Origin of the sequence: Bacteroides sp. MSK.20.12 (genome assembly GCF_019052435.1) — a bacterium.
Lineage (GTDB): Bacteria > Bacteroidota > Bacteroidia > Bacteroidales > Bacteroidaceae > Bacteroides > Bacteroides xylanisolvens.
This window is the reverse complement of record NZ_JAHQVH010000047.1, coordinates 1-48962: the sequence shown is the minus strand read 5'-3', so window position 1 is coordinate 48962 and position 48962 is coordinate 1. Positions and strand designations below refer to the sequence as shown.

General features: G+C 39.0%; 46 protein-coding genes and 1 other RNA gene. 16 read left to right on the top strand and 31 right to left on the bottom strand.

Annotation, left to right across the window (positions count from 1 at the left end):
• Window positions 1–236: hypothetical protein (locus KTR06_RS19965; RefSeq protein WP_217290754.1), on the top strand; the 236-nt coding region annotated here is incomplete at its 5' end.
• 1584 nt (window positions 237–1820) lie between these two features.
• Here KTR06_RS19965 and KTR06_RS19960 read toward each other — a convergent pair.
• The 7 genes from KTR06_RS19960 to KTR06_RS19930 all read right to left on the bottom strand — a co-directional run bounded on the left by KTR06_RS19960 (window position 1821) and on the right by KTR06_RS19930 (window position 9369).
• Window positions 1821–2999 carry a clostripain-related cysteine peptidase gene (locus tag KTR06_RS19960; RefSeq protein WP_004303863.1) on the bottom strand — a complete coding sequence of 393 codons (1179 nt, stop codon included), beginning with the start codon at window positions 2997–2999 and terminating at the stop codon, window positions 1821–1823.
• Between the two features lie 91 nt (window positions 3000–3090).
• Window positions 3091–3492: a hypothetical protein gene (locus tag KTR06_RS19955; RefSeq protein WP_134985828.1), complete on the bottom strand. Its 402-nt coding sequence runs from the start codon at window positions 3490–3492 to the stop codon at window positions 3091–3093.
• A gap of 77 nt (window positions 3493–3569) precedes the next feature.
• Window positions 3570–4193, bottom strand: coding sequence for a murein L,D-transpeptidase catalytic domain-containing protein (locus tag KTR06_RS19950; protein WP_217290753.1), 624 nt, complete (start codon window positions 4191–4193; stop codon window positions 3570–3572).
• Between the two features lie 131 nt (window positions 4194–4324).
• A complete protein-coding gene (locus tag KTR06_RS19945; RefSeq protein ID WP_002561589.1) occupies window positions 4325–5185 on the bottom strand; it encodes an RNA polymerase sigma factor RpoD/SigA in 861 nt (286 codons plus the stop codon).
• A 183-nt stretch (window positions 5186–5368) separates the two neighbouring features.
• The gene (locus KTR06_RS19940; RefSeq protein WP_004317638.1) at window positions 5369–6904 is read right to left on the bottom strand and encodes a trypsin-like peptidase domain-containing protein; all 1536 of its coding nucleotides are present in this window, start codon (window positions 6902–6904) and stop codon (window positions 5369–5371) included.
• 219 nt (window positions 6905–7123) lie between these two features.
• Window positions 7124–8275, bottom strand: coding sequence for a dipeptide epimerase (locus KTR06_RS19935; RefSeq protein WP_118408813.1), 1152 nt, complete (start codon window positions 8273–8275; stop codon window positions 7124–7126).
• Between the two features lie 113 nt (window positions 8276–8388).
• A complete protein-coding gene (locus KTR06_RS19930) occupies window positions 8389–9369 on the bottom strand; it encodes an NlpC/P60 family protein (RefSeq protein ID WP_074708625.1) in 981 nt (326 codons plus the stop codon).
• Between the two features lie 98 nt (window positions 9370–9467).
• Between KTR06_RS19930 and rnpB the strand changes: the two genes are divergently transcribed.
• Window positions 9468–9831: RNase P RNA component class A (gene rnpB, locus KTR06_RS19925), an RNA gene on the top strand.
• Between the two features lie 22 nt (window positions 9832–9853).
• Window positions 9854–11173: a YihY/virulence factor BrkB family protein gene (locus KTR06_RS19920; RefSeq protein WP_008025368.1), complete on the top strand. Its 1320-nt coding sequence runs from the start codon at window positions 9854–9856 to the stop codon at window positions 11171–11173.
• A 368-nt stretch (window positions 11174–11541) separates the two neighbouring features.
• Here the strand turns inward: KTR06_RS19920 and KTR06_RS19915 are convergent, their stop codons facing one another.
• The 6 genes from KTR06_RS19915 to pstC form a co-directional block, all read right to left on the bottom strand.
• Window positions 11542–12078, bottom strand: coding sequence for a nitroreductase family protein (locus tag KTR06_RS19915; protein WP_008643323.1), 537 nt, complete (start codon window positions 12076–12078; stop codon window positions 11542–11544).
• 58 nt (window positions 12079–12136) lie between these two features.
• Window positions 12137–12739, bottom strand: a complete 603-nt coding sequence (locus KTR06_RS19910) for a riboflavin synthase (RefSeq protein WP_015532856.1) — start codon at window positions 12737–12739, stop codon at window positions 12137–12139.
• A 391-nt stretch (window positions 12740–13130) separates the two neighbouring features.
• On the bottom strand, window positions 13131–13820 hold the full coding sequence (gene phoU, locus KTR06_RS19905; protein WP_004317629.1) for a phosphate signaling complex protein PhoU: 690 nt from the start codon (window positions 13818–13820) through the stop codon (window positions 13131–13133).
• 75 nt (window positions 13821–13895) lie between these two features.
• On the bottom strand, window positions 13896–14654 hold the full coding sequence (gene pstB, locus KTR06_RS19900; protein WP_217290752.1) for a phosphate ABC transporter ATP-binding protein PstB: 759 nt from the start codon (window positions 14652–14654) through the stop codon (window positions 13896–13898).
• 8 nt (window positions 14655–14662) lie between these two features.
• Window positions 14663–15538: a phosphate ABC transporter permease PstA gene (pstA, locus tag KTR06_RS19895; protein WP_008025376.1), complete on the bottom strand. Its 876-nt coding sequence runs from the start codon at window positions 15536–15538 to the stop codon at window positions 14663–14665.
• Window position 15539: 1 nt separating this feature from the next.
• Window positions 15540–16736, bottom strand: a complete 1197-nt coding sequence (pstC, locus tag KTR06_RS19890; protein ID WP_008025379.1) for a phosphate ABC transporter permease subunit PstC — start codon at window positions 16734–16736, stop codon at window positions 15540–15542.
• 179 nt (window positions 16737–16915) lie between these two features.
• On the opposite strand from pstC, the gene KTR06_RS19885 reads away from it, so the two are divergent.
• The 4 genes from KTR06_RS19885 (at window position 16916) to KTR06_RS19870 (ending at window position 21746) form a co-directional block, all read left to right on the top strand.
• Complete coding sequence (locus tag KTR06_RS19885) at window positions 16916–17728, top strand: PstS family phosphate ABC transporter substrate-binding protein (RefSeq protein ID WP_128858922.1); 813 nt, start codon at window positions 16916–16918, stop codon at window positions 17726–17728.
• 48 nt (window positions 17729–17776) lie between these two features.
• A complete protein-coding gene (locus KTR06_RS19880) occupies window positions 17777–19516 on the top strand; it encodes a glutamine--tRNA ligase/YqeY domain fusion protein (protein WP_004317618.1) in 1740 nt (579 codons plus the stop codon).
• A 99-nt stretch (window positions 19517–19615) separates the two neighbouring features.
• Window positions 19616–21067: a lipopolysaccharide assembly protein LapB gene (locus KTR06_RS19875; protein ID WP_004317616.1), complete on the top strand. Its 1452-nt coding sequence runs from the start codon at window positions 19616–19618 to the stop codon at window positions 21065–21067.
• A gap of 31 nt (window positions 21068–21098) precedes the next feature.
• Window positions 21099–21746, top strand: a complete 648-nt coding sequence (locus tag KTR06_RS19870; RefSeq protein WP_008025384.1) for a DedA family protein — start codon at window positions 21099–21101, stop codon at window positions 21744–21746.
• Window positions 21747–21814: 68 nt separating this feature from the next.
• Here KTR06_RS19870 and KTR06_RS19865 read toward each other — a convergent pair whose 3' ends face one another.
• A complete protein-coding gene (locus tag KTR06_RS19865; protein ID WP_004317613.1) occupies window positions 21815–22699 on the bottom strand; it encodes a DUF3078 domain-containing protein in 885 nt (294 codons plus the stop codon).
• A gap of 184 nt (window positions 22700–22883) precedes the next feature.
• Window positions 22884–23384, bottom strand: coding sequence for a thiol peroxidase (gene tpx / locus KTR06_RS19860; RefSeq protein WP_004296650.1), 501 nt, complete (start codon window positions 23382–23384; stop codon window positions 22884–22886).
• Window positions 23385–23521: 137 nt separating this feature from the next.
• On the opposite strand from tpx, the gene KTR06_RS19855 reads away from it, so the two are divergent.
• The 4 genes from KTR06_RS19855 (at window position 23522) to KTR06_RS19840 (ending at window position 26325) form a co-directional block, all read left to right on the top strand.
• Window positions 23522–24085 carry an HdeD family acid-resistance protein gene (locus KTR06_RS19855; RefSeq protein WP_004317609.1) on the top strand — a complete coding sequence of 188 codons (564 nt, stop codon included), beginning with the start codon at window positions 23522–23524 and terminating at the stop codon, window positions 24083–24085.
• 83 nt (window positions 24086–24168) lie between these two features.
• Window positions 24169–24648: a DUF4494 domain-containing protein gene (locus KTR06_RS19850; RefSeq protein WP_004296648.1), complete on the top strand. Its 480-nt coding sequence runs from the start codon at window positions 24169–24171 to the stop codon at window positions 24646–24648.
• A 6-nt stretch (window positions 24649–24654) separates the two neighbouring features.
• Window positions 24655–25323: a YggS family pyridoxal phosphate-dependent enzyme gene (locus KTR06_RS19845; RefSeq protein WP_217290751.1), complete on the top strand. Its 669-nt coding sequence runs from the start codon at window positions 24655–24657 to the stop codon at window positions 25321–25323.
• A gap of 24 nt (window positions 25324–25347) precedes the next feature.
• Complete coding sequence (locus KTR06_RS19840; RefSeq protein WP_004317603.1) at window positions 25348–26325, top strand: dihydroorotate dehydrogenase-like protein; 978 nt, start codon at window positions 25348–25350, stop codon at window positions 26323–26325.
• Between the two features lie 107 nt (window positions 26326–26432).
• Here KTR06_RS19840 and KTR06_RS19835 read toward each other — a convergent pair whose 3' ends face one another.
• Entirely contained in the window at window positions 26433–27758 is a 1326-nt protein-coding gene (locus tag KTR06_RS19835) for a PhoH family protein (RefSeq protein WP_008643360.1), read from the bottom strand.
• A gap of 132 nt (window positions 27759–27890) precedes the next feature.
• Between KTR06_RS19835 and KTR06_RS19830 the strand changes: the two genes are divergently transcribed.
• Window positions 27891–29381 carry a folylpolyglutamate synthase/dihydrofolate synthase family protein gene (locus tag KTR06_RS19830; protein WP_009041086.1) on the top strand — a complete coding sequence of 497 codons (1491 nt, stop codon included), beginning with the start codon at window positions 27891–27893 and terminating at the stop codon, window positions 29379–29381.
• On the opposite strand, the gene KTR06_RS19825 is transcribed toward KTR06_RS19830, so the two are convergent.
• The 4 genes from KTR06_RS19825 to KTR06_RS19810 all read right to left on the bottom strand — a co-directional run bounded on the left by KTR06_RS19825 (window position 29349) and on the right by KTR06_RS19810 (window position 31233).
• Window positions 29349–29723 carry a RidA family protein gene (locus tag KTR06_RS19825; RefSeq protein WP_004327226.1) on the bottom strand — a complete coding sequence of 125 codons (375 nt, stop codon included), beginning with the start codon at window positions 29721–29723 and terminating at the stop codon, window positions 29349–29351. The genes KTR06_RS19830 and KTR06_RS19825 overlap by 33 nt on opposite strands.
• A gap of 79 nt (window positions 29724–29802) precedes the next feature.
• Window positions 29803–30096 carry a RyR domain-containing protein gene (locus tag KTR06_RS19820; RefSeq protein ID WP_032851637.1) on the bottom strand — a complete coding sequence of 98 codons (294 nt, stop codon included), beginning with the start codon at window positions 30094–30096 and terminating at the stop codon, window positions 29803–29805.
• A 133-nt stretch (window positions 30097–30229) separates the two neighbouring features.
• On the bottom strand, window positions 30230–30736 hold the full coding sequence (locus tag KTR06_RS19815) for a DUF805 domain-containing protein (protein ID WP_008025398.1): 507 nt from the start codon (window positions 30734–30736) through the stop codon (window positions 30230–30232).
• Between the two features lie 137 nt (window positions 30737–30873).
• The gene (locus tag KTR06_RS19810; RefSeq protein ID WP_008025401.1) at window positions 30874–31233 is read right to left on the bottom strand and encodes a hypothetical protein; all 360 of its coding nucleotides are present in this window, start codon (window positions 31231–31233) and stop codon (window positions 30874–30876) included.
• A 153-nt stretch (window positions 31234–31386) separates the two neighbouring features.
• Between KTR06_RS19810 and KTR06_RS19805 the strand changes: the two genes are divergently transcribed.
• The 4 genes from KTR06_RS19805 to KTR06_RS19790 all read left to right on the top strand — a co-directional run bounded on the left by KTR06_RS19805 (window position 31387) and on the right by KTR06_RS19790 (window position 35066).
• On the top strand, window positions 31387–33711 hold the full coding sequence (locus tag KTR06_RS19805) for a DUF3987 domain-containing protein (RefSeq protein WP_217290750.1): 2325 nt from the start codon (window positions 31387–31389) through the stop codon (window positions 33709–33711).
• Window positions 33712–33947: 236 nt separating this feature from the next.
• Window positions 33948–34433, top strand: a complete 486-nt coding sequence (locus KTR06_RS19800; RefSeq protein WP_008025406.1) for an HU family DNA-binding protein — start codon at window positions 33948–33950, stop codon at window positions 34431–34433.
• A 74-nt stretch (window positions 34434–34507) separates the two neighbouring features.
• Entirely contained in the window at window positions 34508–34606 is a 99-nt protein-coding gene (locus tag KTR06_RS19795) for a smalltalk protein (RefSeq protein WP_004303901.1), read from the top strand.
• Window positions 34607–34622: 16 nt separating this feature from the next.
• Complete coding sequence (locus KTR06_RS19790; RefSeq protein ID WP_008025408.1) at window positions 34623–35066, top strand: N-acetylmuramoyl-L-alanine amidase; 444 nt, start codon at window positions 34623–34625, stop codon at window positions 35064–35066.
• 86 nt (window positions 35067–35152) lie between these two features.
• Here the strand turns inward: KTR06_RS19790 and KTR06_RS19785 are convergent, their stop codons facing one another.
• From KTR06_RS19785 to KTR06_RS19735, 11 genes are all read right to left on the bottom strand, one after another.
• A complete protein-coding gene (locus KTR06_RS19785; RefSeq protein WP_217290749.1) occupies window positions 35153–35386 on the bottom strand; it encodes a DUF4248 domain-containing protein in 234 nt (77 codons plus the stop codon).
• 412 nt (window positions 35387–35798) lie between these two features.
• A complete protein-coding gene (locus tag KTR06_RS19780; protein WP_217290748.1) occupies window positions 35799–36926 on the bottom strand; it encodes a DUF1972 domain-containing protein in 1128 nt (375 codons plus the stop codon).
• A 158-nt stretch (window positions 36927–37084) separates the two neighbouring features.
• Window positions 37085–38182 (bottom strand): glycosyltransferase, encoded by a 1098-nt coding sequence (locus tag KTR06_RS19775; protein ID WP_217290747.1) that lies wholly within the window; start codon window positions 38180–38182, stop codon window positions 37085–37087.
• A gap of 28 nt (window positions 38183–38210) precedes the next feature.
• Window positions 38211–38984, bottom strand: coding sequence for a glycosyltransferase family 2 protein (locus tag KTR06_RS19770; protein ID WP_217290746.1), 774 nt, complete (start codon window positions 38982–38984; stop codon window positions 38211–38213).
• Window positions 38971–40236 carry an O-antigen ligase gene (locus tag KTR06_RS19765; RefSeq protein ID WP_217290745.1) on the bottom strand — a complete coding sequence of 422 codons (1266 nt, stop codon included), beginning with the start codon at window positions 40234–40236 and terminating at the stop codon, window positions 38971–38973. Before KTR06_RS19765 ends, KTR06_RS19770 begins: the two co-directional genes overlap by 14 nt.
• A gap of 615 nt (window positions 40237–40851) precedes the next feature.
• Window positions 40852–41979, bottom strand: a complete 1128-nt coding sequence (locus KTR06_RS19760; RefSeq protein WP_254306447.1) for a glycosyltransferase family 4 protein — start codon at window positions 41977–41979, stop codon at window positions 40852–40854.
• 231 nt (window positions 41980–42210) lie between these two features.
• The gene (locus KTR06_RS19755; protein WP_217290743.1) at window positions 42211–43182 is read right to left on the bottom strand and encodes a glycosyltransferase; all 972 of its coding nucleotides are present in this window, start codon (window positions 43180–43182) and stop codon (window positions 42211–42213) included.
• A complete protein-coding gene (locus KTR06_RS19750; RefSeq protein ID WP_217290742.1) occupies window positions 43167–44129 on the bottom strand; it encodes a polysaccharide pyruvyl transferase family protein in 963 nt (320 codons plus the stop codon). The genes KTR06_RS19755 and KTR06_RS19750 overlap by 16 nt, the downstream gene beginning before the upstream one ends.
• Window positions 44119–45234, bottom strand: coding sequence for a radical SAM protein (locus KTR06_RS19745; protein ID WP_065538949.1), 1116 nt, complete (start codon window positions 45232–45234; stop codon window positions 44119–44121). Before KTR06_RS19745 ends, KTR06_RS19750 begins: the two co-directional genes overlap by 11 nt.
• 6 nt (window positions 45235–45240) lie before the next feature.
• Complete coding sequence (locus tag KTR06_RS19740; RefSeq protein WP_217290741.1) at window positions 45241–47577, bottom strand: lipopolysaccharide biosynthesis protein; 2337 nt, start codon at window positions 47575–47577, stop codon at window positions 45241–45243.
• A 144-nt stretch (window positions 47578–47721) separates the two neighbouring features.
• Window positions 47722–48962 (bottom strand): undecaprenyl-phosphate glucose phosphotransferase (locus tag KTR06_RS19735; protein WP_217290740.1); only part of this gene is annotated, 1241 nt, incomplete at its 5' end.

Genomic DNA, 48962 nt, shown 5'->3' with positions numbered 1-48962 from the left:
GGTTCTATTTTTTTACTTGTACTACTTGTATTGTTTATCAATATTTCAAAGAACTTGCTGCTTTCGTTTTAAAAGCGGGTGCAAAGGTAAAGGCTTTATTTTTAACTACCAAACTTTTTCGGAAGTTTTTTTATTTTTTCTTTTTACTCATTTCTCAGGCTCTCTATGCGAAAGGGAAAGAATGTATTAAAGAAAAACAAAGGCCGTTTTCTTTGCGAATCGGACTGCAAAGATAAGAACTTTATTTATTATAATCCAAAACTTTTCGGAAGTTTTTTTGTTCTTTTCTTTAAGCGCAATCTCGCTTTTTCACTATGTCAATTCTGCAAGGCTTTCTTCTCTTGGAAAGCGGGTGCAAAAGTACACCCTTTTCGTATACAATCCAAATATATTAAACTCTTTTTTCGAAGTTTTTTTGAAAGAATCTGCTAAAACGCTGAAGGATAATGATGTTGTAGAACATATTTTTTCAACAGTAGAGAAAGGGGCATGAGAATGAGCAAAGAAACAAAAGTAATACCAGACGCTTTGAAAGAACTTAAAAAAAGCATAGCTTTAGAGAGCGTAAAGCGTAGCTTTAGCACTCGTAAAGCACTGCTTTAGCATTAACAAAGCACTACCCTGTTAATAACAAACGGGTACAGCAGGTACACTTTTTCGAGGCTCTATCACACACGCACACGCGCGCTATATAATGCCCTTATCACCTGCATTGACAAACACGCTGTATGCAATCAAGCGTTTCAATCAAATGAGTGCAGTATTATTCCTAATTTATGAAGGGAGAAAGAGCAACAGGATATAAACAACAAGAACAGCAGAGAGCTCGCAAGATGAGGTAAGGTCTTATAAAATTAGCAAGAGGAACCGCACCAAAATTTGTTTCATTTTAACGGGTAAGGAACAAAATCTAGTGTGGATGAACTTGTTCAAACCTGTGTGGAAATGAATGAAAATTTGTTTTCAATTACTGATTCGCATAAGTAGAACATGAACTTTTGAGTCATAAGTTCCACCAGTTTCACCTTATCTCTGAAACATCGATGGATAAGGAGATAGCGGGTGAAAGCGTAGAAAAAATCAAGGTGAAATCTCCCGTTATTGCTTTCACCTTTCAAATTTATTTACACCGATTGCTGGACATATAGAGCCACCGTATTGAATGTATAGATTCAACGCGGTAAGTATATAGATACAATGTGTTGAATATATAGATCTGCCAACTCAAGTGTTAGTAGATAATAATCAAGGTGTTAATACTTGACATCCATACTATTAACTCCTGATGGATTATCTGTTAATACCTGACAGTGGATTTGCTATAAGCATATTTTCATTAGCTATAATGATATCCGGATTAGCTATAATGAAATTAGTTTTAGCTCAAGGAATATTTTGAAAAGACAAGGTGAAACCGATAATGTTCAGTTTTGCCTGAATTTGCCACTTGCCTTCACCCGCTATCTCCTTATTCATCGGCATTTCGACAATCAGGTGAAATCGATGAACGGCAATGATCTTATAGTGGCATTTATTATACTTTATTCATTAAGAAAGAGGTCAGTTACACGGTGTTCCGTTATCAAATGATTCAGAACCGTGCGGAAATAAAACAAACTTTTGGTGCGGTTGCCCTGTTTGTCAATAGAAACCACTTAGTCTCAAGCGGTACTTTCTATACCTATTATACGCACGCACGTGTGTGTGAGAAAAATATGCAGTGTACCTACTGTACCTTTTGTACCCGCCGGGCTGTTCATTACTTTTTTTGTGGAGGGTAGCTCTCACCTGGTTGACATCTGAAAAATATCCTCCTGCATTTACCAGCCAGTCTCATCCCATCCGGTAGCCGAATACCATTGCAAAGTCCTAAAATAAGTATTCCATTTTAAATACCTAGTATCCGGTATATAACACCCGATACCCGAATATATATCCGAATCTATATTCACCAATTTATAATCGTCAACATAGTTCTTATATATAACTACCCTTTCCAATTGCTCTTCAAAATCAGAAGGAATATTATTATCAGTCAATTCACGCATAAAAGCTCGAAAATCATATGCCGAATGATCCAAAGGAGACCTCCCATAACCATAATGGGCTTGAAAATAATCTATTTTTCTATTATCAAACTTAACCAGATTGTCCTGATACTGTTTCATAATTGAACAAGTAATATTCGCCAATGCCGATATTTCATTCGTTTTTATCACCGCAATAGTACCCCACGAATAACTATATTCATTTTTATAGTAATCAATAAAGTCCTTTGCGACATTTATAGCATTCTGCTCTGAGTTATCCGCAGACAATAAATATTTCGTTATCTTGAAATAAGGAAAACCCGCACTCATAACCTCTGCAGGAGAAAGAATTAAATAATCAGCAGTATTTCTTAATTCATAAGCAACCTCAACTTGAGACATTAAACAAGCGTCAAATAATATATAATCAAAATGAATACCTGATTGTTCTAAAGCTTTCGATAAATCAGGAATATGAATTTTAGCTCCATTGTCGTCACCAAAAGAACGGCTCTTACTATAGTCCGCAGGCAACCATCCGGTAGCATGAGAACCCAAAATCAGACTATACTTTTCAGCTGGACAGTAAGCCTCCACATCTTTCAATACATTAATTATCACCTCATTTGATACTGAATTCTGGCTACTATAAGTTTTTATCACTTCTCTTTTACTGACAGAACCTTTGCCATCCACTTCATACTTAAACAGAGTCGGGACAGGAAACTCACCTTTTCTACTGCCACCATCCCAATAAATTACAAATGTACCAGGAGACGTAACTTCGCTCAATCCTCGTTCAACTGATGCTATATTGTTATATATATCATTACTGATATCATTGTCTCCAACAAGATACATCAAGACTGTTTTTACCGTTACTGGAACAGGAGTATCATCATCACCACAAGCTGATAAGAAAATCGACAAACATACGAACAAAAGCGATAATATTTTAATCTTTTTCATAATATTCCTCATTTATAACAGGGACAAAGATAAAAAAATAAGAGATGCAAACCTGCATCTCTTATTATATTAACAATTAAGTTATTGCTTATTACTCTTCCGGTTTCGTAAAGTGGAATTTATCTGAATCAATCCGCGATACCGTCATTCTATTATTCTTCTTATATTTATTCAGAATCTTCGTTGCTTCTTTTTCCAACTTCTTTCTGTTTTCCGAGAAGTAAATCATACATGTACTATTCTGCTGCAGTTGGTTATCCTCCAGATAATTTTTCAACTGATAACTATATAATTCACGATGAGCCAAGAACCCTTCTTTGCTAACCTTCGCACTATCTAATATCTGAATATCCGTGAAATAGACTATCGTATCCGTAAATGAAGCAGAAATTCCAAAAGCATAAACCGGTTTAGAATGGTCTTTTTTCAGAGAAAAAGCGGAGCACATGGTAAACACAAGTGCAATTGCAAATAGTATTTTTACGTATTTCATATCATATAATTTTTAACTTCGCAAAGGTAACAAAAAAGAGGAGACTACCTCGATTTATCTCAAATAAATAGCATTTCTTAATCATAAATCCATAACAATACAGGTTTCTTTTCTGCCTTGAGCAGCCTGTCAACCTTCCTCATCACCTCATCAGATATCACAGGACACCCTTGACTGATTCCTAATGGAAGATGCAAAGGATACACCTCCGTTTCCGGCATCGGAGTATAAGAATGTAACACGATATACCGTTTGAAAGCATTGTTATTCGTTGCTTCCAATCCATGCAATTTATAATGAACATTAATCCCCCACTTGCTATACGACCGTATCCCTACTTTATATTTTCCTAAAGAAGAGCAATAACTACCTTCCACATTACTGAATACAGGCTTGGACAGCGTACTGTTTTTCCCGTATCCATGCGCACAAAGACTTGCATACTTCACAGAATCTCCCTTGAAATCCCATACAAAGAAACGCCTTTTACCGGAATGAATACTGAAATCTACCAGAAAGCAATAACTTGTATTATACCCGTTCTTATCACAATAAGCCTTTCCAGCCTGCGCTTTTTCACGCAAACGTTGCTCTATTTTAACTGGCACCGTGTCAGAAGACAATGTCGCATATCTTGCGTATGCCATCACCCCTGCTCCCAAAGCAACCAGAACAAATGATATTAGAACAAATTTCTTCATAAAACTCACATAGCACAAGATTAAATTATAGAATAGGACTTATATAAAAAGTCGCATAAGTACATTCTTCTACATGAAAAGTGCGACTTATGCGACTCAAATTCTTTTTTTCAGAAACTGATATTCCTTACTTATCCCAAGTAAGATTTGAGCAATTTACTACGATTACTTTGTCTAAGTCTTCTAATTGCTTTTTCTTTAATCTGACGAACGCGCTCACGTGTGAGGCCAAATTTATCGCCGATTTCTTCTAATGTCATTTCTTGTTGTCCGATACCGAAAAACATCTGAATGATTTCTTTTTCTCTATCGGTTAACGTAGAAAGAGCTCTATCAATTTCCCTCGCAAGAGACTCATTAACCAGAGAGCGGTCCGCCATTGGCGAGTCATCGTTAACCAACACATCCAACAGGCTGTTATCCTCTCCTTCCACAAAAGGCGCATCCACCGAAATATGACGGCCGGATACCTTCAATGTATCAGAGATTTTATCAACCGGAATTTCCAGTTCGTCTGCCAACTCCTCGGGAGACGGACGCCGCTCGTTTTCCTGTTCAAACTTCGAGAAGGCTTTGCTGATCTTATTCAGCGAACCTACCTGATTCAACGGGAGACGAACAATACGCGACTGCTCTGCCAATGCTTGCAGAATAGACTGGCGAATCCACCATACAGCGTAGCTAATGAACTTAAATCCACGTGTCTCATCAAATTTCTCGGCAGCCTTAATCAGTCCTAAATTGCCTTCATTAATCAAGTCAGGCAAACTCAAACCCTGGTTCTGGTACTGTTTAGCCACAGATACGACGAAACGAAGATTGGCACGTGTCAATTTTTCCAATGCTACACGGTCACCCTTACGAATGCGTTGAGCGAGTTCCACTTCTTCCTCGACAGTAATCAGGTCTTCACGGCCGATTTCCTGCAAATACTTATCAAGAGAAGCGCTCTCTCTGTTAGTGATACTTTTGGTAATCTTTAGTTGTCTCATTCTTTAAAAACAGATTTGGAGTGCAAAGTTACGACAAATAATTTGTTAACATACAAAATTAAGTAACTTTTACACTATATTTTTCAACTAATAAAACAAAAAGAGATGCCGACAAGTTGATTGGCGGCATCCTTTTTCTATTTCATTAGCTTATCCTATAATCTTCTTACCTTATTTTATATATTACTCTTGAGTAAGATCGACAGCGAAGTATCCGCGTTTACCGGATGGGAACACACCGGTCAGGAACAATACCTGATTCGGAGACTTAACAGCAGCTTTCATCACCTCTTCCAGATCGCTGACTTTGCGCATCGGCTGGTCATTAGCTTTTAGGATAATGAAACCTTTACGAACTCCTGCATCTGACATCTTACCAGAAGAAACCCCTGTCACCTGCAAACCGTAACCCAGATTCAATTGTTTCTTCAAATCATCCGGCAATTCTTTGAAAGCAGCTCCCAAGATTTCCATACCTGCATCTTTCACGATTTTGGTAGTACCTTGTTCGTTCTTCAACGTTACTTCAACGGTCTTTTCCTTCTTATCGCGCATCAGTTTCACTTTCACTTTATCACCCGGACGATGTTTCGCAAGAGCTTCCTGCAAGTCGGCCATATTGGATACTTTCTTATTATCCACACCGATAATTACGTCATCCACTTTAATGTCAGCTCCTGCAGCAGAACCATTTTCTACGATTTCAGAAACCCACACTCCTTCTACAACACCCAATTCTTTAGCTTTATCTGCCAGTGTCTTACCGGATTTATCAATCGGTTGACGGTCGTCCATCAAACTGCTACCGATAGAACCACCACGAATACCGAGCAATGCACGTTGTACTGTTCCGTATTGTTTCAGGTCGGCAATTACCTTCGTCATAATGCTGGTCGGGATAGCGAAACCATATCCTGCATAAGCACCTGTCGGAGAAGAAAGCACCGAATTGATACCTACCAGTTCACCTTTGGCATTTACCAGCGCACCACCACTATTCCCCTGATTGATAGCAGCATCCGTTTGAATGAATGATTCTATACCACCATTATATACACCCAGAGAACGGGCTTTCGCACTTACGATACCGGCAGTTACAGTAGAGTTCAGATTGAACGGGTTACCTACCGCCAATACCCACTCTCCTACTTTCAACGCTTCGGAGTCTCCTACCGGAATAGTCGGAAAATCATCACCTTCTATTTTTACCAATGCAAGGTCGGTGCTGGGGTCAGTACCAATCACGCGTCCTTTAAACTCACGGTTATCATTCAGTTTCACACTGATTTCATCCGCACCTTCAATCACGTGATTATTCGTTACGATATATCCATCTTTCGAGATGATTACTCCCGAACCAAAACCTACACGAGGTTGAGACTGTACCTGACGCTGCTGTCCGCGTCCATCACCAAAAAAGAAATCGAAGATGTCCGGCGCTTGCTGAACAGTTCTTGTTTTAGCTTCTTGAGTAGACCTTATATGTACGACAGCATGAAGCGAATTCTCCGCAGCCTGAGTCAGGTCAACAGGTTGAGCGTTCACAGCGTCAAAAGCAGCCAATTTGACATTGGGATTCTGCTTGAACATCTCATTAAAAGATGTCTCTTTAGCAGCTTCGTTAGATTGCAACAATTTGTAAGTTGTCAATCCTGCAACTCCTGAGCTAAGAAGAATGATTGCTCCTACTCCCAGAATGTTCTTTGTTGTCTGTTTCATGATTTATAATTCTTTAAATTGTTAATATTCGACATTGTTTTAACTTTTACGACGTTAAAATAATAACAAATATCGTTCACTTATTCCACTTGTCACTCTTTTTTGTCCACTTTTAACAGAGAATATTTGGAGCTTAACAGCGGTTAACGACAACACCTGACAAATTTACATTCGTTGTATGTCAGATAGCTTTAACACTCTGACATTCATTCAGTAAAGTCAGATTTTCATGACACCGATTCCGGGCAAATCATTTAAGGTGATCTTTCCTTTCACTACTTCTACCCCTTTAAAGCGATCATTAGAAATAAGCAAGTTACCATCCAGGTCGGCAAAATCGACTAATGGCGAAAACTGTGAAGCTGCTGAAATAGCACACGAGGTCTCTGTCATACAACCCACCATCACACGCATACCGAGCGCATGAGCCAGTGTTACCATCTTCCATGCTTCACGCATACCGGTACATTTCATCAGCTTAATATTAATTCCCGTGAAAGCGTCTTTCAAGGCAGCTACATCTCCCAAACGCTGCAACGATTCATCTGCAAATATCGGCAATGGACTTTGTTGCGTTATCCAGGCAATGTCGTCTAGCTTCTCCTTCGGCATAGGCTGTTCTATCATCACAATACCTTTTTCTTTCAGCCAATGAATCATATCAAGCGCGTATTGACGGTCTTTCCAGCCTTGGTTGGCATCTATCGCTATCGGCAGATTCGTTACCGAGCGGATGGTTTCAATCATCTCCTTATCATTGTCCCGTCCCAGCTTTACCTTTAATATATTAAACTGATCGGCGCACTCTTTTGTTTTCTCCCGTACTACATCCGGTGTATCAATACCTATCGTGAAGGTGGTAGAAGGCGTCTTTTCTTTGTTCAATCCCCATATTTTATACCAGGGAGCATCCAACAGTTTTCCCACTAAATCATGAAGGGCGATATCTACCGCAGCTTTCGCCGCCGTGTCTTTTGGCGAGAGGCTGTCAACGTATGACAAAATGTCATCTAGCTGAAAAGGATCACTAAACTGTTCCAGATTCACTTTCCCCAGAAAACTCATAACCGATTCTACCGTCTCTCCCAAATAAGGAGGCATAGAGGCCTCTCCGTACCCCGTTATCCCTTCATATTCTATTTCCACCTGTACATCAGGAGTCGTTGTGCGTGAATATGTGGCAACCGTAAACACATGCTTCAACTTCAATTCATAAGGAAAAAAGCTCATTTTCATCTTTCCTCCCAAACCGAGCTTATTTATATAGACGTTAGAAAGCGATGATTCTCCGGCTAATGTCCGACGGACAACCAACCCTGAACCCAAAGCAGCCAAAGTCGCTGTTTTCAAAAAATCTCTTCTGTTCTGCATGCTTTAATAGATGATAAATTACAAATGATAAGTGATAAATGACAGGTAACAGATAATAGATGATAGATATTTATACAAAATACTCACAATAACTATCAAACATCATTTATCAACTATTTATAATAAGGATTATTATCCGTAGTATTCATTCCCTTCTCCTTATTAATATAAGGTAGGAAGCGAACGGCAAAAAGCAGACGTTTCGTGTTGAACTCGTCATAGTTCTTATCCGCGGGGTTCATACTACTGACGTGTACATCGCCCAAAGCGTGGATAAACTGTTTATTACCAAGGTAAATACCAACGTGAGAGATTCCTTCTTTACGCTCCGCAGTTGCTTTACGACCGAAAAACACTAGATCCCCCCGTTGTACATTGGCAAAATCAGGAGCAATCTCAATATGTTCGCCCACATAAGCCTGTTGAGACGCATCTCTCGGAATAATAATATCATGCATAAAAAGCACGGTACGTACCAAGCCGCTACAATCTACTCCTTTGGAAGAGGTTCCTGCCCACAGATAAGGAATTCCCATCATCGAATAAGCAGTCGCAATGATACTTTCAACATCTTGTTTCAATGAGGCCCTCCATTTTGTTTCCGGTTGAGAAATAGATTTAGAGATGTATGCTTTCCGACCGTCGGGATAAGATACTTTGTAGAAATGCCCCTTGCTTCCCTCCCACTTCAGACGATTGCCTGCAACCACGTCGGACACAGGTTGAGAACTTTCATCCGGTTTTTCATACGCAAATCCATAATGCGAAGTAACCACTATCTTTTCCGCCCGGTTCCACTCATCATAACGTTCCTTCGACATGGGGGTAATCACCATCCGGTGTACCCATCCGGTATAATCATCCGGCGTTTGTATCTCGTACCAACCGGTATATTGAAGTACTTTGACCGGCATCCCCAACAATGCCTGTGTACTCATGCCGGAAGTAAATTTGCCTTCTTCGCGCAAATTGCAAACAGAGATATGCACTACCCCATAAGCTGAATCGGCAGGCATGGGACGTATTTCCTGTGCTTTCAGGCTGACTGCCGCAATCACCAGAAAACAAGAGAAAAGGAGGATATTCTTCTTCATTAAAATTCATTTTAATAATAGCAAAGGTAGAAATTATTTCTATTTGTGGTACTTTCTTTGGCTAAAACAAAATAAATGACGTATTTTTGCAGTCTAAAGCAGTTGGCCGGTCTGTCGCGTGCATGTTTCGTGCAGGAGGAAAGTCCGGGCAACATAGAGCATCCTACTTCCTAACAGAAAGCTGTCCGTGAGGGTAGAGTAACGTAGAAGAAAACAACCGCCGCTCCTTTCGGGGAGAGGTAAGGGTGAGAAGGTGGGGTAAGAGCCCACCAGCCGCATGGTGACATGTCGGGCTGTACGTCTTAGGAGTTGTAAGGTCATGTAAACCGGCGTTATGAGAGTTGCTCGCTCCATGTCGGAGGGTAGACCGCTAAAGTGTCGTGGTGACACGCCACTCAGATAAATGACAGGCACCTTGTTTTATATAAGGTACAGAACTCGGCTTATAGGCTGACTGCTTTTTCTTTTAATTATCCGTTGAACTATGAAGAAGAAAATCACCGATATATGGAAGTTTCTTACGTATGACATCTGGCGCATTACGGAAGATGAAGTGACCCGAACCAAGTTCTCACTCTACAATATTATAAAGACCATCTATCTTTGTATCAACCGGTTTACCAAAGACCGGATGGCTAATAAAGCTTCCGCACTGACATATAGCACATTGCTCGCCATTGTACCGATACTTGCCATCCTGTTTGCCGTGGCACGCGGTTTTGGATTCGACAACCTGATGGAACATCAGTTCCGCAATGGTTTCGGAGGAAATATAGAAACAACAGAGGCCATTCTCTCATTTGTCAACTCATATCTTTCACAAACCAAAGGAGGTATTTTCATTGGAGTTGGTTTGGTCATGTTGTTATGGACGGTTATCAATCTGGTCAGCAATATTGAAATCACCTTCAACCGTATTTGGGAAGTAAAAAAAGCACGGTCCATGTATCGCAAGATTACGGATTACTTCTCTATGTTCCTATTGATGCCGATTCTAATCGTAGTGTCCGGAGGACTTTCTCTGTTTATGAGTACCATTCTCAAACAGATGGATGATTTCGTCCTGCTTGCTCCTATTATGAAATTCATGATACGGCTTATCCCTTTCGTCCTGACATGGCTGATGTTCACAGGGCTGTATATCTTCATGCCGAATACAAAAGTAAAATTCAAACACGCGCTCATTGCAGGCATTCTGGCGGGGTCTGCTTATCAGGCTTTTCAATTCCTGTATATCAACAGCCAGTTGTGGGTATCAAAGTACAACGCCATTTACGGTAGTTTTGCCGCACTTCCTTTATTTCTGCTTTGGCTGCAAATATCTTGGACAATCTGTTTATTCGGAGCCGAATTGACGTATGCCGGACAGAACATCCGCAGTTTTAGTTTTGACCAGGATACCCGGAATATCAGCAGACGATACCGGGACTTTATATCCATCCTGATTATGTCGCTCATAGCCAAACGGTTTGAGAAGAACGAACCTCCCTATACGGCTGCAGAAATCTCGGAAGAGCATCAGATTCCCATCCGGCTAACCAATCAGGTACTTTATCAGTTGCAAGAAATAGAATTGATTCACGAGGTAGTCACCGACGAAAAAAGCGAAGAAATCGGCTATCAGCCATCAATGGATATCAATCAATTGAATGTAGCCATCTTATTGGATCGTTTGGATACATACGGTTCCGAGAATTTCAAAATTGATAAAGACGAAGAATTCAATGACGAATGGAAAGTGCTGACCGAATCCAGAGAAGAATACTATAAAAAAGCAAGTAAAGTATTACTGAAAGATTTATAAGGAAAAGGAAGCAAGCAGTGCAACGAACTCGAAAATCAGACTTTACAACCTGATATTCTTATCTATAATAAGCCCGAAGCCAGCCTGAAAGGAGAAGACGCCCAGCTGAAAGCGGCAGTAGACTATTTGCTGAAGGATTTGTCAAAAAAGGAATAAATACTACATTATTAATGCCGCTTATTCAGCGGCATTAATAATAAGTTATATATCAACACTTTAGAGGAAACACTTTTGGTTTTAAACAAACAGTCCGTTCCTTTAAAAGGAAAGCATCGTTGGTTTAAAAGGAACGGACTCTTCCTTTAAAACCAACGATGCTTTCTGTTATATGCTTATCCTAAAGAACTAAGAATATAATTATTTTTCAATCAATAACGGTTGTATGAAATCACTTTCTCTTTCGACTTCCTCATTTTCTTGCGTTTTTCCTTTGCCGGATAACCAATGACAATATCCAGCAATAAACGTTTGGAAGCAGGGATACCGGCAAGCTGTTTCATTTCTTTTTCATCAAACCAACCCAGAATACAAGAGCCCAGTCCTTCGGCTTCAGCCGCCAAAGCAATATGAGCAGCAACTATTCCAATGTCGATCAATGGAAAATGCTTGCCTTTCACCTTTCCACCAAGCAGAGAGGTAATATTAGCAGATTCCTCTACCACCAGAATATGCACGGGAGCATCTTTAGCAAACTTATTCATCCCCAAACCAGCAGCAGCTTTCCCCGCTTTTTGAGCCAGTTCCTTATCCGTGATGACTACAAACCTCCAAGGCTGCGCATTACAAGCCGAAGGCGCCAAACGAGCAGCTTCAAGTATCCGTTCCAACTTTTCCGGCTCCACCGGACGCTCCTTATCATACGAACGGTCGCTTTGACGAGCCTGTACCAATTGAAGAAAATCCATAAGATTGCGATTTTATGATTTACAATTTACGATTGAAATTCGCTTTTGCGACAGCCAACTATTTATACTGAATCATCCGACTGATATACTTACCGATAATATCGAATTCAATATTTACCACACTGCCAATCTCAAACGTATGGAAGTTTGTATGCTCATACGTATAAGGAATGATAGCTACCTGGAAAGTAGCATCGGTCGGATTACATACCGTCAGGCTAACACCGTTCACAGTCACCGAACCTTTATCCACCGTGATATATCCACGTTTCGCCATTTCCTTATCAAACGCATATTGGAAGGTAAAATACCAACTACCTTCCGCATCCTTAATATCAATACAAGTAGCGGTCTGGTCTACATGTCCCTGAACAATATGTCCGTCCAACCGGCCATTCATCATCATGCTACGCTCAACGTTCACCTTATCCCCCACTTTCAGCAGACCGAGATTAGAGCGTTCCAATGTTTCTTTCATGGCAGTCACCGTATACGTATCATCTGTCAGAGTCACCACTGTCAGACACACACCATTGTGAGAAATACTCTGGTCGATTTTCAACTCATTCACAAACGAACACTTAAATGTAAAGTGTATATTCTCCTGGTCTTTCACCAGTGCTACCAAAGTAGCATATTCTTCTACGATTCCAGAAAACATAATTTCATTTACTATTTTACGATTTACTACTTACTATTTTAAGATTGAGAATACTCTCTTAATGCAAGGGTCAAAGATACGAATTAGAAAGGAGCTTAAAAAATAAGAGCAAAAAAAAATGGGGCTTTTCACAAAGCTCCATTTTTCAGTTTTCAATAGGTATTAGTTTTTTTTTAAGGTAAAAAGATTGTTTTCAGGATAACGGTGCAAATATAGGCGGTTTTACCGATACTATCCAAATTATAAAACATGTCATATAACATCTTTTTGAAAATTCTTTGGATTTATTATCATTTGAAGCAAAATCTCCTGTAACTTGTCCGTTATAGGTGACAAATATAGGATAATTTTTTAAGGAGCCCTAATTTCTGTTTAAAAATCTGCCAAAAAATTACTTTTCCGGGTAGTTTTCGTCCGTTTTTCCACGATGTTTTAACACTTTGGCGTCAATGAAGAAAACAATCTCCTCGGCAATATTGGTAATATGGTCTCCCGAACGTTCCAGTTTACGGAACACACTGACCAAATCTACGCAGGTATGTACAGCTTCCGGATGTTCGATGATATAGTCAGAAAGAATACCTGTCGCATCCGCATTGATTTCATCCAGCAAATTATCCTTGGCAAACACTCCCGCTGCCAGATCATTACTTTCTTCATTTAAGGCACGCTTCGCCAGTTCCAGCATCGACAACACTTCTGCCTGCATCTCTGCCAGACGAAGACGGTTCAATAATTCCGCATCCAACACCGGCTCTTTGCAACGAAGTACAAAGCGGGCAATACCTTCCGCAAAGTCGCCCAAGCGTTCCAGATTCGTATTGATCTTCAGCATAGCCAATACAAAACGGAGGTCAATCGCCACCGGATTATATAATGCAATGATGTCTTCCACATCGCTATCTATCTTCAATTCAAAAGCATTCACCCGACGCTCGCGAACCATCACTTGTTGAGCCAACTCCTTGTCGAGGGTCAACACAGCCTCTCCGGCACGGTCAAGCTGGTTGTACACCAAGGTCCACATTTCATCAATTTCCTTCTTCAATAGGATAAGTTCCGATTCTATAAACTTTACCATAGTCTATTATATATAAATGATTAATATTTTGCTAATGACATTTCAGAAATAAATTTCAGGCACGGATTTCACGAATTACCCGAAGCGTCCCGTTATGTAATTCTGGGTAGCCTCTTTCTCCGGATTGGTGAATATCCTTTTCGTCTGATCGAATTCCACCATTTCGCCCATATAGAAAAACGCCGTCTTATCACTGACACGGGCTGCCTGCTGCATATTATGCGTAACGATTACAATCGTATAATCCTTCTTCAATTCATGGATCAACTCCTCCACCTTAGCCGTAGAAATAGGGTCGAGTGCAGACGCAGGCTCATCCATCAGCAATACCGAAGGAGAGACAGCCATCGCACGGGCGATACAAAGCCGCTGTTGCTGTCCGCCGGACAATGCATAAGCCGACTCCTTCAACTTATCTTTCACCTCATCCCAAAGAGCCGCTCCTTTCAATGTTTCCTCCACACGCTGACGAATGAAAGCATTATCTTTTATTCCGTTCACACGAAGTCCGTAAGCCACATTCTCGAATATACTTTTCGGAAAAGGATTCGGACGCTGGAACACCATTCCTATATTCTTGCGGAGTTCGTCCACTTCCACCCCTTTCGCATATATATTATGTCCGTCGATACGGATTTCTCCCTCCAGACGGGTAGCAGGAATCAAATCATTCATCCGGTTGAAAAGCCGGAGGAAAGTAGACTTACCGCAACCGGACGGTCCGATAAAAGCGACAACCGACTTTTCCTCAATCTGCATACTGATACCCTTCAATGCATGAAAATCTCCATACCAAAAGTTCACATCACGCGCATCTATTTTCACTGTATCCATATACTAATCTAGTTTGTTTTTACTCTTTTCTCAAAATACTTTCTCAATGCATTAGCCAGCAGATTCACGAACAGGATAATCATAATCAACACCAATGCCGTACCATAAGCCAGCGGCAATTGTGCCTCCATATCCGTTCCACTCGTGGAAATCACATACAAATGGTAAGGCAATGCCATACACTGATCGAAAATACCCGTTGGCAGTTGTGGCAGGAAGTATGCGGCACAAGTAAACAGAATCGGCGCCGTCTCTCCCGAAACACGTCCCAAGGCAAGAATCAACCCTGTGATAATGTTCGGCATCCCCATCGGCAGAATGACGTGCCAGATCGTCTGCAACTTCGTTGCCCCCAAGGCCCGGCTGCCTTCACGCATACTGTCAGGAATGGCTTTCAGAGCCTCCTCCGTTGTCCGAATGACCAAAGGTACGCAAAGCAAACCTAATGTCAAAGAACCGGCCAAAATACTATCACCAAATCCCATATAATTGACAAACAGCGCCATACCGAACAATCCGAATACGATGGAAGGAATACCGCTCAAGTTATTGGTCATCACCCGGATAAAGCGTACCAACTTACCTTTCGGCGCATACTCATTCATATAAATTCCGCTCATCACCCCTATCGGAAAGGCGAACAGCGCACTCCCCACCATCAGATAGAAAGTACCGACAATAGCCGGCCATATACCGCCACCTGTCATCCCGTCCGTAGGAGCCGAAGTGATAAAATCCCAACTGATAGCGCCGATTCCTTTATAGACGATAAATCCCAGAATTGCAAACAATATCAGTACAATGCAAAGGCTCAACAGCCGGAAAATCCCGAAAGCAACTTTCTGCGAACGGTGTTTAGCTTTATTATTACTCCGTATTTCCATCTTATTTGCTACGTTTTAATCCTTTAGAGGAAATATATTCCACACTAAAGTTGATAATCAATGTGATGAAGAACAGTACGACACCCAACAGGAACAACGCCTGATAGTGAGGTCCTCCCGCAGGAGCTTCTCCCAGTTCGGCCGCAATCGTAGCCGGAATGGTACGCAAAGGCTCAAGGATCGTTGTCGGAATCACAGCCGCATTACCCGTCACCATCAATACTGCCATCGTCTCCCCGATAGCACGTCCGATACCGAGTACCACACCGGATGTAATCCCCGAAATAGAATAAGGAATCACTACCTTATATATCGTCTGCCATTGCGAAGCGCCCAATGCCAGACTCGCCTCACGCATCGCACGCGGACAGTTGCGCATCGCGTCTTCCGTCACCGTTATAATAGTAGGCAATGCCATAATAGCCAGTACGATACTTCCCGCCAAGCCACTCTCTCCCACCGGAAGATCAAACAATTTCTGAATCAACGGAACAATGACAATCAATCCGAAAAAGCCATAAACAACGGAAGGAATACCACTCAACAGTTCTATAATCGGTTTCAGCCAGTTCCGCACTTTCGGATTTGCCACTTCAGACATATAAATAGAAACCGACAGCCCGAACGGCAAAGCAAAAAGGATGGCAAACAGGCTCACCCACAACGTCCCGGTAATCAACGGCAAAAAGCCGAATTGAGCAGCCGGAGTGGCCGTAGGAAACCATTCGGCACCCGCAAATACATCCTTTACGGAAATAGTGTTATCCTCTATGAAATGTACCGCGTCCGGATGAACAATAAACTTCTGCGGAACAAAAGCTACGATGCCGGGCGTTTTCTCCACCAGCTCCGTAATCTTATCGCCTGCATATTCATAAGCAGGTCCCAATTCCTCTTCCGTATAATACTGCGTTATGTCCTCCAAACGAAAAACCCGGATAGGGAGATCTTCCCCACCGAGTTCCTTCCAGTTTGTAATCTCTTCGTCAAAAACATTTTTTATCTGTGCGGGGCTCAACACACTGACCTTGTTGCTCTTATTCAGCGCCAACACATATCCCTCTTCAATCACTTTACTCTTGAACAGCCCGAAAGCTTCAGTGAAAAGGAAGAGTACAATCAGCAGAATAGTAATACTTGTCACAAAGCCGCTACAAGTCAACATTCCTTCTATAATCTTTTCAAATACCTTTTTCATATACCTGCAATGATTTCTGATGCAAAGAAAGCGTCTCTTTATTAAGGAGGTGTGACTAACGTTTGAAGGAAATGTTTCAATCATGTTACGTTTGTGTTACAAGTACCATTTCCACTCCGGATGAAATGAAAATGTAATATCCGATTGCTTAATTTGCAACGTTAATAAAACGAAGAAATATGAAAGTGAGAAGAAACTTATTAATCGCCCTTTCCTTACTCTCGCTCGGTGCCAACGCACAACGTATTAAAGGTAGCGATACGGTACTGCCTGTCGCACAACAGACAGCAGAGCGGTTTATGAACCAGCATCCGGAGGCCCGTGTCACAGTGACCGGTGGCGGAACCGGTGTAGGTATCTCCGCTTTAATGGATCATACAACGGACATCGCAATGGCTTCCCGCCCGATCAAGTTCAGCGAAAAGATGAAAATAAAAGGAGCCGGAGAAGAAGTAGACGAAGTGATTGTAGCCTACGATGCTCTTGCCGTGGTGGTGCATCCCTCCAATCCGGTAAAGCAGCTGACCCGCCAACAACTGGAAGACATTTTCCGGGGGAAGATAAACAACTGGAAACAGGTAGGCGGAGACGATCGCAAAATAGTGGTTTACTCGCGCGAAACATCGTCCGGTACTTACGAATTTTTCAAAGAGAGCGTACTGAAAAATAAAAACTACATGGCAAGCAGTCTTTCCATGCCGGCAACGGGTGCCATCATCCAGTCTGTCAGCCAAACCAAAGGAGCCATCGGATATGTCGGACTGGCATACGTATCTCCCCGTGTCAAAACGCTTTCCGTATCATACGACGGCACCCACTATGCCACGCCTACGGTAGAGAACGCCACCAATAAGACCTACCCCATCGTGCGCCCGCTTTATTACTACTACAATGTAAAAAATAAGAAACAAGTATCACCCCTGATTCAGTTTATTCTCTCGTCCGACGGACAGGACATTATAAAAAAGAGCGGTTATATTCCGGTTAAATAAAAAAAATGTCCTACTTTTGTAGCCTAAATACAGATAACATTAACCGTTATGACAGATATTAAAAACGAAGAAGCAGGCGAAAAGAAAAGCTTGAACTTTATTGAACAGGCAGTAGAGAAAGACTTGAAAGAAGGTAAAAATGGTGGAAAAGTACAGACACGCTTCCCGCCCGAACCTAACGGTTACCTTCACATCGGCCATGCCAAAGCTATTTGCCTTGATTTCGGCATCGCAGAAAAACACGGCGGTGTATGTAACCTTCGTTTCGACGACACAAACCCGACCAAGGAAGATGTGGAATATGTAGAAGCTATCAAAGAAGACATTCAATGGTTGGGCTACCAGTGGGGAAACGAATACTACGCTTCCGACTACTTCCAACAATTATGGGACTTCGCTATCCGCCTGATCCAGGAGGGAAAAGCATATATTGACGAACAAAGCTCCGAACTGATCGCACAGCAAAAAGGTACTCCTACCCAACCGGGTGTGGAAAGCCCTTACCGCAACCGTCCTATCGAAGAAAGCCTCGAACTTTTTAAGAAAATGAATAGCGGCGAGATCGAAGAAGGTGCCATGGTGCTCCGTGCCAAGATTGACATGGCTAACCCGAATATGCACTTCCGCGATCCGATTATTTATCGTGTAGTGAAACACCCGCACCACCGTACAGGTACTACCTGGAAAGCTTATCCGATGTATGACTTTGCTCACGGACAGAGTGACTTCTTCGAAGGAGTAACTCACTCGCTGTGTACACTCGAATTTGTGGTACACCGTCCTCTTTACGACCTCTTCATCGACTGGCTGAAAGAAGGAAAAGACCTGAACGACAACCGTCCCCGTCAGACTGAATTCAACAAACTGAACCTAAGCTACACCCTGATGAGCAAACGTAACCTGCTCACACTGGTGAAAGAAGGATTGGTGAACGGATGGGACGACCCCCGTATGCCGACTATCTGCGGTTTCCGCCGTCGCGGTTATTCACCGGAATCTATTCATAAATTTATTGATAAAATCGGATATACCACATACGATGCCCTGAACGACATCGCCCTGTTGGAAAGCTCCGTTCGGGACGACCTGAACAGCCGTGCCACCCGTGTATCGGCAGTGATCAACCCGGTTAAACTAATCATCACCAACTATCCGGAAGGACAGGTTGAAGAACTGGAAGCAATCAACAACCCGGAAGACCCGGAAGCAGGAAGCCACCTGATCGAATTCAGCCGTGAACTGTGGATGGAACGCGAAGACTTCATGGAAGACGCTCCCAAGAAATATTTCCGCATGACACCGGGACAGGAAGTACGCCTCAAAAATGCCTATATCGTAAAATGCACCGGTTGCAAGAAAGACGAAAACGGCGTAATAACAGAGGTATATTGCGAATATGACGCTAATACCCGTAGCGGTATGCCGGACGCAAACCGCAAGGTGAAAGGCACGCTCCATTGGGTAAGCTGCAATCACTGCCTACAAGCAGAAGTACGTTTGTACGACCGCCTGTGGAAAGTGGAAAACCCACGCGACGAACTGGCTGCCATCCGCGAAGCAAAAAATTGCGAAGCACTGGAAGCCATGAAAGAAATCATCAATCCGGACTCATTGAAAGTTCTGCCCAACTGCTACATAGAGAAGTTCGCAGCTACCCTGCCTACACTCTCCTACCTGCAGTTCCAACGGATCGGTTACTTTAATATCGACAAAGAATCAACCCCGGAAAAACTGATTTTCAACCGCACAGTAGGGTTGAAAGATACGTGGGGGAAGATTAATAAATAACCTTTCACCACAGATTACACGGATTAACACAGATTAGAGAAATAAAGGATAAAAATCTGTGTTAATCCGTGTAATCTGTGGTAAACAAAATTAATAAAAATGGGTAGAAAGAACTCACCATCAGCAAAAAAGCAACTAGCCACACTTATCACAAACTACGAAAAAGCAAAAGCAGAAAACCGACAACTTTATCTGGATGCTGACCAACTGGCCGACATCGCCGACTGGTATGCCTCCGAACGAAAATTTGAAGAAGCACAAGAAGTAATCACCTACGGACTTAAGATACATCCGGGAAATACAGCTTTACTCATCGAACAAGCCTATCTTTACCTGGACACCCAAAAACTGCAAAAAGCAAAGAAAGTAGCAGATTCCATCACCGAAGATTTTGACTCGGAAGTGAAACTGCTGAAAGCCGAACTATTGCTGAATGGAGGAAAACTGGAAGAAGCCCAATGGCTATTAAGTACGATAGCGGATGCCGACGAACTGGAAACAATCATTGATGTCGTATTTCTCTATCTGGACATGGGATACCCGGATGCAGCCAAAGAATGGCTCGACCGAGGTAAATCGCGTTATGCCGAAGATGAAGAATATATGGCCCTCACAGCCGATTATCTGGCATCGACTCACCAAGTAGAATCAGCCATCATCTATTACAACAAACTCATCGACAAATCCCCTTTCAACCCTTCCTACTGGATGGGACTGGTGAAATGTTACTTTGTTCAGGAACAAATAGACAAGGCCATCGAAGCCTGTGATTTTGCGTTGGCAGCCGACGATCAGTGTGGAGAAGCCTACGCTTATAAAGCGCATTGTTTTTTCTATCTGAACAATTCGGATGATGCCATCGAGAATTACCAAAAAGCGATCGAACTCAAATCCATCCCCCCTGAACTGGGTTATATGTTCATGGGAATATCCTACGGCAATAAAGAAGAATGGCAGAAAGCCGATGACTATTACGACAAAGTAATCGCACGTTTTGAAGAAGACGGAGACAGACAGTCTGTCCTATTAATAGACACATATACCAGCAAAGCCTTCGCCCTGTCTCATCTGGAAAGATATGAAGAAGCACATCAGCTCTGCGAGAAAGCCAAAGAGATAAACCCGAATGAAGGATTGATTTATCTGACAGAGGGAAAACTATATCTGGCAGAGGAGCTGGAAGACGAAGCAGCCTTGTCTTTCGAAAAAGCGATAGAGATTAACTCTAACATAGAAATGTGGTATATGATCGCTTCTGCTTATTCGGAAAGTGACTATCTGATAGAAGCCAAAGAATACTTTGAAAAAGCGTACCAGATGAATCCGAAATACGAAGATGTGACGGAGAAATTGAGTGTGCTTTGCCTCATGCACGGTGAAATCGACAACTTCTTTAAATACAACAAAGAATGTGAACATCCACTGGAAGAAGATATGATTCTGGATCTGTTAAATAGTCCCGAACATAGAGAGGAAGATGAAAGAACTCTCAAGGAAGTGTGGGAACGCATGAAAAAGGAGAATAAGAAAAAGAAGAAAGGGAAAAAATAAATCAGATTAATAAATTCTATCCTCAAAAAACATGGAATCAGTAGCAGAACTTCTTAAATGGGTATTAGAAAATTTGAACTATTGGGTAGTCACCATTTTTATGGCTATCGAAAGTTCTTTTATTCCCTTCCCCTCGGAAGCCGTAGTGCCACCTGCCGCATGGAAAGCTATGGCAGACGACAGTATGAATATCTTTCTCGTGGTCCTATTTGCCACCATAGGAGCAGATATCGGTGCATTAGTAAATTATTACCTGGCGCGTTGGCTGGGTCGTCCTATTGTCTATAAATTCGCCAACAGCCGTTTAGGGCACATGTGCCTTATTGACGAGGAAAAAGTACACCATGCAGAAGAATATTTCAGAAAGCACGGTGCAGCCTCCACTTTCTTTGGCCGTCTCATTCCGGCTGTACGCCAACTTATCAGTATTCCCGCAGGATTAGCCGGCATGAAATTAGGTCCTTTCCTACTTTACACCACTCTCGGCGCTGCGATATGGAACAGTATATTGGCTCTACTCGGATACCTGATCTACCGGTTTACAGACCTCAAAACCACTAATGACGTCTATGTAATGGCAACCACATACAGCCACGAAATCGGCTATGTCATTATAGCAGTGGTGGTATTGGTCATCGGATTCCTGGCTTATAAAGGACTGAAGAAGAAGAAAAAATAAGTATTAAGTATTAGGTATTAAGTATTACCATGACTAATACTTAATACCTAATACTTAAAAACCAATCCTTAGAAATTGAATTGAACTCCCACTCCCAAGATCTCTTTAAATTGTACACGAGATCCTTTGGTACCATCCTTTTGTACAATCTTCACATCATCGTCATACATCAGGTTAGTAGTGAGCGTGGTTGAAAACCATTTATTGATAATCATATTTATTTGCACCTCCCAGTTCACATCTATGTTCAATGGCTTGTGCAGATAATCGGAATATAAATCCAAACGCGAATATACTGTCATATTCTTCAAAAATTCATATTTGGCTTCCCCTTTCAAGTTAGCACCGAAGCTGGATAACAGGTGTTTGCCCGGGTCTACTCCATAAGCTCCTTCGTCCGAGAGACGGTCATTGAGAACAAATGTTCCGCGCCATGCAGCAGGAGACAATACAACGGTAAATATCTTACCGGGATCATAAGTAAAGCCCAAACCGGTAGTCAAATAAGCGGGAGCCATAAATTCGGAGATAGCAACATCTTTATTGACAGAATAGTCATATCCGGGAGAGAACTGCGTCTGGAAAGTAGCGAATGCGCTGGCATACCAACTTTTGGCAATAGCATAGCCATAATTCGTATTCAAATAAATCTTATCATTAGCCTTCCTGGTTCCGTCGTCACCGGTCTTATTCAATCCATAAGCCAGTTCGATACGATTATTCCACAAATGTTTTCCTTTCTTATAATTAATTTGATAAGTGCCCTGCAAGTCAAAGGCAACAGAGTTATCACCTCCGGCAGCCCAGTTAGTCAGGCTCACCTGTGTCAGTTTCAGTCCGGCAAATCCTTCTTTTGTCCAGGGAGAAGTTTGTGTACTATCGGCAGTTTGAGCCGACAGGGTTCCAGCACCCATACATAGCAGGGTGATGAATAGAGTTTTCATCTTGTTCATGATAATTGAGGTTTAGTGTAGAAAAAACACAACCTAACAAGAACGGAGCCTTGGCAGTTTACCAAGCCTTTTTACCAGTTCCCATTAGGTCAAAATCTTTAAGATAAGTAGCAGTATTAAGTATTATCCGTATTCGTTTATTAGCTGCAACTAATAGTTAATACTTAATACTCCATATTCTATATTACTTTACAGCAGCTAAGGCTTTGTCATAGTCAGGCTCCTGGGTAATTTCAGGAACAAGTTCCGTATAAGCAATCTTGCCATCCTTACCAATCACAACTACCGCACGGGCCAAAAGTCCTGCTAACGGACCATCTGCCATACGCACTCCGTAACTTTCGTCGAAATCAGAGAAGCGGAAATCAGACAGTGGAATTACATTTTCAATACCTTCCGTTGTACAGAAACGACCGTGCGCAAAAGGAAGGTCCTTAGAAATAGCCAATACTACCGTATCTTTCAGTCCGGCAGCCATCTTATTAAACTTACGTACAGAGGTTGCACATACGCTGGTATCCAGACTGGGGAAAATATTTAAAATCACATTTTTACCATTCAAATCTTTCAGAGAGAAAGAAGATAAATCTGTTTTTACCAGCTCGAAGTCAGGAGCTACCTTACCTACTTGTATAAATTCACCGATTAGTTTCACCGGTTGTCCTTTGAAATTTGTTGTTGCCATAATGCATCTATATTTAAAATTTACTTTATATAGGAAACAACGATTCCCCCAAATATGTTCACGGAAAACCTTTTCTAAATTGAATTTGTTATTCCACAACGAAATCACCCTAGTATTCAATTTAAAATATAAAATGTATGGAAACTGTATTCAATGAGATTCAACATTCAGTAAAAAATTGGTGGACTTCTCTTCTTTTGGGAATCGTGTATATCATTGTAGCCCTTTGGCTCATGTTCTCACCCGTGAGCACCTATGTAGCTTTAAGTATCATTTTCAGCGTATCGATGTTGATAAGCGGTATTTTAGAAATTATCTTCGCTTTTAGCAACCGGAAAGGTGTCCCGAGCTGGGGATGGTATATCGTAGGCGGACTGATCGACCTTGTTCTGGGCATCTACCTGATTGCCTACCCAATGGTCAGCATGGAAGTCATTCCTTTTATCATAGCCTTCTGGCTTATGTTCCGCGGCTTCTCCTCCACCGGCTATTCCATCGACTTGAAACGTTACGGAACCCGCGACTGGGGCTGGTACATGGCTTTCGGTATCCTTGCCATTCTGTGTTCCCTTTTAATATTATGGCAACCCGCTATAGGAGCACTCTACGCAGTCTACATGATTTCTTTTACTTTCCTCATCATCGGACTTTTCCGTGTCATGCTTTCATTTGAACTAAAAAATCTGCATAAAAGAAAATAAAAATCTTTCGGCACTTACTTTGGTATTTTGTTTATCTTTGTAGGCAATTTACATGAATCAATTAATTAAAAAGGAAGAAAATTATGGCAATGCATACATGGTTTGAGTGCAAGATCCGTTATGAGAAAGTAATGGAAAACGGAATGCAGAAGAAAGTAACTGAACCTTATCTTGTTGATGCACTCAGCTTTACAGAAGCAGAAGCACGGATTATCGAAGAAATGACTCCGTTTATCTCCGGAGAATTTACCGTTTCGGACATCAAACGTGCCAACTATAGCGAATTATTCCCCAGTGACGAAGAAAGTGCCGACCGCTGGTTCAAATGCAAACTTATTTTTATCACGCTCGATGAAAAAAGCGGTGCGGAAAAAAAGACTTCCACTCAAGTATTGGTACAAGCTGCCGACTTGCGTGATGCAGTGAAAAAGCTGGATGAGGGCATGAAAGGAACCATGGCAGATTATCAGATCGGTATGGTATCCGAAACTCCGCTCATGGATGTATATCCTTACAGCGCCGAACCGAATGACAAACCGGAATTTGATCCGTCAAAAGCATAAGTAACAATGAGTATTGCTGACAATTTAAAGCAAGTGCTGGCCGAACTCCCTCAAGGAGTCCGGCTGGTTGCTGTCTCAAAATTCCATCCCAATGAAGCGATAGAAGAAGCATATCAGGCGGGACAGCGTATTTTTGGAGAAAGCAAAGTGCAGGAAATGACAGCTAAATACGAAAGTTTGCCGAAAGATATCGAATGGCATTTTATCGGGCACCTGCAAACGAATAAAATCAAATACATGATACCATACGTAGCGATGATTCATGGAATTGATAGTTATAAACTACTAGCCGAAGTCAACAAACAAGCTATCAAGGCCGGACGTACTGTGAACTGCCTGTTGCAGATTCACGTTGCACAGGAAGAAACCAAATTTGGTTTCAGTCCCGAAGAATGTAAAGAGATGCTGAATGTCGGAGAATGGAAAGAGCTGACTCATGTGCGCATCTGCGGATTAATGGGTATGGCCAGCAACACCGATTGTATTGAACAAATCAACCGAGAATTTTGTTCACTAAATAGACTCTTTAACGAGATAAAAACAACTTGGTTCACCCACTCTGATACTTTCTGCGAACTATCAATGGGAATGTCACATGACTATCACGAAGCCATTGCCGCAGGAAGTACGCTGGTACGAGTAGGAAGCAAGATTTTCGGAGAAAGAAATTATTGATTAAGTATTAAAAAACATATTGCTATGACCGATTTAAAAACTACTTTCGCAGGGCTTTCTCTTAGAAACCCTATCATCATCAGTAGCTCAGGGCTGACCAACAGTGTCGGCAAAAACAAAAAATTGGCCGAAGATGGTGCCGGTGCTATCGTTCTGAAATCACTGTTTGAGGAACAGATCATGCTGGAAGCAGATCAACTGAAAGACCCGGCATTCTATCCCGAAGCCAGTGACTATCTGGAAGAATATATCCGTGAGCACAAGTTATCTGAATACCTGACTTTAATAAAAGAAAGCAAAAAGGTATGCCCCATTCCTATCATTGCCAGCATCAACTGCTACACTGATTCCGAATGGATCGACTTTGCAAAGAAGATTGAAGAGGCTGGTGCCGACGCATTGGAAATCAATATCCTCGCCTTGCAATCAGAACTGCAATATACATACGGTTCATTCGAACAACGCCACATCGACATTCTCCGCCGCATCAAGCAGACGGTTAATATTCCTGTTATCATGAAGCTGGGCGATAACCTGACCAATCCTGTGGTATTGATCGATCAGTTGTATGCCAACGGTGCAGCCGCAGTTGTTCTCTTCAACCGCTTCTATCAGCCGGACATCAACATCGAAAAGATGGAGCATATTTCAGGAGAAATATTCAGTAATGCTTCCGACCTCGCCAATCCGCTCCGCTGGATTGGAATTGCATCTGCAGTAGTAGATAAGATCGACTATGCAGCTTCCGGTGGTGTTGCCAATGCTGAATCAGTAGTGAAAGCGATCCTTGCTGGTGCTTCAGCCGTAGAAGTATGTAGCGCAGTCTATCTGAATACAAACGCATTTATTGGAGAAGCTAACCGCTTCCTCTCTGCATGGATGGAACGCAAAGGATTCGAAAATATAGCTCAATTCAAAGGCAAACTGAATATCAAAGATATTAAAGGCGTCAATACATTTGAACGTACACAATTCCTTAAATATTTCGGAAAGAAAGAATAATGAAATGAAGAATGAAAAATGAAGAATGAAGAATGAAGAATAAGCTGCGCTATTATGCTGCATAGTAAATTCTTCATTTTTCATTCTTCATTCTTCATTTTCATTTCCTACAGCAGGTTGCTTGCCAGTTCACTCAATTCACTTCGTTCACCTTTCAGCAAATTGACGTGTGCAAAGATATTCTGGTCTTTCATACGATCAATCATATATACCAAGCCATTGGACTGACTATCCAGATAAGGTTGGTCAATCTGCTGGATATCTCCCGTAAATACCATCTTCGTACCTTCGCCTGCACGGGTGATGATTGTCTTTATTTCATTTGGGGTCAGATTCTGCGCTTCGTCAATGATGCAATACATTTCGCTCAAACTACGACCACGGATAAATGCCAGAGCTTCAATCACCAGCTGTTCGCTTTTCTGCATATCTTCTATGCGCTTCACTTCGGTAGAGTTTGCTGCAAACTGACGTTTTATCACGTTCAGATTGTCAAATAATGGTTGCATATAAGGAGCTACTTTCTCTTGTGCATCTCCCGGAAGGAAACCTATGTCTTTATTAGAAAGCGCTACAACAGGACGTGCCAGCAAAATCTGTTTGTAATCCGTCAGCTTGCCCAAAGCAGCAGCCAAAGCCAGCAATGTCTTACCTGTTCCTGCTTTTCCTGTCAGAGCTACCAGTTTGATATTCGGATCATTCAGGATCTCAAAAGCAAAACTCTGTTCCGCATTCCGGGGTTCGATTCCATAATTTTTCCCTTTCAGCACGCGGATAATAGAATGTGTGAAAGGATTGTAGCGTGCCAGTACACTGTTCCGGTCACTCTTCAACACAAAACATTCATTGGGATGAACCAAATCTTTAAAGTCGAATTCACTCAAGTCAATACCTTCTTTGGAAGAATAAATGCGGTCGATCAATGCAGGATCTACATTTTCGAAAATCTCATTCGACTTCTCGAACACATCTACATTGACCACCTTATCCGTAATATAATCTTCGCAAAGCAAACCGATTGAACGAGCTTTCATACGCAGATTCACATCCTTGGTCACTAAGATAGATTTCACATTCGGATACTTATCGGCCAGATATTCGGTTGCCGCCAAAATCAGATGGTCGGGTTTCTTTATTGGAAACGATTCCCACACTTTGGTAGCCGGCACATTGCTTGTCACGACAAACAAACGTCCCAATCCTTCGCCGAGTTTCACCCCTTCGGAGAAAAGCTCATCGCTAGTCAATACATCCAATTCGCGTACGAACTCACGAGCATTGAAATTAATCTGCTCGTTTCCTTTTTTGAACTTATCCAGTTCTTCGAGTACAACAAGAGGGAGGTAAATATCATTTTCCTGAAAATTCTTCAAGCAATTGTAATCGTGAAGAATAACATTTGTGTCTAACACAAAATTTTTCTTAGTTCCCATGATTTCTTAGATTTAAATGTTGATATTTGCAATCTCATTCGCCAATCCCCGCATTTACGGTTAGATTGACGGTTCTAAAGATAAACAAATTAGCGGGCAATAAAGATTGCCCGAAGTTAAATATTATAAAACATGGACTATCAGAACACTTTAAAGTACTTATATGAGAGTGCGCCAATGTTTCAACAAATAGGAAGCAAAGCATATAAGCCGGGTTTAGAGACCACACACAAATTGGACGAACATTTTGGGCATCCTCATCAACAATTCAAGACGATACATATCGCCGGAACCAATGGAAAAGGATCCTGTTCACATACCATCGCAGCCGTATTGCAATGCGCCGGTTACCGGGTAGGACTATTCACCTCCCCTCATTTAATCGACTTCCGCGAACGTATCCGTATCAACGGTGAGATGATACCAGAAGAGTATGTAGTCAATTTCGTAGAAGAGCATCGCTCTTTCTTCGAGCCGTTGCATCCTTCATTCTTCGAACTGACCACCGCTATGGCATTCCGTTATTTTGCCGACCAGAAAGTAGATGTAGCAGTTATCGAAGTAGGCATGGGCGGAAGATTGGACTGTACGAATATCATCCATCCGGATTTGTGTGTTATCACCAACATAGGTCTCGACCACACCCAATATCTGGGTGACACGCTGACGAAGATTGCCAAAGAGAAAGCCGGAATTATCAAAGAAGGAGTTCCAGTCGTTATCGGCAGAGCCCAAGGGGCGGTGAAACGTGTATTTACCATGAAAGCTAAAGAAAAGAATGCGCCCATCGAATATGCCCGTGAAAATACCCGATACTGGGACATGGAAATAGTTCCTTATTCGAAATTGCAAGAAATAAGACCGATGATGGACAACACAATTCAGAGCATGCACGAAATGATCGAAGCAATGGACGAACAATCAGAAGAAGAGGCAAATCAGATGCGGCAAGCATTACTCATGTTAGACCTGCCAGACAGTCTACGTGCGCTAGACCGGATACTCGACAAAAGAAAAGATGCTATCAAAATCCACAATGAGATGTTTCCTTTCGGACTTTTCACAGAGTTGAGCGGAGCTTACCAATTCGAAAATATGTTCACCATCCTAAAAGCCCTTGCGACACTGACCCGTCTGAACTACAACATCAGATCCCAGGACTATCGCGCAGGTCTTGCAAACGTATGTCAGCTCACCGGTCTGATGGGGCGTTGGCAGAAAGTACACAGCTATCCGGATATTATCTGTGACACGGGACATAATGTTGATGGAATCGAATATATCCATGTACAGCTCAATGCCATTCACAAAACTTTCGATCAGGAGATCCATTTTGTATTCGGCATGGTCAATGACAAAGACATCCGGGGAGTTCTGCGAGCATTGCCGAAATATGCCACCTATTATTTTACCAAAGCAAGCGTGAAACGCGCGCTTCCGGAAAATGAACTATTGGCATTGGCAGAAGAAGCCGGATTGAAAGGTACCACCTACCCCACTGTTGTGGAAGCTGTACAGGCGGCAAAAAAGAACTGCCCCCCCAAAGATCTGATCTTTGTAGGAGGCAGCAGTTTCATTGTCGCAGATTTGTTAGCGAACCGCGATACACTCAATCTCTACTAACGCATCCTTGGGCAGAGCTTTTACGGCAACCGCCGAACGTGCCGGAAAAGCTCCGTCAAAATACGTGGCATACACGCCATTCATCCCTGCAAACAGGGACATATCCTGAAGAAATACAGTAGTTTTGACAATGTTTCCCATTGTCAATCCTGCTTCTTCAAGAATGTGTTTGATATTCTCCAACGACTGGCGAGCCTGTCCTTCTATCCCTTCAGCCATCTGTCCCGTAGCGGCATCAATAGGCAACTGACCGGACACAAATACCATACCATTAGCTTCTATCGCCTGACTATAAGGGCCGATAGCCCCCGGAGCTTTCTCACTGCAAATTACTTTTTTCATATCTATTTCTTTTTCTGTTTATAATGGATTTCAAAGATAAAAATAAATTCTGAATAAGATTGTTGCCATCATTCATCATCTATTTTTCATCCTTCGAAATCTTAAACCCCAGTTTCATTATCAGTTTCAAGGTTTCCACTGAAGAATTTCTGTCATATACCTTTTCTTCTTCAGGCAATTCTTCATACGGAACCAGACACGGATGCTGTTTCAATACATCATCCCGCTTTTCGCCATACGTCCAACCTTGTTCTATTCTGGTTTTCGACCAGACCTCATGAACATTCTTAGCCATTTCTTCTACCAGGTATTCCAATTCCTTCGGGAGTTGGATGTGTCCTGTATCCACCGGATTGGGAATATACTCTTTCATCTTACAAATCATTATTTATTATGTTACACTTACAAATTTAGACAAAATATTGAATAACAAACAGGTTAATAACAAAAAAACCTCCTGCAAAACGAATTTCGCAGGAGGCTCTATTATTTCTTCTTTAATAAGATTATTCAGCCTTTTCTTTATCTTCCTCTACAGGAGCTTCCGCAGGTGCAGGAGCAGCTTCTACCGGCTTGTCAACTTTTACATCTTCTCTTGAAACGTTTACAGTCACGTTTACAGAAGCAGGTTGTGCCTGATACGGCATACGGTTTTTCGGATCTGCACCATAAGGATTAGGACCTACCGTGCCATCTGCAAACAGCATGTACAATGCAAAAATCCAACCAACAATAGGCACACAGCACAACAAAATCAGCCAACCGGATTTATTTAAGTCGTGCAGACGTTTCACCCCCTGTGCCAGAGAGAACCAAATAGATGCAATCATAGCAGCAAGACCGATCAATAAACCAAATACTGATCCCCCGGCCGATCCGCTGGCAGCACCCAAAACAAATGTACCTACGCCTAGTGCCCATGCAATACTAGAAACTATACCACCAATAATGCCTGACAAGAAGTATTCGATTCTACGAATACGACCGTCAAATGAGAAAGGAGCTTTGAACATAATTTATTAAGTTTATATGAATAAATAAGTGAGTTTTTATCCGTGTTTCTCAATATGAAAGCAAAGATATAAAAAAAATTAAATAAAGAAAGGATTCGGGCAAAAAGATTGAAAAAATGCCCTATTTTCTGTAGAAATCACAATTTCACCCCATCCCATTGCATCACTACCACCCACTCTTTCGGTTGGCAAGTTCCATGAAAACGGTGCGGAACCGTAGCAACCACCAAATCGCAATTGGAAGCTAATACGGTTCTTAACTCCTTCAGCAACATATCCATACGGATGATTAAATGAAGATACTCCGTCATACACCGGATCACGCGCACATACTGATAAATACACATATCCTCTCCCCGTCTTATCTCACTCAGTGTTTTGGGAGAGATATCAAGTTCGCTCGTAAAAAAACTGTTACTGAAAATACGATCCATATCCATTAAAGCCAATACCAAATTGCTCAAAAACTCGTATGGTTCCTGTTTTTCTTTTGCCATGTCATTCTATGATTAATAATTTATAATATTTCAGTTTTTATTTGCTTTATCAAGTACTATTCACATAGGGAAGCAACCCTATTTTTAATATCCCGACCTTTGTTCCCGTTATCTGATAGTCAGGTAACTCAATCTTACAAAAAACAATTTTATATGAAAGCCTTAGAAGAAATCAAAGTCTCGATTTACGAGAACGTGTATTCAAAAAAGCCCAAAGTCATGTCTTTCCTTGAAGTCATCATTATGTGTATTCATCCGGTCTATGCCTCTATTATAAACGCTATCCGCCGATACTATGCAGAAGGAGACCATGCCGCGGCACAGAAGTTGAAGAGCCAGCTCCCCTGTTTCACTCCGGCAGGTACTTTTGACGGAGCACATGCCATCAAAAACTTCCTCCTCCCCAGCCATATTGTCGGGCTCGATTACGATCATGTAAAAGATCGTCTTCAAGTCATCCAACGTTGTGCGGCAGATCCTCACACGGTAGCGGTCATAGAAAGTCCTACCGACGGAGTGAAAGTTTTCGCCTATGTGGAAGGTATCGAAAACCGCCATCGTGAAGGGCAGCAATTAGTGAGCCGTTACTACAATCAATTGCTGGGATTGGAGAGTGATCCGGCCTGCAAGGACGAAAGTCGTCTGTGTTATTTCAGTTATTCGCCTAATGGATATGTTGCCGGTCTTTATCAGGCATTTGTGTTGGAACCACATCTAAAAGAGGAAACAAACGCTTCCTCTGAAAATAAAGTGCTTCCTCCCTTTCCTCTTCAGGATAATACCCCGGAAAACGTGTCTGAAGCAGAAATCGCCCAATTTATTTCGTCCTATATTTTCCTCCATCCCCTGACCGCCGGACAACGTCATTCCAACGTCTTCAAACTGGCCTGCGAAGCCTCCCGCCGACACTATCCGCAAGAAAGCATATTACGTGAGCTTACTGCATTTTTCGAGCATACAGATTTTCGTCCCGAAGAATTGACAAGTGTTTTATCATCTGGATACAAGCAAGTTAACGAGCACGCACCTGCTTCCTCTACAGCCACCTCTTCTTCCTTTCAAAAGGACATAAGGACAAAAATCCCCTATGGTACTTTAGAAAACTCCGATAGCACCGAAGAAGCCTATTGGCTGGGAGAAGAATTCAGGAAAGGAACACCTTTATTCCCGCGCGATTTGTACAATAATCTTCCCGATCTACTGAATGACTGTATCATTGAAGACGCAAGCGACCGCGAACAAGACATCTCCCTCCTTTCCGATCTTACCGCACTAAGTGCGGCACTTCCACAAACTTTCGGAATTTATAACCACAAAAAATATTCCCCCCATTTGTTCTGTGTCATATTTTCTTCTGCCGGCAGCGGTAAAAGCATTGCCCAAACCGGACGCTATCTATTGGAAGAAATACAGACTGAAATACTGTCTACCAGTGAATCCATGTTAAAAAACTACCATACAGCGCACAATACCTGGCAAGCAGAATGTCAGCGGAAAAGGAAAAAAGGAGAAACGTGTTCCGAAGAGCCTCAAAGACCTCCTTTTAAAATGTTATTCATTCCCGCCACTACCAGTTACACCCGTATGCAAATTCAGATGCAGGACAACGGTTCGCAAGGAAGTATCATTTTCGATACGGAAGCCCAAACGCTCTCCACGGCCAATCACCTGGATTGTGGTAACTTCGATGATATGCTCCGCAAAGCTTTTGAGCACGAAAACATTGATTCTTCCTATAAAGCCAACGGTATTATCCCAATCTATATCCGTTATCCTAAATTAGCTTTGCTTCTAACGGGTACTCCCGGACAGATTGACTGTTTATTAAACAGTTACGGAAACGGACTTCCCAGCCGTATTCTGGCTTACACTTTCCGTGAAGCTCCCCACTGGAAAGAGATGGGTGATGATTGTATTTCATTGGAAGACTCTTTCAAGCCGATTGCCCATCGTGTCTACGAACTATATAATTTCTGCCTGGCGCATCCTGTTTTATTTCATTTCACCCGTCCGCAATGGAACCGTCTGAATGAGATTTTCTCACGTATGCTGTCCGAGGTAGCGATGGAGGGCAATGATGACCTCCAAGCCGTAGTGAAGCGCTATGCTTTTCTGGTGATGCGTATCAGCATGATTCAGACCCGCATCCGGCAATTTGAGGCAACCGATCTCTCCTCCGAAATTTATTGTATAGATGCCGATTTCGAACGGTCTCTTCAAATCGTTCTATGTTGTTACGAGCACAGCCGTCTGTTACACTCATCCATGCCGGCTCCTGCGGTCCGTCCTCTGAAGAATCCGGACATTATTCGTAATTTCGTCAATGAGTTGCCTGACAGCTTCACTACAGATGAAGCAATTCAGATTGGCGCAAAATACGATTTCAACCTTCGTAAGGTTACACGTCTTCTAAAATCACTTAACGGAATAAAAATCAGCAAGGTATCTCATGGTTCTTATACTAAGATGAATAAATAACAGTCATAGGTGTCTTTTTGTCCTTTTGTCCTTTTGGAGAATCGGAAAAACATCGGGAGATTTGAAAAAAACATCTCAATAATTGAAATCAAACATTGGGAAGTTTCGATACAAATCTCCCAATGTTTTTTCTTTTTATCTATGCGCCCGTGTACGTCACTATGCGTCATGTCACTTTTCCAATGTATTACTTTTGTCATGTAATCGATTACAAGACAATTAAAAATTAAAAGTTTATGGCACAGAATTACACTCTCATGGCTCGCAAGAACCTGTTGAAACCTGATGAAACTCCGAAGTACTATGCAGTAGCGCGTAGCGGTCGCAAAGTAACGGTCAAGGAAGTCTGCAAACGAATTACCGAACGTTCTTCTTACTCCAAAGGAGAATTGGAAGGTTGTATCGGTGAGTTCCTGCTCGAAATCGTTAATGTACTGGAGGAAGGAAACATCGTGCAGATGGGTGATCTGGGAAATTTCCGTATGAGTATCAAGACGGGTACTCCTACTGATACGGTAAAAGAATTCAAGGCATCGTGTATCGATAAGGGCAAAGTGCTTTTTTATCCGGGAAGTGACCTTCGCAAACTGTGTAAGACGCTGGATTATACATTGTATAAAAGTGATTCTTCTGCAGATTCGGATAAAGATCCACTTCCTGATGATGGTGACGACAATCAAGGAGGCTCCGGCAGCGGAGAAGCTCCTGACCCGGCAGCATAATCAGCCGGTTATTGATTGGTTCTTGAGTTTATAGTTTATAATGCATGAGTATCTATTCTTTAATTTAAATTCGTATGAAAAAGCAACTTTGGAAAAACATTCTCCAGTTTATCGTGACTATCGCGACTTCTATCATCTCGGCTATCGGTGTAACGTCCTGTGTGGGGCATTAATCTCCTGCTGACCGATATGGAAAATTCAGAAGAAAGCTATCTCCCACGTGAGATTAAGTTGTTGGTGATTCATTGCAGCGCAACGCGCTGCAATGTTCCCTTCACCGTAGAGCAGCTTCGACAATGTCATCTGCAACGAGGTTTCAAGGATATAGGTTATCATTTTTACATCACTCGCAATGGGGAACTTCACCATTGCCGGCCGGTATCGGAACCGGGAGCGCATGTGAGAGGATTCAACCGGCACAGTATTGGAATCTGTTATGAAGGTGGGTTGGATGAAGAAGGCCGTCCGGCGGATACGAGAACACAGGCACAGCGTTTTGCGTTGCTTGACTTGTTGACAATTCTCAAACATCAGTATCCGGAAGCGCAAATCATGGGGCATTATCAACTTAGTGCTTCGATTCATAAAGCTTGTCCCTGTTTTGACAGTCGCAAGGAGTATATGGATATATAAAAAGAACTACGGGAGCTGGCGAAAGTGCAGTCTCCCGTAGTTCTTTTTTATGTTTATATCATTTAGAGATTCAATTATTACAGCATTTATAGCTCTCCCGGCTTTCCTAAATAATAGGCAATAAGCCGTACCTCTCTCACAGAAAATGCCTTTGTCTTCGGATGAAAGTCGGTAGACAGTATCTCATTCATCAATGGCTTGCATCTCCTCATCCACCTTCGGAGTTTATTGACCGAAGCACGAATCGTCAAATCAGGAAAATACATCTGCGCCAACTCTTGTTTATTATAACATTTCACTACAAATTCTGAATGTTCCATCGTTTCTTTATTACTGTTTTATATGCTATAAAGTTACAAAAATTAGAACATATAAACAAAGAAAGAAGAGGCTATTATCCGGTATAATGGAAATAAAAAGAAATATCAACGATCTTCACAGACAGTTGATATAGTGGGAAATTCACATCGGCTTTAACCTCCGATGTCAGGGCGTAGATTAGAAATGCGCCGTCGCGCTATTTCTAATCCACAATGTAGGAGAATCATGCTGTAAACAGCATGAAGCTAGGGACCTACATTTTTTTCATCTCACATACGAAACACTCACGTGTTTATTACATCTCAACATTTTCAACATTTATTTTATACCATACCTTTTTGGGGTTAATTCACCATACATTTATTAAAATTTCATAATTGCCCTTCAATTACTACACATTTTGCTTTATCATCATTTCTCAACAAACAATTCCATAAAATATTTTTCATGTTCATCTACTAAATGCTCCCAAGAATATTCTGTTTTTATCTCTTCCAAATTTGCAGATATAAATTTCTCTTTATCTCGTGCAACAATAATATCCATATCATTTAATAACTTGGTCACCTCTATTGCTGTATGATAATATTTGGCATTTTCTTTTAGCACTGATCGATTAAATATATTATCATTAGCTAAAATAAAACAACCTGAAGCCATAGCTTCTAAAAGTGATGGATTTGTTCCTCCTACTGAATGACCGTGAAAATATGCAAAAGAAAACTTACGTATTGAATTCAGTTTATCAAAATCATAAACACCACCAATAAAACGCACATAACTCTCTTTAGCATATTGATCCACAAGTTTTTTACCATGAGGGGTATTAGTTTTACCTACAATTATCAATGGTTTACGCCCATTTTCTTTAGAAGCCAAATACCCTTCTATAGCCATTGCGATATTATTCTCAGGTTCTAACCTCGCTACAAGCAAATAATAATCATTCAATTCTAACTTAAATTCTTTCAATACTTCCTTATTGTAATCATCATGTATATCTGCTCCATAAGCAATAAAACGACAAGTTTTATTATATTTCTCCTTATAATAATCATGAATACCCATATTATCAGCAATTAGATAATGACTGTGTTTCACAGCCTGTCTTTCTTCCCAAAAGACAAATTTCCGTATCCATTTATTAAACTTTGTACGCTTATATTCCAATCCATCCATATTCGTTATAAATATTGGACACTTAATATTCTTCACATTAAACCAAATATAAGCTGGTACAATACTAGTGTACCCTGCTTCATAAATAATATCGAACTTTTCCCGTTTCAGTGCATCTTTTAACGAAAAATAATCATAAAAGAAACTCCCAACAGAACTCCCCATCCATGTTTCAGGACTATAAATATGTTTGATACGTACTCCTTTATAAAAATCTTTTTTATAAGGGTGAAAATGAGGAGAATAAACAGTCACGATGTGACCTCTTTTTGCCAAACCTACAGAAATGTATTCAGCAAACTGCTCAAAGCCCCCATAGTTATTTGGAATACCACGAGTGCCAATAAAAGCTATTTTCATCAGAAATTTTAATATATGAAGGTAAATTGATAACTCTAAGTATACAAAACAATCTCTTTTTCTCGGAACAATATTTCGTGTAGCGAGTCCAATATGAGAGTTTCACTTCTTCTTAAATAAAAGCAGAAATAAATTTATAAAATACCATAATCATTTTTTCAAGCTCTATTTATTTCAGCATCAACCATAGTTACAAAATCGTTTATTTCTTTCTTCTGTTCATAACGTTCACAATCTGAAGTTGTATAATAATTATCTAACACTGGTCTTTTTATTATATCCTCTACTGATTGACGATATTTATTGATTGATGTAAGTCTGCCAAAACTAGGAAACTCGTCTATCATTTTACGAAAATATGGAATGTCCGTTAATAACATAACTTTCTTAAAATAACATGCCATAGCAAAAATACCGCTTTGTGAAGATTTACGATAAGGTAGTAAAACTACATCTGTATGACTATATAAATAGACCAATTCATCATCATTAATATGACGATCAAGTACCCTGTAATCTGTTGATATTCTACACAATAAACTAAAATCTATATTTTCAACATTTTTACCAGCAATTACAAGTTCGACTTTTTCCCTTACATCATGTGGTAATCTCGCAAATACATCTACAATGATATCAATACCTTTTGCATGACTTAAGTTTCCAAAAAAAAGAAATTTAATTTTACCAATACTCACAAATGCATTAGCAACATCTTTAGATAGTGACTTTTCCTCATATTTTTTCTTAAAAGAATATTTTAAATGAGGTACATATAACATTGGAACTTTTACCCCTATAGTATTCAATATATTTTTTGTACGCTCAGAATGATAAATAAAGCAACGTACATATTTAGTATAATACCAATCAAAGAAACATAAGACACGCGAAGTATCTATATATTTTAAAGCATGTGCTTCATGCATATCACACCATAATCGCCTACTAACCATACCAGGTGACATCATTAACAGATCATAAAGTTCACCATAACACATATAAATATATACTCCTCTCTTGTGAGTAATCATATGTTTCAATAACCGTAGGTAATTTTTCAAAAGCAACAACACTGATATCAGTTTATTCCTACCAAATATAAGAGAGAAAAAAGGTTTCTCTCCTTGTTCATTAAAAGTAGAAAGAATTTTTACTTGAGATCCCTTCTTTCGCAAAATATCGGCAAATGCTTCATCATAATAATGCATGCCACAGTAAGATCCAATCAAGTCAACTATGTATATTGTTTTCATTTATTATGTCAGTATCTACCATTCTTACTTAATCATTCACCTTTCTGTAGTAAATTTTTAGAATGAATTTCGGACATACACATCTAATCATTCTCTTTACTAAAAACTTTAATATTTCAAAATGTATAGAACCATGAAATACCTCTATTCTTTGTAATTCATTTAAGTGTCTTACTAAAACTTTAATATTAGGAGCAGATGAAATTCCATTTACATTATCATAAGTAGATATTGTAAACGGTAATTGATGAAAAAGATTTCCTTTTTTATATTGTTCCAAGAAAAATGCATAATCGGCAACAATAGAATAGTTTGTATCAAATTTAGTCTTTTTCATTAAATCAGTTCGAACAAAACAAGATTGATGTGAAAAACACATATGCAATGGAAGACATTCTAAAGGATATGGTCTCTTTATAATTTTAGTGAAACCATAATCTAATTCTACAGCACCATAAATAATATCTGATTTATATTCATGCTCAAACACTTGTGATAAAATTGTTTCAGAATAAAATCGATCACCACTATTCATAAAAATCAACCATTCCCCTGTCGCTCTATCAATACCCTTATTCATTGCATGATATACACCACTATCTTTTTCAGAAATCCAAAAAGAAATAGATTTTTCATATTGTCTTATTATATCAATCGTACCATCCTGACTTCCACCATCAATAATTATATATTCAATCCAAGGATATGTTTGTTTAAGTACACTTTCTATCGTATCCTCAATAACAGATACTGAATTATAAGACACTGTTATGACAGTAATTAATGGATTATCTATTCTCATAAACTGATTTTACTGATTTATTTAAAACAAATCCCATCCCTCCCCATATATAATAAACATAAGGATACTGAAATATATTAACTGATACAACGGAAACCATTAATGTAGCAATCATCAACGACGACATTATCAAATAAATCTCCGTTTTATATTGTCTCATTTTTTTTAAAAGCACAAACCATAAAAACAAATAAAAGGCACATCCTTGTATTCCTATTTCATAAGCTTGTAATAAAATAGAAGATTCTGCAATATTTCCTCCATCACCATCTATAGTTCCTGCTCCTAGACCATTTCCCCATGGCGTTGACAATAACTGCAAATAAAAATCATGAACCATATCTCCTCTTGTTGAAGCACTACTTTCTTCACCTGTTAAAGAAGCTACTACAATATTGAAAAACATTGGTTCTAAAATAAAAACAATAGCCATTATTAATACCAAAGCAAATAACATAGCAAACATAAATTTGATTACAACAACGGCTTTCCCTTTATAATAATTAAATAAAAAGAGTGTTATAAGAACAAGCGCCCAACCAGCTCTAGAAAAAGACATAAACAAACATCCAGAAACCAAGACAAGGCATAAACAAGAAGAAAATTTGTTTATAGATTTAGAAATACATGCCGAATATATCCATAGCCAAACATATGCCATATAGACACCAAACTGATTTGGAGCTCCAATAAGACCATTCATCCTCTCAATTCCCATTATCGTAAAAGATGGACTTACATAACTCAAGGCTCCATTCTTATCAATTATATAATGATTTAAAAAAAGATGCCAATCTGATTGAAAGAAAAAATAAATGACAATTCCTGATATACAAAGAATATATGTTACCCAAAGTTGTACAATAAAAAGTTTTTTTATTTGTAATGAAGTAAATTTCAAAGTTGACAAACTAAAAAATAAGCCAAAGCAATGAAGGTAAATCCTCAATGTCGAGATTGCATCTTTATCATTAGGCAGCAAAAAATAAAAGGCAAAAAGATATAATATAAAAAATAAAAAGACAATCCAATAGTAAGAAACCTGCATTTTAACTCTAAACGCCTTTTGTAGAAGAAAGAATATTGCAATATCATACCAAAAAGGAAAATAAACATCCCCACCTAGAATTGCAAAACAATGCTTTAATGTGATATGAATAGGAAATAAAATCAATAATGAAGAAAGCACTAAGTATGCACGAACTCTCCAGCAAAAGATAAAGTAAATTAGTAAAAAGTACAAAGTATACATATAGCAACTATCGATGATTAAGATTTTTTCAATCCACCTTTTAATTGTTCAAAAAAACTTTTACTCCTCCAACTTTCATCACAAAAATGCATACAATAAAATTGTGTATTTCTTGTCTCAAAATTACCTGCAGAAATCTAGGAATTATAGATCACATATTATTTGAAATAATTGTTTCTGATCCTTATCAATAAATCCATATATCATAGTTGTCACCATTCCAAAATTAATAATATCTATAAAAAGACTACTTCCTAAACATTCAACACATGATTTTACAAATATATTTCCTTTTTCGCTGCACTATATACAATCAAATCCCCCCGAGATCTTCTACTATATCATTTTTTAAGCATGCCTACCTATATTAACCCAACTCCACCCTAACGAGATATAAATTTAAAAATGATATTCTACAGAAGTATAAAGTTCTTTCGTTCTCTAACCAAGAGACATATAAACCTTTCAATAGAATTATCAATAGAATAAGAGTCATTCAAACAGTAAAGTCCCAAAGTAATTATAACTGCATATCATACTAATTTATCCATTAGACAATAGTAAAAGTCGACTTTTTTCATACAAACAAAAATGCTAAAATTGAGAACTAATAGATTAAAGATTATTTTCTTCCATTATTTTCCTAAACCTTTTTGACCAAGTAGCCCAACTCAATCTTTCGTTAAAGAGTGTTATACCTCCATTATGTAATTGAAAAAATTCACCCGATTTCAAAGTTTTTTCGATAGTATCTGCAAATTCCTTTTCTCGTGCAGTCAAAGGGAGTTTATAACCATTTACCCCATCTATAACATAATTTCCCGTCCCCCCTGTATTATAAGTAAATATAGGTAAACCAAATGCAGATGATTCACAAAAAACGATACCAGCACATTCTGCATGAGTTGGTAATAAAAGCAAATGAGAGCTCTTCATTATATCTACATATTTTTGATAATGCTCCAAATTATTTTTATCCAAAAATCCTATCATTCGAACAAAGGGAAGATTCGCATATTTTTGAGGTATTTCGGAAAGTCCCACAATAAATAAACAGGAGCTAATCCCCCTCTTATTTAACAGTTGTACAGTTTTAACTGCAACTTCCCCTCCTTTACGAATCCAATCTACACCAGAGAATAAGATATTCAAAGTCCCTTTTTCATAAGAAGCCGTATGCAAAAGATCCTTATCTTCAAGATTCGCTCCAAACTCTAGAATATAATTTCTCTGAGAATTACCACCATAATCCCTAACTACAGAATCAGCTGCCCATTGAGAAGAACGAATATTAATAAAGGAATTTTCAATCGCCCGCTTTTCATAATATTCTCCTTGAGCTAGTAACCACGAAGACAAGCCATACCAATAATAATCTATCATAATATGGAAATTTGCATCTGTATAATAAATTATTGGTTTCTCAAATTTGATAAATTCACTAATTTGTGCTCCTCCCGGAAAGAAAATATAATCACACAATCGTACCTTTTCCATATTAATGGATCTGGCACAAAGTTTTAAATAATACTTATTATGCTCTACTATAGCTTTTTTTCCAAAAAGCGTTTTTAGTAATATTTTCAAAATTATAAAATAAACCTTACTCGGTTTACAAGAAATCCAAATCACTTCATAACCTGCATTTTGAATTGCTTCTCTTATTTTATATTTTGTTCCACTCCATGCCTTTTTGTCTCGAAAAGGGTCTTCAACTGAAACGTAGCCTATTATTTTTTTCATATACAAATGTTAGCGTTCAATTTTGACATATCCTATAGGAAAATCTGCCTTGAAGCGATTTTTAGATAAATAAGCCCAAAATCAAACTAAATTTTATTATTTGTTATTACTCACACTAATACTCAAAGCTAATAAGTTTTCATAATCCCAACGACTTAACTATTTCACCGAAAAATTTCTTAAAATACTCCATATACCAATATCTACCACATATTTCCATTAACACAACTATTATTGTGAAGAAAGATTTTTTTTGATGCGGTCCTTATTCAAAGAATTCAGAACAACAGAATGAAGCCGTCTTATTGTCCAAAAATGATATCCTTTAATAACACTTGTGAAATAATAAACAGACACTATACGTTCATTCTGAAAAAGCACCAAGCATACATTTAAACAAATCTTTATAAGCGTTTTGATGTAAGATACATAGTGGTAAATAATAGATTTTTTTTCATTTATAGCAAAATCATATGCCATAAGAACAGGTGCGGATAACCCAAACCCTTTAGACATAGATACTAAATACTTACAACCCAATCTTTTTTCAGAGAGTACATGAATAAATGTCGCTTCCTCTGATGCTGCAAGCATATATTGCTTAAGCAGGATTAACTTTGTTATTTCACTATCATCACCTGCAAGTAAACGATTTCCACATCGACCTGTTAATAATAACATATAATGCGAATCATATATTTCTTTCAATAATGAAGCCCTAACACACAGCCCTGCACCATATAAATAAGTCTCACCCTTTTGTGGTCCTATAGCATATATTGGCAAATGCTTTTTTACAAAAGGATGTGGTATCCCTTGAAATTCTGCAACTCCCATTCCACCACATGCACCTAATAGTGGATTAGACTCCATCATTTCAAACATTTGCTCTATATATGTATCACATAATAAATTATCATCATCACAAAATTGAATATAAGAATATTGAGCCTCTTCCACTCCCCTTTTTCGGGCATGAACTAATCCTTGTTTGGGTTCATTAATAACTTTATGTGGTATGGATGCATTATTTAGCAATCTATTTGCAATTACATCTGTGCCATCTGTTGAAGCATTATTTACTACTATAATTTCCCAAGCAATGGAATTATTTAGCTTTTGCTTTAGTAATGCATTCAAACAACGCTCTATAATCCAAGCACTATTATAACAACAAACAATTACACTTACTCCTTTGGACATATTTTTTTTGATATAAATTCCACGTTATCTAAATCAAAGAGCCATGTATCGAAAAATGAACTATTCTTTCCATAAGAATTATCAAAGAAAAAGAAAGGTTTATTTAGCAGAATTGACAAAATTGCTACATGCAATCTTGTTGTGTATATATTTTTGTATTGAGAAACAAATTCTACTCCCTGAGCAATAACTCTATTCCTATAATAATAAAAAGCAAATATATCTCCTATTGGAAAATTTGTTTTTATTTGAATACTCACCAACTTATATAAAAGCCGTAAAAGCAATGATTTCTTTTCCATAGAAGGCCAATCCCTTACCTCAACCCACCTTTCTCCCTTAATATATTCATTAAAATCCCAATCTACTATTTCCTTGTCTTTCCGCTTTAATAACAAAGCTTTATCACGTACCTTACCAACAAAACGATGAATATACTGCAAATCAATATAAAAAGCCATATCTGGAATTAGTAGTATCTGATTAGAGGTATTCATTTTCAACAAATCATAGCTACGTTTATCTCTCACACATATTGTTAACCTACTATGATCTGATAAAAGAGCACATTCTTTTTTTAAAATGAAATCATCTGTATAAAATACTGTTTGTGGAAGAATTACAATTTTATTTTGAGGATATTTTTCTATTATTTTCAAACGAAAAGCTTGATGTTCTATCCATATATCACCAAAATTCCCTCCTCCTTGTAAAAGAATAATAACATTAGAATCTAATATCCCAAAATCAAAAGTGTCTATTGAAGCCCTCTTCAAACATTTATGAGAAAGAGTTCTTAAAAAATTTTCCGTTCCTTCCCATATTAAAACATCTCCAACATTATCATAATATGGAAGTCCCAATAAAACATAGTCATTATCAATAACAGGAATTAATGCCTTTGCAATTTCTGTTCTTAGCTTATTTATCTTTTCGTTAAAATCCATGCTTTACCTTAAATAGAATTCGTTTAACAAAGTTTTTAGCATCAGACTTTATTCTTAAAATACGAATCAATCTATTGACCTTCATTTTTTCTACTTCAGTATATTCCTTATTTGATTCGTATAATTTTGTATTCATAAAAGCCTTCATTTTAGGCTGTAGCCATTCAGTTCCATAAATCGTTATACGATTTCTCAGTTCACCATACGTAGGAGTCCTCAATTCTGGAATGTCGCCAAGAGCTAAAAAAGCATGTCCGTTATAACAATGATACTGATTACAATTATTTCCAACAGGAATGAATTTTATTGGCTTAGTTATATCCTTATATATATTTTGTTTAAAATAAGAACAATAACATTGAGAAGCTTCTCCTGTTCCTATATTCACACTTAAAGACCAATCACCAGCATAACAAAATTCTTTTCTTTTCACTCCAAAAATAGACATCTTATAATCAAAAAACTCGGAATTGAACACTCCCCAAGTTTTCTGATATTCATTACGAGACATTTTTGTTAGAATTGGTAATTTTTCTATTTTACAGCGTTCATCACGAGCAACAGTAACATGATTTAGCGCACCCAAATATTTCAATGCTTCCTCTTTCATTTCATTTATATAAGGAACTAATTCATCAGATGGTGTGGCCTCAAGTGTAAATGAACACCCTACATCACGCATTTTACAAACATTCCTAAAAAAGATATGTAATAGATTCCTTTTTTTTAATTCCAAATAATGATATGAAAATTTGAAAAACAAACGTTCTCTTAACTCTTTTGGAAATTGAGCGATCTCATCAAAACGTTTTGAACACGTTGCATTAGTCACAATCATTACATAATGCCCTTCCTCTAATAATGCTTTTGTATACCCAACTACCTCAGCAGGCAATAAAGTCTCCCCTCCTCCACATAAATTAATCAAGCATGTACCTCCTAATCTGTCTTTTGATAATGCTTTACGAATAAATGCTGCATCATATCTGAATTTGGGTAATTTTGTATCAAAAAGACGTTGGTGGGTAATGTAACAATAATGACATCTTAACGTACAACTCGTTACAGGAACATATCCATCAATGAAACGCTTAATCCTTTCCATAAATATTTAGTTTATATAAATAGCTCCATTCGTTAGTTCTAAAAACTTATCTATTTTATAATTATTCAACAAATCATTAAATAACCATTCATGAGTAAACACAACAATAGTATCTTTCTGTACTAAATTGTTCATCCATTCAAGATTCAAGAATGCGTAGTCTGATATTTTCTCAAATCTCAAATCTGTTTTGCAATAAACCAAGCCATTTTTGTGGATTGTATCTGAATTTAGTCTATCAACTTCCAAAGAAGTACAATCATAACTTAACCGAGAATCATCTGCTGTCAACAAAACCTTAGTACTTGGTTTTAACAAGTTCAAAAGCTGCCTATCACCTTGAAAACCATGTAATCGAACTATATGAGCAACACTTTTATTACCTGCAAATTTTGTTATACTAGTACACACGTTATTGTAAGATTTCTCAAATTCTTCCAAAGATTGCATATTCATAGATGCGGTACTGGCATGAAAGGCAAACTTTAACCAGTCGCTATTTTCTTGAAATTCTTTCTTAAATTTATCAGTTACATGGTCTATTCTGAATTTGTCATTTTTCTCATAAACATAGAGTGTAAACTTACTTCCATATTTTTTATGTTTTTCTCTCAAATATGCAAAGAATGAATTTTCAAACAAACTATTGTATTCATTCTCATGTACAGTTATGTCGTCAAGGCATTGCCACACATCATCATACGAGAAATGAATATTTACATTCTTTACATTTAAAGCCTGCTTTCCATTATCGTGTGACATCAAACTTATACAGAAATACACAAAAAACAAAAGAGATAATATTTTCAAGAATTTGATTATAACACTAAATTTGAACCTACGAGTATTTTCAATAATAGCTATCTTTTCCTCATTGGAAAGCCCTACAAGATAAACAACCGTAAGAGATATAATAATAGAAACTAAACAAATACAAAGTAGGCATAATATTGTAGGAGGGAATATTATTTTCAAATATAATGGAATAATCAAACTAATTCCAAATGTAATGAAACACCTTAGAATTACATTTTTACTATATTCCAAAGCAGTTATACCAATATAAATATAAAGAAAATATAAACGACAAAACATAGCTATTAAACTTAAAACTATAATAGCTATAAAAGCTGCTCCCGGTGAATATCCCAAAGCATATAGAGCGTATGAAATGGGAAAAGAAATTATTTGTATAAGACTTATTATAATTTGATAATTACGAATCCTACCAGTAGCTTGAATTGCGGCTCCCATCGTATATACAAAACACTCAACTAAAGATACAACAATGACTAATTGAGTTAAATAGACCGAATACTCTGGTATCTGTTTAAGCCACAATAGCAATATTTCGTGACAATATATTAATATTGGTATCGATATAAGCATGAGTAAGAAAAAAGACACCTTCCCGCCTACAAACAACAAAAATCTTACCCTAACATTATCTCCACTTGAATACGATTTTATTATTTGTGGATTCAAAGCTATTGTAAAATTATTCGTAAAATTCATCACACACCTATTTACTTGTTGTGCAATTGCATTAGCTGCATTTACTGTAGGTCCAAAAAAAATGTTCATCAGTATATTTAGCCCTTGATCTTTTAACAAAGAAGCAAAAGAACCAAATATACTCCAAAAAGAGAAACCAAGCATCTGTCTTAACGCTGGTTTATCAGGATGTAAGCAAACAACACATTCCTTAAATAACTTCTTACAATAAAAAAAATAGAACATAAACATTAGAAATGTAATTACCCAATTACAAATACCTAATGTTATTAACTTATCAAATGGCGCTTTCAATATAACATAAGCAATTGCTAATTTTAATATAGCATCAGAAAGACCTAAGTATGCATAAATCTTCATCCGCTCATGTGCAATTATCAATGAATTGAAAGGTACTTGAATAATAGTCAAAAAAGAAGAAAAAATGGCACATTGAAAAATTATATTACAGGCCAATATTCTATTAGATGGAATAACAAGTTTATAATTTATCAAGTACAAACCAATACTTTCTCCTAAAAGCACAACAATCATAGCAAAAGCACTATGAATAAACAAAGCTGTTGAAAAGATAGCCTGTAACTTCTTAGTATTTGAATTTCCCAATTCAAAAGTGAGAAACCTCGATGTTGATACAGCTAAAGAACCATTAATAAAACTAAATAAAACAATAGTACCTGAGATTATATTATTCAAGCCATAATCTACCGCACCTAATGCATTTAATATTATACGTGATGTAAATAATGTCACTAACATTGTTAACATCATACGTATATATAAAAAAACTGTATTTTTAGCTATAACCTTATTTTGATTTTGTGCCACAATAACCTTTATATAACTAACAAATTACTATCTCTCTAGTATATGTTCTATTTCGATTAGACTTTCGTTACTCAATCAACACTTAGATATATATTTTTCAGTTCTTTCACTAATTCTATATATAGCAAATCAATACAATCCACTCTAATACGCATTTTTCTCCCCCACAATCACATTCGCCACCGTCTTATAAATGATATATATGTCAAGCAGCATTGTCCAATGCTCCATATACCAAATATCAGCCTTTACGCGTTCCTCCATCTGTAAAAGCTCCCTCGTTTCACCACGGAAACCATGCGTTTGAGCCCAACCGGTCACCCCAGGTTTTATAAAGTGCCGCACCATATACTTATCAATCAACCGGGCATAAGTCTCCGTATGAGCCAACATGTGAGGACGGGGACCTACTATCGACATATCACCCTTAAAGACATTGATAAACTGGGGAAGTTCGTCAATATTAGAACGACGAAGAAAATTTCCAAATTTTGTTTTACGAGGGTCATCAGCTGTAGCCTGTTTGCTGTCAGCTTCATCATTCACTTTCATAGAACGGAATTTGTAACACACAAAATCCACACCATTCAACCCCGTACGCATTTGCTTAAAAAATACAGGACCGGGAGAAGTCAACTTTATGATACTTCCAACTATGAAATAAACAAAAGGAAAAACAGTAACTAGAAAAAGACCGGAGAAAACAACATCGAATAGCCGTTTCAACATACGATTCTCCATCTTACCCAAAGGTTCATAACGCAAATTCAAAATAGGCATATTGCCAACCATACTGTGCCAGATACGACGAGGAAAACCTTTGCAAACATTAGGAACACCATGAAAATAAAGCAAGTGGTTCTCACAATAATTCATGATAGAGAAATTATAACGCCCCTCCTCCATCGACAGAGAACAAAAAACATGCTTGATTCCCGGATGTATAGACATAAAATCCGAAAAACCGTCGGGATTACCCAAATAGGAACATTGGGAGGAAAAGGCTTCATTCGGTTTTATGTCAAAATACCCCACAACCTCATACAGCGAAGACGCCAAAGAATTCTCCATCTCCTCATACAAAACCTGCATATTATTACCCCCTCCTATAAAGACAGCATAACGTCTATGCTTGCCCTTAGCACAATAGGCTATTAAAAACTCACGGATTATGATACGGTAAATGCTTAAAACCACAAAGAGGAAAGAGAAATAAGCGACAAAGAAAAGAGGAGAATAGATAGAGATTCCACTAAAAGTCATGATACATGCCCAAAAGATGAAAAAAGCTATAATATTCTTCAACACGCGCAATACAAGTTGGTCGGGACGAATTCCCCGACTATCCCAAACCCTCCCACGAGAACCGGAACAGGCCAGATAAC

Bases quoted from the DNA above. Each gene is read 5' to 3' on its own strand.
- KTR06_RS19960 (WP_004303863.1), bottom strand. From the start codon at position 2,999: ATGAAAAAGATTAAAATATTATCGCTTTTGTTCGTATGTTTGTCGATT.
- KTR06_RS19955 (WP_134985828.1), bottom strand. From the start codon at position 3,492: ATGAAATACGTAAAAATACTATTTGCAATTGCACTTGTGTTTACCATG.
- KTR06_RS19950 (WP_217290753.1), bottom strand. From the start codon at position 4,193: ATGAAGAAATTTGTTCTAATATCATTTGTTCTGGTTGCTTTGGGAGCA.
- KTR06_RS19945 (WP_002561589.1), bottom strand. From the start codon at position 5,185: ATGAGACAACTAAAGATTACCAAAAGTATCACTAACAGAGAGAGCGCT.
- KTR06_RS19940 (WP_004317638.1), bottom strand. From the start codon at position 6,904: ATGAAACAGACAACAAAGAACATTCTGGGAGTAGGAGCAATCATTCTT.
- KTR06_RS19935 (WP_118408813.1), bottom strand. From the start codon at position 8,275: ATGCAGAACAGAAGAGATTTTTTGAAAACAGCGACTTTGGCTGCTTTG.
- KTR06_RS19930 (WP_074708625.1), bottom strand. From the start codon at position 9,369: ATGAAGAAGAATATCCTCCTTTTCTCTTGTTTTCTGGTGATTGCGGCA.
- KTR06_RS19920 (WP_008025368.1), top strand. From the start codon at position 9,854: ATGAAGAAGAAAATCACCGATATATGGAAGTTTCTTACGTATGACATC.
- KTR06_RS19915 (WP_008643323.1), bottom strand. From the start codon at position 12,078: ATGGATTTTCTTCAATTGGTACAGGCTCGTCAAAGCGACCGTTCGTAT.
- KTR06_RS19910 (WP_015532856.1), bottom strand. From the start codon at position 12,739: ATGTTTTCTGGAATCGTAGAAGAATATGCTACTTTGGTAGCACTGGTG.
- phoU (WP_004317629.1), bottom strand. From the start codon at position 13,820: ATGGTAAAGTTTATAGAATCGGAACTTATCCTATTGAAGAAGGAAATT.
- pstB (WP_217290752.1), bottom strand. From the start codon at position 14,654: ATGGATACAGTGAAAATAGATGCGCGTGATGTGAACTTTTGGTATGGA.
- pstA (WP_008025376.1), bottom strand. From the start codon at position 15,538: ATGGAAATACGGAGTAATAATAAAGCTAAACACCGTTCGCAGAAAGTT.
- pstC (WP_008025379.1), bottom strand. From the start codon at position 16,736: ATGAAAAAGGTATTTGAAAAGATTATAGAAGGAATGTTGACTTGTAGC.
- KTR06_RS19885 (WP_128858922.1), top strand. From the start codon at position 16,916: ATGAAAGTGAGAAGAAACTTATTAATCGCCCTTTCCTTACTCTCGCTC.
- KTR06_RS19880 (WP_004317618.1), top strand. From the start codon at position 17,777: ATGACAGATATTAAAAACGAAGAAGCAGGCGAAAAGAAAAGCTTGAAC.
- KTR06_RS19875 (WP_004317616.1), top strand. From the start codon at position 19,616: ATGGGTAGAAAGAACTCACCATCAGCAAAAAAGCAACTAGCCACACTT.
- KTR06_RS19870 (WP_008025384.1), top strand. From the start codon at position 21,099: ATGGAATCAGTAGCAGAACTTCTTAAATGGGTATTAGAAAATTTGAAC.
- KTR06_RS19865 (WP_004317613.1), bottom strand. From the start codon at position 22,699: ATGAACAAGATGAAAACTCTATTCATCACCCTGCTATGTATGGGTGCT.
- tpx (WP_004296650.1), bottom strand. From the start codon at position 23,384: ATGGCAACAACAAATTTCAAAGGACAACCGGTGAAACTAATCGGTGAA.
- KTR06_RS19855 (WP_004317609.1), top strand. From the start codon at position 23,522: ATGGAAACTGTATTCAATGAGATTCAACATTCAGTAAAAAATTGGTGG.
- KTR06_RS19850 (WP_004296648.1), top strand. From the start codon at position 24,169: ATGGCAATGCATACATGGTTTGAGTGCAAGATCCGTTATGAGAAAGTA.
- KTR06_RS19845 (WP_217290751.1), top strand. From the start codon at position 24,655: ATGAGTATTGCTGACAATTTAAAGCAAGTGCTGGCCGAACTCCCTCAA.
- KTR06_RS19840 (WP_004317603.1), top strand. From the start codon at position 25,348: ATGACCGATTTAAAAACTACTTTCGCAGGGCTTTCTCTTAGAAACCCT.
- KTR06_RS19835 (WP_008643360.1), bottom strand. From the start codon at position 27,758: ATGGGAACTAAGAAAAATTTTGTGTTAGACACAAATGTTATTCTTCAC.
- KTR06_RS19830 (WP_009041086.1), top strand. From the start codon at position 27,891: ATGGACTATCAGAACACTTTAAAGTACTTATATGAGAGTGCGCCAATG.
- KTR06_RS19825 (WP_004327226.1), bottom strand. From the start codon at position 29,723: ATGAAAAAAGTAATTTGCAGTGAGAAAGCTCCGGGGGCTATCGGCCCT.
- KTR06_RS19820 (WP_032851637.1), bottom strand. From the start codon at position 30,096: ATGAAAGAGTATATTCCCAATCCGGTGGATACAGGACACATCCAACTC.
- KTR06_RS19815 (WP_008025398.1), bottom strand. From the start codon at position 30,736: ATGTTCAAAGCTCCTTTCTCATTTGACGGTCGTATTCGTAGAATCGAA.
- KTR06_RS19810 (WP_008025401.1), bottom strand. From the start codon at position 31,233: ATGGCAAAAGAAAAACAGGAACCATACGAGTTTTTGAGCAATTTGGTA.
- KTR06_RS19805 (WP_217290750.1), top strand. From the start codon at position 31,387: ATGAAAGCCTTAGAAGAAATCAAAGTCTCGATTTACGAGAACGTGTAT.
- KTR06_RS19800 (WP_008025406.1), top strand. From the start codon at position 33,948: ATGGCACAGAATTACACTCTCATGGCTCGCAAGAACCTGTTGAAACCT.
- KTR06_RS19795 (WP_004303901.1), top strand. From the start codon at position 34,508: ATGAAAAAGCAACTTTGGAAAAACATTCTCCAGTTTATCGTGACTATC.
- KTR06_RS19790 (WP_008025408.1), top strand. From the start codon at position 34,623: ATGGAAAATTCAGAAGAAAGCTATCTCCCACGTGAGATTAAGTTGTTG.
- KTR06_RS19785 (WP_217290749.1), bottom strand. From the start codon at position 35,386: ATGGAACATTCAGAATTTGTAGTGAAATGTTATAATAAACAAGAGTTG.
- KTR06_RS19780 (WP_217290748.1), bottom strand. From the start codon at position 36,926: ATGAAAATAGCTTTTATTGGCACTCGTGGTATTCCAAATAACTATGGG.
- KTR06_RS19775 (WP_217290747.1), bottom strand. From the start codon at position 38,182: ATGAAAACAATATACATAGTTGACTTGATTGGATCTTACTGTGGCATG.
- KTR06_RS19770 (WP_217290746.1), bottom strand. From the start codon at position 38,984: ATGAGAATAGATAATCCATTAATTACTGTCATAACAGTGTCTTATAAT.
- KTR06_RS19765 (WP_217290745.1), bottom strand. From the start codon at position 40,236: ATGTATACTTTGTACTTTTTACTAATTTACTTTATCTTTTGCTGGAGA.
- KTR06_RS19760 (WP_254306447.1), bottom strand. From the start codon at position 41,979: ATGAAAAAAATAATAGGCTACGTTTCAGTTGAAGACCCTTTTCGAGAC.
- KTR06_RS19755 (WP_217290743.1), bottom strand. From the start codon at position 43,182: ATGTCCAAAGGAGTAAGTGTAATTGTTTGTTGTTATAATAGTGCTTGG.
- KTR06_RS19750 (WP_217290742.1), bottom strand. From the start codon at position 44,129: ATGGATTTTAACGAAAAGATAAATAAGCTAAGAACAGAAATTGCAAAG.
- KTR06_RS19745 (WP_065538949.1), bottom strand. From the start codon at position 45,234: ATGGAAAGGATTAAGCGTTTCATTGATGGATATGTTCCTGTAACGAGT.